The organism is Streptomyces sp. NPDC006368, assembly GCF_040612535.1.
Lineage (GTDB): Bacteria > Actinomycetota > Actinomycetes > Streptomycetales > Streptomycetaceae > Streptomyces.
Map to the genome: position 1 here is coordinate 57,064 of NZ_JBEXQK010000018.1, position 53,513 is coordinate 110,576.

Sequence of the window (53,513 nt, forward strand, 5' to 3'; positions counted from 1 at the left end):
CCGACACGCGTTTCCCCACGTCAGCAGGGGTGATCCGGACCTCCAGCCGTCCGCCACCAGCGAATTCCACGGGTCTGTACGCCCCTCACTGTTCGGATCGTTACCAAGAACGGAGATACTAGGTGCGGGCATCGACGACGCCGCGCTCCCGCGCAAGCCAGCCCTACCGAGGAGGAACGACAGCGTGACCTACGTCATCGCAGAGCCTTGTGTCGACGTGAAGGACAAGGCGTGCATCGAGGAGTGCCCCGTCGACTGCATCTACGAGGGCCAGCGGTCCTTGTACATCCACCCGGACGAATGCGTCGACTGTGGTGCCTGCGAGCCGGTTTGCCCGGTCGAGGCCATCTTCTACGAGGATGACACTCCGGAGGAGTGGAAGGACTACTACAAGGCGAACGTCGAGTTCTTCGACGACCTGGGTTCGCCCGGTGGTGCTTCGAAGCTCGGTCTGATCGAGCGGGACCACCCCTTCATCGCAGCGCTTCCCCCCATGGGTGAGGGGCACTGACCGCGCACACCCGGTCCCGTACGGCTTCGCCGCCGTGCGGGGCCGACGCGTTTGTCCTCCGGACCCTCCGGACCAGAAAGTGAGCACCGTGGCCCCCGTCTCCGCACGCCTGCCCGTCTTCCCCTGGGACAAGCTCGAGCCGTTCAAGAAAACGGCCGCGGCCCACCCGGACGGCATCGTGGACCTGTCCGTCGGCACACCGGTGGACCCCGTCCCCGAGCTGATCCAGCGGGCCCTGGTCGGCGCGGCCGACTCGCCGGGGTATCCGACGGTGTGGGGGACGGCCGCGCTGCGCGACGCGCTCGCCGGCTGGTGCGAGCGGCGCCTGGGCGCGCGCGGCATGGCGCACACCAACGTCCTGCCCGTGGTCGGCTCCAAGGAGCTGGTGGCGTGGCTGCCGACCCAGCTGGGGCTCGGCGCCGGTGACACGGTCGCCTACCCGCGGCTGGCCTACCCGACGTACGAGGTCGGCGCGCGGCTGTGCGGCGCGACGCCGGTCGTCTACGACGACCCGACCGAGCTGGACCCGGCCGGGCTGAAGCTGCTGTGGCTGAACTCGCCGTCCAACCCGACCGGCAAGGTCATCCCCAAGGACGAGCTGATCCGGATCGTCGCCTGGGCGCGCGAGCACGGCGTGCTCGTCTTCAGCGACGAGTGCTACCTGGAGCTCGGCTGGGAGGCCGACCCCGTCTCCGTGCTGCACCCGGACGTCTGCGGCGGTTCGTACGAGGGAATTGTCGCCGTCCACTCGCTGTCCAAGCGCTCCAACCTGGCCGGCTACCGCGCCGCGTTCATCGCGGGCGACGCGGCCGTCCTCGGCGAGCTGCTGCAGATCCGCAAGCACGGCGGCATGATGACGCCCGCCCCGGTGCAGGCGGCGACGGTCGTGGCCCTCGGCGACGACGTCCACGTACGGGAGCAGCGGGCGCGGTACGCGGCACGGCGGACCGCGCTGCGCGCGGCGCTGGAGTCGCACGGTTTCCGCATCGAGCACAGCGAGGCCAGCCTGTACCTGTGGGCGACCCGCGACGAGCCGTGCTGGGACACGGTGGCGTACCTGGCGGAGCTGGGGGTCCTGGTCGCGCCCGGTGACTTCTACGGCGAGGCGGGGGAGCGGTTCGTGCGGGTGGCGTTCACGGCCACCGACGAGCGGGTCGAGGCCGCGGTGAAGCGGCTCGGCTGACCGGCCGCCGGACCCGGACGCGGGCATACGGACCCGGACCCGGACGCGGGCATACGGAAGGGCCCGAGGGGCGGTGCTCCTCGGGCCCTTCCGCGTCCGGACCCCGTGGGACCCCGCCGGTGGGGCGCGGGGTGAGTGACCGGTGCCGGTGGCTACCGGCCGAGCGCCGGCAGCGTCTTGACGGGGAGCTGGTCGACGGCCGGCAGGCCGCCGTTGCCCAGGGCGCCGGTGGGCGCGGCGGAGGTGGCGCCACCGGCGATCTCACCGGCGTTGCCCGCCGCGTCGCCGAGGGCCTCCTGGGCGGCCGGGGTGGTGGTCTTGCCCGTCTTGCCGACGGTGTCGCCGACGGCGGGCACGGCCTTCTTCACCGTCGCGCTGCCTGCCTCACCGGCCAGGCCGGTGGCGTTCCGGGAAGCGCCGCCGACGGTGTCGGTCACCGACGCGGTGTCGAGCGACGACACGCCACCGAGGTCGGTGGCCTGGGGCAGGTCCATGGCGCTTGCGGAGCCGGCCGCACCGACCACGGGAGCCGCGCCCGCTGCGATCAGCAGCGCGGCACGGGCGATCCGACGGGGCAGGGGGAGGGACATGGTGCTCCTTCGACGGGAGATGTCGTTGTCTGTGGTTCCTGTCCGACGATCGGACGCTGTGACAACCGGTCGGAGGGCGGGGGAGGTTGCGGTGGCCAAAGGTAAAGAATGGGTAATGCATCGCATAATCAGCTTCCCGCAAAAACGGGCAAACGCGTCGCGTTCGAAACGGGAGGAGAACCGTCACTTCCCAGTGATCGCAAGGAAAACGCGCACGGAGGACGGAGTGGGACCGGCTCCCGGGTGAAAGGTGCCGGGCGGCCGACCGGAAGTAATCCGGGAGGGTGAACTGGCGCCCCGCTGTGCGAGCTACTGTGCGACGCGGATACGGACTTCGCCGACGCGCGCATTGCCGGAGTCGCGGAAATCATCCCCCGTACCGGAATGGTTCCCCGTACCGGAATCGTGCTCCGTACCCGGATCGTCGCCGTTACGGGAATCGCCTGCGGCGCGGGAATCGTCGCCGCCGCGCGCATGGCCGGGGTCTTCCCTTCGCCAGCCCTCCGCCGACCGCTCCGCGCTCCACACCCGGCCCGCGTACGACACCTCCGCCAGCCCCAGCGCGTCCGCCCGCGCCACCGCCCACTGCGCCAGCTCCCAGCCCCGCTGCGAGGCACCGTCCGCGGCCTCCGGGCCCGCGGACTCGGCGGTCACCGGCACCGGCAGCGCTATGTCCGTGCCGCCGCCCGCACCCCCGGGCCCGGCCGGCCCGCCGGGCAGGACGTCCTCGCCGAACGACCGCACCAGCTCCGCCCGCACCTTCACCGGGTCGCCCGTCCGCCGCGGACCGCTGCCCGACGTGCAGGTCAGCGACGCGGCGGAGCGCCCGGTGAGGGCGGCGGCGAGCAGCGCCGCGTCCGGCTCGTGCTTCGCGTACGCCTGCGGGAAGCCGCTGCGCTGCACGCGCTGCGCGGCGACGGTCAACGGGAGGCGCGAGTACCCCGGAACCTCGGCGAGGCGCTCGTAGAACCGGTGCGCCGAGAAGACCGGGTCGAGGATCTGCCGCGGGGTGCCCCACCCCTGCGAGGGGCGCTGCTGGAACAGGCCGAGGGAGTCGCGGTCGCCGTAGCGGATGTTGCGCAGCGCCGACTCCTGGAGGGCGGTCGCCAGCGCGATGGTCACCGCGCGCTCCGGCATCCCGCGGCTCGTGCCGACGGCGGAGATCGTCGCGGCGTTCGACGCCTGCTCGGGCGTGAGGCTGTACGTGGTGCCGCCGCTGCCCACGACGCAGCGCGGGCCGCCCTTTCCGCCCGTGACGTACTGCATCGCCACGTAGGCGATCAGCGCCAGCAGCACGGCGAATCCCGCGGCGATCCTGAAGCGGCGAGAGGGGGTGGACTCGGACACGGAGCCCACCGTACTGGAGCCCCGGGATAGGCTCGGCACCATGTCCGAGACCATGCCCGCCACCCTGCTGGACCTCACCCAGGACGGTCCGGCGCTGACCGCCGCGCTCGTCGACTTCCCCTCGGTCAGCGGCACCGAGAAGCCCCTCGCCGACGCCATCGAGCAGGCCCTGCGGACCCTTCCGCACCTGACGGTCGACCGGTACGGCAACAACGTCGTCGCCCGGACGCACCTCGGCCGGGCCCAGCGCGTCGTCCTGGCCGGGCACATCGACACCGTCCCCATCGCGGACAACGTCCCCTCGCGCCTCGACGACAACGGCGTCCTGTGGGGCTGCGGCACCTCGGACATGAAGTCGGGCGTGGCCGTCCAGCTGCGCATCGCCGCGACCGTCCCGGAGCCCAACCGCGACCTCACCTTCGTCTTCTACGACAACGAAGAGGTCGCCGCCCACCTCAACGGGCTCGGGCATGTGGCCGAGGCACACCCCGACTGGCTGGAGGGCGATTTCGCGGTCCTGCTGGAGCCCTCCGACGGCCAGGTCGAGGGCGGCTGCCAGGGCACCCTGCGGGTCCACCTCCGTACGAAGGGGGAGCGCGCGCACTCCGCGCGCGGCTGGATGGGGTCCAACGCCATCCACGCCGCCGCGCCGATCCTCGCCCGGCTCGCCACGTACGAGCCGCGCCGCGCGGTGATCGACGGGCTGGAGTACCGCGAGGGCCTCAACGCCGTCGGCATCGAGGGCGGTGTCGCGACCAACGTCATCCCCGACGAGTGCACCGTCGTGGTCAACTTCCGCTACGCGCCCGACCGCTCCATGGAGGAGGCCGAGGCGCACGTCCGGGAGGTCTTCGCGGACTGCGGCGTCGAGGAGTTCATCGTCGACGACCACACCGGCGGAGCGCTGCCGGGGCTCTCCCACCCCGCCGCGGCGGCCTTCATGGCGGCGGTGGGCGGCAGCGCGCACCCCAAGTTCGGCTGGACGGACGTGTCCCGGTTCAGCGCCCTGGGCGTGCCCGCGGTCAACTACGGGCCCGGCGACCCGCTCTACGCGCACAAGCGGGACGAGCACGTGGCCGTCGACCGGATCATCCACTGCGAGCGGCGCCTGTACGACTGGCTCACTGCCTGACCTCCGTAATTTCGCCATTTGTAACGTGCCTGGACCTACCCTGAGCGGGAAACGATGTTCAGCGGAGGGAGCAGGTCATGGGCAACCCCGAGGCCGACACCGAAGGACTGCGGGCGCTCGCGGAACAGCGGATGGGGCCGGTGCTGCGCCGCCGTGAGCAGGTACAGCCCGGCACCACGGATCAGCGGCTGCTGGACACCGCGGGTGACTCCGAGTGGGTGCACACCGATCCGTGGCGGGTCATGCGGATCCAGTCCGAGTTCGTGGAGGGGTTCGGCGCGCTGGCCGAACTCCCCAGCGCGATCAGCGTCTTCGGCTCGGCCCGCACCCCGGAGGGCACACCGGAGTACGAAGCGGGCGTCCGGATCGGCAAGGCGCTGGTCGAGGCGGGCTTCGCGGTGATCACGGGCGGTGGCCCGGGCGCGATGGAGGCCGCCAACAAGGGCGCGCGGGAGGCGAAGGGCGTCTCGGTGGGCCTCGGTATCGAGCTCCCCTTCGAGCAGGGCCTGAACCCGCACGTCGACATCGGCGTCAACTTCCGGTACTTCTTCGTCCGCAAGACGATGTTCGTGAAGTACGCGCAGGGCTTCGTGGTCCTCCCGGGCGGGCTGGGCACGCTCGACGAACTCTTCGAGGCGCTCACCCTCGTCCAGACGCGCAAGGTGACCCGCTTCCCGATCGTCCTGTTCGGCACGGAGTACTGGTCCGGCCTGGTCGACTGGCTGCGCGACACGGTCATCGCCCAGGGCAAGGCGTCGGAACGCGACCTGCTGCTCTTCCACGTCACGGACGACGTGGAAGAGGCGGTGGCACTGGTCACCAAGGAAACGGGCCACTAGGCGGGCCGGGCCGGCCGGGGGCCCGTTTCGCGGGGCCCGGGGAGCCCCGGCTCAGGCCAGGCCGCGCCGGGCCACCGCCGGCGGGCGGTGGCCCGCGATGGCGGCCACCATGTCGAGGACCTGCTTGGTCTCCGCGACCTCGTGCACGCGGTACACCCGCGCCCCCAGCCACGCCGACACCGCCGTCGTCGCGAGCGTCCCGAGCAAGCGCTCCTTGACCGGCTTGTCGAGCGTCTCGCCGACGAAGTCCTTGTTGGACAGGGACACCAGCACCGGCCAGCCGGTCGCCGCCATCTCGCCGAGCCGGCGCGTCGCCTCCAGGCTGTGCCGGGTGTTCTTGCCGAAGTCATGACCCGGGTCGATCATGATCCCGTCCCGGCGGACGCCGAGCGCGACGGCCCGCTCCGCCAGCCCCACCGTCACCCGCAGGATGTCCGCCATGACATCGTCGTACGCGATCCGGTGCGGCCGGGTGCGCGGCTCCGCGCCGCCCGCGTGCGTGCACACCAGGCCCGCTCCGTACCGCGCGGCGACCTCCGCCAGCTTCGGGTCCACCCCGCCCCACGCGTCGTTCAGCAGATCCGCACCCGCCTCGCAGACCGCCTCGCCGACGTCGTGGCGCCAGGTGTCGACGCTGATCACCACATCCGGGTACCGCCGCCGCACCTCGGCGACGAAACCGACCGTGCGGCGCGCCTCCTCCTCGGCCGTCACCTCTTCACCGGGACCGGCCTTGACGCCGCCGACGTCGATGATGGCGGCACCCTCGGACACGGCCCGCTCGACGCGGGCCAGCGCGGGCTCGTCGCGGAACGTGGCGCCCCGGTCGTAGAAGGAGTCCGGGGTCCGGTTCACAATCGCCATGATCACCGGCTCGTGCGCGTCGAATTCACGCCGTCCCAAGCGCAGCATCCCGTTCGTCCTCCTCGCGTTCGGTCGCCTGCGACCTTAGCCGTCGGTGGCGCATGGCACGATCGGGGCCAGACGGTTTCAGCTTCCCGGGAGAGGCACGCCTGTGTTCTGGTTCTTGATGATCGCGATGGTCGTGGTGATCGCCGCGGTCACCCTCGCGGTGGTCGGCGGCGGTGAGAGCGACGTGCTTCCCGAGGCGGCTCCCGAGCAGCTCGTGGACCCGCTGCCGCTGAACCGGCCCGTCGGCCGGGCGGACGTCGACGCGCTGCGCCTGCCGGTCGCCCCGCGCGGGTACCGGATGACCGACGTGGACGACGTCCTCGCCCGCCTCGGCGCCGAGCTCGCCGAACGCGACGCGCGCATCGCCGAGCTGGAGGCGGCGCTGGCCGGGGCACAGGCGACGGCGGTCGGCGGCGCGGACCTCTTCGGCAAGGGCCCGGCCCGCCCGCAGTCCCCCGAACCCCCGCAAGCCCCGCCGTCCCCGGAGAACGGCGAGCGGGAGCAGGAGGGCGACCGGTGACCGGCGGGACCGTACCCGGGCCGGACGGCAGGCCCCGCTGCCCCTGGGGTGCGTCGGCCGCCGACTACATCCCGTACCACGACGAGGAGTGGGGCCGCCCGGTCCACGGCGACGACGCCCTCTTCGAGCGGCTCTGCCTGGAGGCCTTCCAGTCGGGCCTGTCCTGGATCACGATCCTGCGCCGCCGCGAGGGCTTCCGCCGGGCCTTCGCCGACTTCCGTATCGCCGCCGTCGCGGAGTTCACCGACGCCGACCGGGAGCGGCTCCTCGGCGACGAGGGCATCATCCGCAACCGCGCCAAGATCGACGCCTGCCTGGCCAACGCGCGCGTGCTGGCCGGCTGGGAGGAGGGCGAGCTGGACAGGGTCATCTGGTCCCACGCCCCCGACCCCGCCGCGCGCGCGGCGGCGCCCCGCACGATCGCCGATCTCCCGGCGGTGACGGACGAGTCGACCGCGCTGTCGAAGGACCTGAAGAAGCGCGGCCTGCGCTTCATCGGCCCCACGACGGCGTACGCCCTGATGCAGGCCTGCGGCCTGGTGAACGACCACCTGGCCGACTGCTTCGCCCGCTCCACCCCCACCCCCTGGGACCCCACCCCCTGAGACCGGGCGCCGGGCCCCGCACGACCTAACGGCCGACGTACCGCGGCTTCTGCTTCGCCAGGAACGCCTCGACCGCGATCCCGTGGTCCTGCGACGCGCCCGCCTTCGTCTGGAGTTCGTCCTCCTTGTCGAGCGCCTCGTCCAGCGTGTGCGCCGTGCCGTACGCCAGCGACTCCTTCAGCGCCGCGTAGGCCACCGTGGGGCCCTCCGCCAGGGTCCGGGCCACCGACGCGGCCTCCCGCGCCAGGTCCGCCGCCGGGACCAGCCGGTTGGCGATGCCCAGCTCGTACGCCTCCCGCGCCGTGATCGAGCGGGGGAAGAACAGCAGGTCCGCCGCGCGGCCCGGCCCGACCACCCGGGGCAGCGTCCACGAGACGCCGGAGTCGGCGGTCAGCGCCACCCCGGCGAAGGAGGTGTTGAACGAGGCGGTGTCGGCCACCACCCGGTAGTCCGCCGCCAGGGCGAAGCCGAGGCCCGCGCCCGCCGCGACGCCGTTCACCCCGGCCACCACCGGCTTCGGCATCCCGGTGATCGCCCGGACGATCGGGTTGTAGTGCTCCCGTACCGTGCTCATCGTCTTGCCGGGGTCCTCGGCCAGCAGGGTGACGTGCTCCTTCAGGTCCTGGCCGACGCAGAAGGCCCGCCCGGTCGCCGTCAGCAGCACCGCCCGCACCGCGGTGTCGTCGCCCGCCGCGTGCAGCGCGTCGCGCAGGGCGACCTTGGTGTCGATGCTCAGCGCGTTCATGGCGTCCGGCCGGTTGAGCGTGATCGTCGCGAGCCCGTCGCTCACCTCGTACAGCACGGTGTCGGCCATGGCAGGTCCCCTCAGTCGATGACGGCGTATCCGCTCAGCATGGCGGAGATCGACGCGCCCGGACATGCCGCCCGGCATGTGACCTGCGTCAAAGAAAGTCCGGCCACGCCGCGACCTGCGGCGGCGAAGTATCGCAGGCGGACCGCCGAAATAGGCGGTTTTGCGGGAGCGCGTTGCGCAAGCGATGCCTTCCGATGTTGGTCATCGGGTCCCGCCATGCGGGATAATGACCTGGACGCAATGTGTTCGATGCCGGTGATGCGTGCCCATGCCAGAGGGCCGTCGGCGACGATGAGCTGGTTTCAGGAAGGGGAACGAGCATGGCGGCCATGAAGCCGCGGACGGGCGACGGCCCGCTCGAGGTGACCAAGGAGGGGCGGGGCATCGTCATGCGCGTTCCGCTCGAAGGCGGCGGTCGGCTTGTCGTCGAGCTGACTCCGGACGAGGCCGATGCCCTCGGCGACGCGCTGAAGAAGGTCGTCGGCTGACGCGACACTGCCCATGGATGTGACGACAGCCCCGGCTCGGTGTGCCTTACCGAGCCGGGGCTGTCGTATCCGCTGATCCGCTGTCGTCTCCCCGCCGTATCCGCGCGCGGCGGTCATCCGCGCCGCACCGCGCACAGCAGCCCGTCGCCGACCGGCAGCAGCGACGGCAGCAGCTCCTGGCTCTCCCGCACCGCCCGCAGCAGCTCCCGCAGCCGCAGCACCTCGGGCGGCTGGGCCGCCGAGTCGACCGTACGGCCGTCGGCGAAGACGCCCTCGAAACAGACGAGCCCGCCGGGGCGCAGCAGGCGCAACGATTCAGCAAGGTACTCCAGCGACTCGGTCCGGTCGCCGTCGCAGAAGACGAGGTCGTACCCGCCGTCCGCCAGCCGGGGCAGGACGTCCAGGGCGCGGCCGGGGATGAACCGCGCCCGGTTCCCGGCGAACCCGGCGGCCCGGAAGGCCTGCTTGGCGAACTGCTGCCGCTCCGGCTCGGTGTCCACCGTGGTCAGGACGCCGTCCGGCCGCATGCCGTGCAGCAGGTAGATCCCGGACACCCCGGTACCGGTGCCGATCTCGGCCACCGCCTTGGCGTCCGCGGTGGCCGCCAGCAAACGCAGCGCGGCGCCGGTGCCTGGCGACACCGAGGGCAGCCCTGCGTCCCGGGCCCGGTCACGGGCCCAGCGCAGCGCTTCGTCCTCGGCGACAAAGGCGTCGGCGAACGCCCAGCTCGTCTGCCGGTTGGCGGTAATGACCCTCTCCTGTCCCCGTAGTTGGCGCAACGGTGACTGTATCCGCTCGGGGCCGGGAACCCGCAGATGGGACCGTGCGTTGGGAGGAGCAGAGGGACCAGACCGGAAGAGTCCCGGAAGACGGTCCCAAATTCACGCAAAGATTCTTATCCGGAGCTAACGGGCGAGGTGGCTATGGTAGGGGCTCCACTGGACACCACCAGAGCCGACAGGGGAGGTGCGGCTGCGCCTGTGGATCGGGGACGAGCGCTGCGGCTGCGGCGCTTTCTCAGGTCGGCGGGTGAGCCGAAATCCGTGACCTACACCGCTGACAGTTCCCGCGCAGCCGACGACTCCGCACCCACCACGGCGACCTTCGCATCGGATGCGGAATCGCAGGCGTGGGCTCCCCCCTCCTGGGAGGAGATCGTCAGCACCCACAGTGGCCGCGTCTACCGCCTCGCCTACCGCCTGACCGGCAACCAGCACGACGCGGAGGACCTCACGCAGGAGGTCTTCGTCCGCGTCTTCCGCTCCCTGTCGACGTACACGCCGGGGACGTTCGAGGGCTGGCTGCACCGGATCACGACCAACCTCTTCCTGGACATGGTGCGCCGCAAGCAGCGCATCCGGTTCGACGCGCTCGGAGACGACGCGGCGGAGCGGCTGCCCAGCCGCGAGCCCTCCCCGCAGCAGGTCTTCCACGACACGCACTTCGACGCCGACGTGCAGCAGGCGCTGGACACCCTCGCGCCCGAGTTCCGTGCCGCGGTCGTGCTCTGTGACATCGAGGGACTGTCGTACGAGGAGATCGCCGCGACCCTCGGCGTGAAGCTCGGCACCGTCCGCAGCCGTATCCACCGCGGCCGTTCCCATCTGCGCAAGGCCCTCAAGCACCGGTCACCCGAGGCCCGGGCCGAGCAGCGCGCCTTCGCGGCCGTGGGCGGGGAGGGCGGGCCCGCGTGAGTGGCACAGGTCCGACCCCCGCGGAACAGCACCTGGGGGACCGGCTCGCCGCGCTGGTGGACGGGGAGCTCGGTCATGACGCCCGTGAGCGGGTCCTCGCGCACCTGGCGACCTGCGCCCGGTGCAAGGCCGAGGCCGACGCCCAGCGCCGGGTGAAGAGCGTCTTCGCCCAGGCCGCCCCACCGCCGCCCTCCGAGGGGCTGCTCGCACGCCTCCAGGGGTTGCCCGGGGGTGCTCCGGGAGCCCGGGGCGACGACGACCAGGACCCGGGCAGACCCTTCGGCCGGTCCGGCCCCTTCGACGACCGCGGCTTCGGCGGCGGCCACTTCGACGACCGCCGCTTCGACGACGGCGGCGTCTTCGCCGTGAAGCACGACGGATTCGCGCTGCCCGGCGGGCCCGGCTCCGGCTTCCGCATCCACGAGGTGGGCCGCCCGGGCACCGCGGAGCGTTCACCGTGGCGGGGACGCCGGTTCGCGTTCGCCGCGGCCAGCGCGGTGTCCTTCGCGGCGATCGCCCTCGGCGGTGCGCTGCCGACAGCCGCCAACGTCGACGCCCGCGGCGAGGGCGGCAACAACGTCACCCCGCTGCGCACGTCCGGTCAGACGCCGAACGCCGCGGCGGACCGCCGTCGCGGGCTCGGCACCGGCACCGGTACGGGCTCCGCGTCGCCGCTGCCCGTCGTCCGCGCGCAGGGGCGGCAACCGGCAGCGCATCCCTTTCTCTCGGCGACCTCGCTGAGCGGCGCCGCGCCCCTGTCCCCGCTGCTGGTACGGCCCACCGTGTCCGCCTTCCACTTCGCCACCGCGCCCGGGCCGGCGGCGGCCCCCGGCCCGGCCCCCGGCGCGTCCGTCGCGCCGTCGCCGAGCGTCCTGCCGTTCACCGGCCGGCGGTGACGGGTCCGCCACCCGTCGGGCCCGTCGCCCGACGGGTCTTCCGCTGCCCCTGCGCAAGCGTCACCGGACCTGGTTGAATCCATGCGCAGGGGCGCCCGAAGGGGCGTGGACGGGTCAGCAGCGCGGTAGCGGGGAGCACATGAACGACGGGAAGCCCACCGGTCAGAAGCCGAAATGGTGGAGCCGGCCGACGCCACCGGACGCGGCGCCGCATCCGGCCCCCACCCCGCCGGCCGCCGAGGCCCCCGCGCCCGTACCGGCCCAGGCCACGCCCATGGAGACGCGGGGCGCCGCCCCCGCCGTCGACGGCACCGCCCGTCCGCAGCCGTTGCACGAACCCGACGAGTACCGCACACCGCCCTACGGCGAGCCCGGCCCCTGGGCGCCCGCGCCGCCCGTGCAGCGCCCGGTGCCCACCCCGCCGCACGGCACCCCCGTGCCGCCGCCCGCGCAGCCCCCGGTGCCCGCGTACGGCTCACCGCACCCCCAGCCGCAACCGCACCCACAGCCGTCGCAGTGGCTCCAGTACGACCCCTGGAGCACCCCCGGCGCCCCGCCCCACCAATCCCGGCCCCACCAGCCGCCGCAGCCCCTGAGCCACCCCGGCGAACCGCCCGCGCCCCGGACATCGCGGCGCGGGCTCGGGCTCGCCGGCGCGCTGGTCCTCGCGCTGCTCTGCGGCGTACTCGGCGGCGGCGTCGGCGCGTACATCGAGCGCAACGGCGGCCTCACCACCGTCGAACTGCCGCAGGCCGCCCACGAGGACACCGGCCGTGCCCCCGACAGCGTCGCCGGGATCGCCGCCAGCGCGCTGCCCAGCGTCGTCACCCTCCACGTCAGCGGCGGCAGCGAACAGGGCACCGGCACCGGCTTCGTTCTCGACGAGCGGGGCCACATCCTCACCAACAACCACGTCGTCGACCCGGCCGGCACCTCCGGCGACATCACCGTCACCTTCAGCGGTGGCGAGACGGCCCGGGGCCGGCTCATCGGCAAGGACAGCGGCTACGACCTCGCGGTCGTCCGGGTCACCGGTGTCTCCAACCTCAAGCCGCTGCCCCTCGGCAACTCCGACAACGTCCGCGTCGGCGACCCCGTCGTGGCCATCGGCGCGCCCTTCGACCTCCAGAACACCGTGACCTCCGGCATCATCAGCGCCAAGGAGCGGCCGATCACCGCGGGCGGCGAGAGCGGCGACGGCAGCGACATCAGCTATGTCGACGCGCTCCAGACCGACGCCCCGATCAACCCCGGCAATTCCGGTGGCCCGCTCGTCGACTCCAAGGCCCGCGTCATCGGCATCAACAGCGCCATCCGCGCCGCCGACAACGGCACCGGACTCGACGGCGGCCAGGCCGGCTCCATAGGGCTCGGGTTCGCCATCCCGATCAACCAGGGCAAGCGCGTCGCCGAGGAGCTGATCAACACGGGCAAGGCCACCCACCCGGTCATCGGCGTCAGCCTCGACATGAAGTTCAGCGGCGACGGCGCCCGGGTCGGCGCCAGGGCCCAGGACGGCGGCCCGTCCGTCACCCCGGGCGGCCCCGCCGCCAAGGCCGGCGTCCGGCCGGGAGACGTCATCACGAAGGTCGACGGCCAGCGGGTGCACAGCGGTGAGGAGCTCATCGTCAAGATCCGCGCCCACCGCCCCGGCGACCGGCTCCAGCTCACCCTGGTGCGCGGGGGCAAGGAGCAGACCAGGACGCTCACCCTCGGCTCCGCCTCGGACGACTGACGCGGTGACCGGTGACCGGAGACCGGCGGACCTGTGAAAGGCGCACCGGTGAGCGGTGAGCGGTGAGCGGTGAGCGGTGAGAGACCGGAACGGCCACTCGGTGGTCATCGCAAGGTACCGCCCCGACAGCTCGGCCAGGTACCGTGGAGCGGGCCCCGGGCCCTGGGAACCGGAACCGGACCCCGTGAAGGAGCGGCAAGGTGTTCAATGACATAGGCGCACTCGAGCTCGTGGCGCTCGTGATCCTTGCCGTGCTCATCTTCGGGCCGGACAAGCTGCCCAAGGTCATTCAGGACGCGGCCCGCTTCATCCGGAAGATCCGCGCGTTCTCGGAGAGCGCGAAGCAGGACATCCGCAGCGAGCTCGGCCCGGAGTTCAAGGACTTCGACTTCGAGGACTTGAACCCCAAGACGTTCATCCGCAAGCAGCTCACGGAGAACGAGGACCTCAAGGAGATCCGCAGCAGTTTCGATCTCAAGAAGGAGATCAACGACGTGGCGACCGCGGTCAACGACCGCGGCGAGACCGCGTCCGTCCCGGCCGCCGCCGTCAGCGGCAGCGGCCCCGACCTGCTGAAGAAGCGCGACACGCCGGATCCGGGCGAGCGGCCGCCGTTCGACGCCGACGCCACCTGACCGGCGGTCTTCCCGGTCCGGCACCGTCGAGGTGGCTAAGCTCTGCCTCTGTCACGTATCGAGGAGGCGGCCGGGCAGATGGAGACGACGAGTCGGGTAGGGGCGCAGAGTGCTGCGCCCGGTGTCAGATCCGGGTCCGAGGGGGTGCCCCAGGCCCGGCGTACCGTCGACGGCTATCTGCGGGCGCCGTTCCCCTGGTACGGGCTGGACGAGGCGTTCACCGGGCCGCGCTGGCTGATGCAGGTCGGCACCTCCGCGGACGGCACCGTCCAGCACGGCTCGACCGGCCACGGTGACGAGCCGTCGATACGGCCCGACCCGACCGCCGCCGACAGGGCGCGTTTCGCGGTCGTCGTCACGGTCGCCGCGAGCCCGGTGCGCCGCAGCGGCGACGGTACGGGCGTGCTGGAGGCGACCACCGTCTCCTCCGCCGCCTGGTTGGCCGGCTCCGGGCTCCTCGCGTACACCTGGCCACCCCAGCTCGACCACGCGCTGCGGGACGACTGGCTCGACCAGCAGACGGAGACCGCGTTCGAGCTCGCCGACGACCTGACCGGGCCGGCCTGGACGACGCTCTCGCTCCCCGTCGACGGCGAGCCGATGCCGTTCCACTACCGCGAGTCCGAGTTCGGCTGGGTGCTGGCCGGGACGACGCGGGGCGGGGTGCACCTGGGCGCGTACGGGCGCGGGATGAGCGCGTACGGGCTGGGCTTCGCGGTCGTCCGCGACATCACGGCGTACGCGTAGGCGCCGGGTACGGCGAAGGGGGGCACCGCTCGTCGAGCGGTGCCCCCCTTCGCCGTACCGGATCAGAACTTGTTGCGCGGCGTGATGCCCAGGCTCATGCCGGACAGGCCGCGCTGACGGCCACCCAGCTTGCCCGCGATCGTGCGCAGCGCCGCGCCCGCCGGCGAGTCGGGGTCGGACAGCACGACCGGCTTGCCCTCGTCGCCGCCCTCGCGGAGCCGTACGTCGATCGGGATCTGGCCCAGCACCGGCACCGCGGTGCCCGTGGTCTTCGTCAGGCCGTCGGCGACCTTCTGGCCACCGCCCGTGCCGAAGACGTCGACCATCTCGTCGCAGTGCGGGCACGGCAGGCCCGACATGTTCTCGACGACGCCCACGATCTTCTGGTGGGTCTGCACGGCGATGGAGCCGGCGCGCTCGGCGACCTCGGCCGCCGCCTGCTGCGGGGTGGTGACGACGAGGATCTCGGCGTTCGGCACGAGCTGCGCGACGGAGATCGCGATATCACCGGTGCCCGGGGGCAGGTCGAGCAGGAGGACGTCCAGGTCGCCCCAGTACACGTCCGCCAGGAACTGCTGGAGCGCGCGGTGCAGCATCGGGCCGCGCCACACCACCGGCGCGTTGCCCGGCGTGAACATGCCGATGGAGATGACCTTCACACCGTGCGCCGACGGCGGCATGATCATGTTCTCGACCTGGGTGGGGCGGCCGTCCACGCCCAGCATGCGCGGCACGCTGTGACCGTAGATGTCGGCGTCCACCACACCGACCTTCAGCCCGTCGGCGGCCATCGCGGCGGCCAGGTTCACGGTCACGGACGACTTGCCGACGCCGCCCTTGCCGGAGGCCACCGCGTACACCCGGGTCAGCGAGCCGGGCTTGGCGAACGGCACCTCGCGCTCGGCGGTGGTGCCGCGCAGCGCGGCGGCCAGCTCCTTGCGCTGCTCGTCGCTCATCACGTCGAGAGTGACGTCGACGCCCGTGACACCCTCGACGCGGGAGACGGCGTCGGTCACACGCGAGATGATCGTCTCGCGCATCGGGCAGCCGGAGACCGTGAGGTAGACGGTGACGGCCACCGCCCCGTCCCCGCCGATCTCCACTGACTTGACCATGCCGAGTTCGGTGATCGGCCGGTTGATCTCGGGGTCGTTCACCGTCGCCAGTGCTTCGCGCACCGCGTCTTCCGTAACCATACGGAGATGGTACGGCGCCGGACCCGGGGGCCGGAAAGCCCTGTCAGCGGTCGGCTTCGTCACTTCCGTGCGGGAATACGCCCCGCCGCTCGTCCAGCTCCCGCACCAGGTCCTCCAGCTCGGAGCGGATCCAGTCCCGGGTGGCGACCTCGCCGAGGCCGATGCGCAGGGTCGCGATCTCCCTGGTGAGGTACTCGGTGTCGGCGATCGAGCGCTCGTTCTGCTTGCGGTCCTGCTCGTGGGTGACCCGGTCGCGGTCGTCCTGCCGGTTCTGGGCGAGCAGGATGAGCGGAGCGGCGTACGAGGCCTGGAGGGACAGCATCAGCGTCAGGAAGATGAAGGGGTAGGGGTCCCACCGCAGGTGGACGGGGGCGGAAACGTTCCACAGGACCCACACGATGATGGCGCCGGTCATCCAGACGAGGAAGCGGCCGGTGCCGAGGAAGCGGGCGATCCGCTCCGACAGCCGTCCGAAGGCCTCGGGGTCGTACGCCGGCAGCAGCCTCGGCCGCCGCACCCGCGGCTGGTCGAGCCGGATGCGGGGCGTGGCGGGCCGCTCCCCCGTACGGTCAAGCGCCATGCGTGGCCTCCCCCTCCGGCTCCGGTTCGAACTCGGTCTCGCGCCAGTCCTCGGGCAGCAGGTGGTCCAGGACGTCGTCGACGGTGACCGCGCCGAGCAGCGACCCGCTCTCGTCCACGACGGGGGCGGCGACCAGGTTGTACGCGGCGAGGTAGCTGGTCACCGAGGGCAGCGGGGTGTCCGGGGAGAGCGGCGCCAGGTCGGTGTCCGCGATCGCCGAGACCAGGGTGAACGGCGGGTCGCGCAGCAGCCGCTGGAAGTGCACCGTCCCCAGGTACTTGCCGGTCGGCGTCTCGTCCGGCGCCCGGCACACGTACACCTGTGCCGCCAGGGCCGGCGACAGGTCCTGCCGGCGTACGCGCGCGAGCGCGTCGGCGACCGTGGCGTCGGGGCGCAGCACGATCGGCTCGGTCGTCATCAGCCCGCCGGCCGTCCGCTCCTCGTACGACAGCAACCGGCGCACGTCGGCGGCGTCGTCCGGCCGCATCAGCGTGAGCAGCCGCTCCTTGTCCTCCTCCGGCAGCTCGGACAGCAGGTCGGCCGCGTCGTCCGGGTCCATGGCCTCCAGGACGTCAGCCGCCCGCTCCTCCTTGAGCTTGCCGAGGATCTCGACCTGGTCGTCCTCGGGCAGCTCCTCCAGGACGTCGGCGAGCCGGTCGTCGTCGAGGGCGGCGGCGACCTCGGCGCGCCGCTTGGGGGAGAGGTGGTGCAGGACGTTGGCGAGGTCGGCCGCGCGCATCCGCTCGAAGGTCGCGACCAGGTTCTCGGCGCCCTGCCCGTGCTCCTCCAGCGAGAAGCCGGTCACCGCCGACCACTCGACGGTCAGCGTCTCGCCCTTGCGGCGCAGCGCCCCGCCGCCGCCCCGCCGCACGAACACCTTGTCGATCTCCCAGTCGCGGCGGGCCGGGAGCTGCTGGATGGCGACGTCGAGGACGGTCACCTCGGAGCCGTCCTCGACGAGGCGGACGCGCCGGTCGAGCAGCTCGCCGAGGACCAGACGCTCGGTGGGGCGCTGCTCGAAGCGCCGTACGTTCAGCACGCCGGTGGTGATGACCTGGCCCGACTCGACCCCGGTGATCCGCGTCATCGGCAGGAAGATCCGGCGCCGGCCGATGACCTCGACGACCAGGCCGAGGAGGCGGGGCGGCCGGCCGCCGACGCGCAACATCGCGACCAGGTCGCGGACGCGGCCCACCTGGTCGCCGTTGGGGTCGAAGACGGGGACACCGGCGAGGTGCGAGACGAAGACCCGGGAGGCGCCTGCCGCCATGCCGCACACCTCCTCGTCCGCGCTGAAATGAGATCTTTACGCCGATTCAGGCTAGCCCGTCCCTCTGCGCGCCGCCCAGGCGGGGCGTCCGTACGGTCCCTGAAGGGCGCCGCGGACAGCACCGGTACGCTGCGGTCTCACAACCCCTCACAGGCAGACGAGAGGCAGTGCGCAGGTGACCGCTCTCCCCCCGGCTTCGCGTGCCCGCCGGGCAGTCCGGGCATCCCTCCCCGTCGCACTCTGCGCCGGGCTGACCGCGGCGCTCACCGCCTGCGCCGAGGAACCGGACCCGGACCGGGGAACCAACGGGGTGGGCAAGCTGTCCGCCTCCGAGATCGAGGCGAAGGCGCAGGCGGCGGCGGACGCCTCCAAGGCGGTACGGCTGTCGGGGACGCTGGTCAGCAAGGGCGGCACGTACAAGCTGAACATGCGGCTGAAGGACACCGGCGCGACCGGCTCCGTCGTCACCAGGACGACGACGTTCGAGCTGCTGCGGGTCGGCGACGCGCTGTTCCTGAAGGCGGACGCGGACTTCTGGACGCACGCGGAGAGCACCTCCGGCAACGAGCCGACCGAGTCCGGCGAACAGGCGGCGGACAAGCTGGACGACAAGTACGTCAAGGTGCCGCAGGACGACCCCTCGTACAAGCAGCTGCGCGGTTTCACCGAGATGAACGTCCTGCTGGACGGGTTGCTGGAACTGCACGGCGAGGTGGTCAAGGGCGACCGCGACAAGATCGGCGGCATCCGCACCATCAAGGTCGCGGGCGGCCGCCAGGGCGAGGGCGGCACGTTGGACGTCTCACTGGAGGGCACCCCGTACCCGCTCCAGTTCGCCCGGGGCGGCGGCGGGGGCGTGGTCGCCCTGTCCGACTGGAACGAGGACTTCCCTCTGCGGGAGCCCACGCAGGGCGAGACCGTGGACTACGGCCGCCAGCTCCCCCGCACCAGCGACTGACGCCCGCGTGCGGGCCCCGGGTGCGCCCCACACGGCCCCGTGCGCGCGCCCGGACCCCGTCAGCCGCGCTTCTTGCGCTTGAGGAGCAGGCGGGGGAGTGCCGCCGGGGCGGCGTGGCGGGTGGTGGCCGGGGTCGGCAGCGGTACCGCCGCCAGGGAGCCGTCCGGGTGGCCGGTCGTCACGTCGCGCGGGGTCAGCCGCAGGACGCGGCACTCGCGCGCCCACCGCTCGGTCATCGTCTCGGCGTCCGGGGCGTTCAGCCGCTTGCCCTTCAGCTCGTCGGCGGCCGATCGCCAGGCCTCCGTGCCGGGCGCCAGCTCGGTCACCGTCGCCGTCCAGGCGACGACCCGGCCGCCCTTGTCCTTGCTGCGCACGGTCACCTCGGCCGTGGCGCCGTCGGCGAGCCCGGGCAGGGGCTGCTCCCCGGGCCCGTCGCCCACGATGTGCGCCGCGCCCTCGTGCCACACGTGCCACAGCGCCCGGGCGGGCCCCTCGCCCCGAACCCAGATGAGGCCGGACTTCTTGGTGGCCTCCTCGACGAGGGCGCGGCCGAGCAGCAGGTCGTCTGTCATGGACCGCAGCTTAGCCACTCGGGCCTACAGCCAGCCGTTGCGCTTCAGGGTGCGGTGGATGGCGAAACAGATCACCGAGATGCCGGCCAGCACGAGCGGGTAGCCGTACTTCCAGCGCAGCTCCGGCATGTGGTCGAAGTTCATGCCGTACACCCCGCACACCGCCGTCGGCACGGCGATGATCGCCGCCCATGAGGTGATCTTGCGCATGTCCTCGTTCTGCGCGACCGTCGCCTGGGCGAGGTTGGCCTGGAGGATCGAGTTCAGCAGCTCGTCGTAGGAGATGACCTGCTCCTGCACCCGCGCAAGGTGGTCGGCGACGTCCCGGAAGTACTTCTGGATGTCCGGGTCCACCAGGCGCATCGGCCGCTCGCTCAGCAGCTGCATGGGCCGCAGGAGCGGCGAGACCGCCCGCTTGAACTCCAGCACCTCCCGCTTGAGCTGGTAGATCCGCCCGGTGTCGGCGCCGCGCGTCGAGCCCTTCGCCGGCGGCGAGAAGACGTCGATCTCGATCTGGTCGATGTCGATCTGCACGGCGTCCGCGACCGCGATGTAACCGTCCACGACATGGTCGGCGATGGCGTGCAGCACCGCCGAGGGCCCCTTCTCCAGGAGCTCCGGCTCGCCCTCCATCCGGTGGCGCAGGTTGCGCAGGGAGCCCTGGCCGCCGTGCCGGACGGTGATGACGAAGTCCCGCCCGGTGAAGCACATCACCTCTCCCGTCTCGACGACCTCGCTCGTCGCGGTGAGCTCGGTGTGCTCGACGTAGTGGATCGTCTTGAAGACGGTGAACAGCGTGTCGTCGTACCGCTCCAGCTTGGGCCGCTGGTGGGCGTGGACCGCGTCCTCCACGGCCAGCGGGTGCAGCCCGAACTCGGCGGCGATGCCCGCGAATTCGGCCTCCGTCGGCTCGTGCAGCCCGATCCAGGCGAACCCGCCGCCCTCGCGCACCTGCCGCATCGCCTCGCGCGGCGTGAGGCACGACTCGTCCTTCAGGCGGCGGCCGTCGCGGTAGACGGCGCAGTCGACGACGGCGCTGGACACCGACGGGTCACGGGTCGCGTCGTAGGAGTTGTACACGGCGTACGGCGCGCCGGTGCGCTTGCGCAGGGAGGGGCGTACCGCTGCTCGCAGGTCACGGATCATCGACATGGCTTGCTCCTTCACGGAGAGGCCGTCGGCGAGGGCGTGGCACAACTGGCACAGCCCGGAATGAGGACGTGGCGTGGCGTACGTCCGCAAAGCGGGCGGCACCGCGGATCGCGCGCTCGCGGTGACGGCGTTCGCTACAGACAGGCAAAAAGGTGGTGCTCTTCCGTCGTGCGCGTCGCCATGGGGTGCGGGGAGCGGTGGGTGTGTCTCAGCTCACAGAACCGGGCCACGGACGGAAGAAAGGTTGGTACTGCACGGTCGACTTCGATCCACCGCAGCCCCACCTCCTCCGGCCGGTCCCCCGTGGGGGATGACGTGTCGTCGGGACTGGAAAGCATGCTTGGCATGCTGTCCCGACCAGCGGCCAAGACTATCAGCCGACTGCGGGTCAATCCCTTATTTTGCCCCTTCCATACGCGCTTTATGCTCGCCGCATGGGAGAAGTTCTTGCACTGGTCGAGGCCCGGCTGCGTACCGCCCTCGGTGAACCGGACGCGCGCGCCGCGGTGACCTTTCTCGGGACGGACCGCATCGAGGTGCTCCGCTTCACCGGGGGCGACCTGGTCAGGTACGCCACGCTCGGCATGTCGGCCCAGCCGATGGCCGACCCCACGGCGGCCCTGGCCGACCCCGTCAAGGGCCCGCGTGCGGAGCTGCTCCTGACGGTACGGGTGGGGCTCGCCGACACGGACAAGGTGCTGCGCCCGCTCGCGGTCCTCGCCGCCTCCCCGCAGGTCGAGGGCGTGGTCGTGGCGCCGGGCGCGTCGCTGGACACCGGCGAACCGCTGTGGCCCGGCGCGTCGTTCACCTCCGTGCTGGTCGCCGAGTCGGGCGGGCTCGTCGAGGATCTGGAGCTGGACGCGCCGATGGACCCGGTCCGTTTCCTTCCGCTGCTGCCGATGACGCCGAACGAGGCGGCGTGGAAGCGGGTGCACGGCGCGCAGGCGCTTCAGGAGCGGTGGCTGAACGCCGGTACGGACCTGCGCGATCCGCTGCGCAGGTCCGTAACCCTCGATTAGCCGGGGTCGGTTGGGGTGGACGGGGTTCAGTTGGCGTACGCGGTCCGCGGCGGCGGGCGGTGCTCCCCGGCGTGGGCCCGCGCCTCGTACGTGAGGGACTTCCGGCGCGCCCGGACGATGCCCGCGCCGATCACCGCCGCGACCCCCGCGACCACGAACGGCATGTGTACGTCGCTCCACTCCTCGATCCTGGGTGCGAACCAGGGCGCCGCGGCGGCGGCGAACCAGCGGACGAAGTTGTAGCCGGCGCTCGCGACCGGGCGCGGCGCGTCCGACACGCCGAGGGCCAGCTCGGTGAAGACGGTGTTGTTCATGCCGATGAAGGCGCCGGACAGGATGGTGCAGACGATCGCGGTGGTGTGGTCGCCGTACCCGAGGACGACGACATCGGCGGCGAGCGCGACGAGGGAGGTGCCGAGCACCTTCAGCGAGCCGAAGCGCTCCTGCAGCCGTGGCGCGACCAGCACGGAGAAGACGGCGAGCAGCACGCCCCAGGCGAAGAAGACCGCGCCGGACTTGTACGGCGTCATGTGCAGCACGAAGGGCGTGAAGGCCAGCACCGTGAAGAAGGCGTAGTTGTAGAAGAACGCCGACGCGGCGGCGGAGGCCAGTCCGCCGTGCCCGAGTGCGCGCAGCGGGTCGAGCAGCGACGTCTTGCGGGCGGGCCTCGGCTGTTCCTTCAGGAACGCGGCGATGCACAGGAAGCCGATCGCCATCAGCGCGGCGGTGCCGAAGAACGGGTAGCGCCAGCTGGCGTCGCCCAGGACGGCGCCGAGCAGCGGCCCGCAGGCCATGCCGAGGCCGAGCGCCGACTCGTACAGCAGGATCGCCGCCGCGCTGCCGCCGGCCGCCGCGCCGACGATCACGGCGAGGGAGGTGGAGACGAACAGCGCGTTGCCCAGTCCCCAGCCGGCCCGGAACCCGACGAGCTCGCCCACCGAGCCGGACGTGCCGGACAGGGCGGCGAAGACGATCACGAGCGCGAGCCCGGCGAGGAGCGTCCCGCGGCCGCCGATGCGGCTGGAGACGAAACCCGTGATCAGCATCGCGACCGCGGTGACCAGGAAGTACGAGGTGAAGAGCAGCGATACCTGGCTCGGCGTGGCGTGCAGGCCCTGGGCGATGGACGGCAGGATCGGGTCCACCAGTCCGATGCCCATGAAGGCGACGACGGACGCGCCGGCGGTGGCCCAGACGGCCCTCGGCTGGCGCAGGATGCCGCGCGCTCCCTCGTCGAAGGGATCCTCTGACCGCATGCGGGTTTCCTCTCCTCCTGAGTGGTTGCTGTATACACACAATAAATTAGCCAGTCTAATGGATGCAAGCTACATGTAATCTTTTGGCGAAAAGGTGGCACACCGGACGGGTGATCGTCCTTGACGCGGCGTCGACAGGGTAGGACCGTTGAACGCTATGAGGGGCGAACCCAGTTGCCCGAAGTGCGGAGGTCGGGTCAGGGCGCCCGGTCTCTTCTCCGACTCCTGGCAGTGCGCCGTGCACGGCCCCGTGCACCCGCTGCAGCCCGTCCTGCCACCGAGCGTCGAGGCGCTCGGCGTGGTCACGCACCGCGCCCGGGTCCCGGTCTGGATGCCGTGGCCGCTGCCGCTCGGCTGGCTCTTCACCGGTGTCGCGTACGCGGGTGACGACCGCAGCGGGGGCCGCGCCACCGCCGTCGCCTGCTCGGGCCCGGCCCCGCTCGGCGGAGTGGGCGAGATGCTGCTCGTCGCCGAGGAGCTGGGAGTGGGGCTCGGCGCCCGGTACGCCGGGATCGACGGCCCCGACCCGGGCCCGCACATCTGCGGCGACAAACCACCACACGCCAAGGTCCTCGCGGCCGGCCGGCCCACCCCGCTCTGGCACGTCACCGACGCGCCGGAGGACCGCGCGGTCTTCGCGGGCGAGGCGTGCGGACTGTGGCTCTGGGCGATCGTCTGGCCCGAACAGTCCGGCATGCTGCTGTACGACGAACTGGTCCTGACGGACGTGCGCGAGGCGGGCGCGGAGGTCGAGCTCCTGCCGTGCGGAGCCCTGACGCCCCGGCTGCTGTCCTGACCGCCCGGTGGGGCGCCGGTGCGGCTGACCATCGGGTTCGCCCGCCCGGGTATCCTGGAGCGTCCCCTGCCCGTCACCGAGCCCCGGAGTCACGCGTCGTGCGCATCGACCTGCACACCCACTCCACGGCTTCGGACGGCACGGACACCCCGGCCGAGCTGGTGCGCGCCGCCGCCGCGGCCGGGCTGGACGTCGTCGCGCTGACCGACCACGACACCACCCGCGGCCACGCCGGGGCGATCGCCGCCGTTCCCGAGGGTCTCACCCTCGTCACGGGCGCCGAGCTGTCCTGCCGTATCGACGGCATCGGGCTGCACATGCTGGCGTACCTCTTCGACCCGCACGAGCCGGAGTTCGCCCGTGAGCGGGAGCTCGTGCGCGACGACCGCGTGCCGCGCGCGCGGGCGATGGTCGGCAAGCTCCAGGAGCTGGGTGTCCCCGTCGCCTGGGAGCGTGTCGCGGCCATCGCCGGGGACGGCTCCGTCGGCCGGCCGCACATAGCCGAGGCGCTCGTCGAGCTCTCCGTCGTGAGCAGCGTCTCCGACGCCTTCACGCCCGAGTGGCTGGCCGACGGCGGCCGGGCGTACGTCGAGAAGCACGAGCTCGACCCGTTCACCGCGATCCGGCTCGTCAAGGCGGCCGGCGGCGTCACCGTCCTCGCGCACCCGCTCGCCGTCAAGCGCGGCCGTACGGTGTCCGAGGCGGACATCGCCGACCTCGCCGCGGCCGGCCTCGACGGTATCGAGGTCGACCACATGGACCACGACGAGCCGACGCGCACGCGGCTGCGCGCGCTCGCGGGGGACCTCGGACTGCTGACCACCGGTTCCAGCGACTACCACGGCAGCCGCAAGACCTGCCGGCTCGGCGAGTACACCACCGACCCGGAGATCTACGGCGAGATCACGCGGCGCGCGACCGGCGCGTTCCCGGTGCCGGGCACGGGTGGACGCCCGTAACCCCCGCCCGACCTCCCCCCTTTCTCGTACGACCCTCTCCCCGCAAGGCCCTCACTGTGTTCGACGCTGCCGTCTTCGGCTCCCTCTTCCTCACCCTTTTTGTCATCATGGATCCCCCCGGGATCACGCCGATCTTCCTCGCGCTGACTTCCGGCCGGCCGGCCAAGACGCAGCGGCGGATGGCCTGGCAGGCCGTCGCGGTCGCCTTCGGTGTGATCACCGTCTTCGGCATCCTGGGGCAGCAGATCCTCGACTACCTGCATGTCTCCGTCCCCGCGCTGATGATCGCGGGCGGGCTGCTCCTGCTGCTCATCGCGCTCGACCTGCTGACCGGCAAGACCGACGAGCCGAAGCAGACGAAGGACGTCAACGTCGCCCTCGTACCGCTCGGCATGCCGCTGCTCGCGGGGCCGGGTGCGATCGTGTCGGTGATCCTCGCCGTGCAGCACGCGGACGGCGTCGGGGAACAGGTGTCGGTGTGGGGCGCGATCGCCGCCATGCACGTGGTGCTGTGGCTGACCATGCGCTACTCGCTGGTCATCATCCGCGTGATCAAGGACGGCGGGGTGGTGCTGGTGACCCGGCTCGCCGGAATGATGCTGTCGGCGATCGCGGTGCAGCAGATCATCAACGGCATCACGCAGACGATCCGGGGCGCGTGACGCGCGCTCGACGCCCGGCGGACGACCGCGCCCCCGTACGGACTCCTGACGAAGTCCACGCGGGGGCGCGGTCGCCGAACCTCGCGCTGGTTACGACGCCGTGGCCCCGGCCGGGCGGATGTAGATGCGCTGGCCGATAGCGGCGGCCTGCTGCACCATCCGGTTGACGGAAGCGGCGTCCACGACGGTGCTGTCCACGGCGGTGCCGTCGACGTCGTCGAGTCGCAGAATCTCAAAGCGCACGGGCTTTTCCCTTCGTCGTGTTCCATACGAGTGCAACGGCTTGCAGACGTTAAACATTCCCTACGCTAAGGAAAATTTTCGAGTGGCTAACTACTGGCGGGCCTGGGCCCACCGGCGGACAATGAAGCCGGTATGAACGAACCGGAGACGCTGAGAGAGCTCGGCACCCGCCTGGAGCGCACCAATGAGCTCCTGCAGCGCATGCTGGCCGAGGTGGCGAAGACCCCGTCCACACACGCCATCTTCGTCGACGCCGGTTACGTCTATGCTGCGGCCGGGTTGCTTGTAGCGGGCACCGAGGACCGCCGCGCCTTCGACCTCGACGCGGAAGGCCTGATCGAGGCCTTCATCGACAAGGCCCGCACGATCTTCGCGGACAGCCGGCTGCTGCGCGTGTACTGGTACGACGGCGCCCGGCGCCGTATCCACACCACCGAACAGCAGGCCATCGCCGAACTGCCCGACGTCAAGGTCCGGCTCGGCAACCTCAACGCCAACAACCAGCAGAAGGGCGTCGACTCCCTCATCCGCACGGATCTGGAGTCACTGGCCCGGCACCGCGCCATCAGCGACGCGGCGCTCGTCGGCGGCGACGAGGACCTCGTCTCCGCCGTGGAGGCCGCCCAGGGGTACGGCGCACGGGTCCACCTCTGGGGCATCGAGGCGGCGGACGGGCGCAACCAGGCGGAGCCGCTGCTCTGGGAGGTCGACAGCCAGCGCACCTTCGACCTGGACTTCTGCCGGCCCTACGTCACGCGCCGCCCGGTCACGATGTACGAGAACGAGGGCGAGCCGCCGCCGTCGCGCGACGAGGTGCGCCTCCTCGGCACCCGCATCGCGGCGACCTGGCTGGGGGAGCGCGGGGCGGACGCGATGGCCGAGCTGCTGCCCGGCCACCCGTACCTGCCCGGCCCCGTGGACCAGGACCTGCTCATCGAGGCGGAGCGGCTGCTGGGCCGGTCCCTGCGCGGGTACGCCCTGCTGCGGCGGGCGCTGCGGGACGGCTTCTGGCAGCAGCTTCAGTCGCGGCTCTGAACGCCGTCCCAGAAGGCGCCGACCGCCCGGGCGGTCTCCACCGGCCGGTCCGTGTTCGGCGAGTGCTCGGCACCGTCGACGCGCGTGCGGTGCGCGCCAAGCCGCTCGGCCATCGCGTCCAGCAGCGGGACCGGCCAGGTGTCGTCACGCACGCCCGAGACCACGTGCACCGGCAGAGCCGGGCGCAGCGCCCGCAGCTCGTCGACCCGGTCCGGCTCGACGGTCAGCTGCCGGCCGGTCGCCAGCAGCTGCGCGGGACGGTGGAGCAGCCAGCGCCGCCGCAGGTCCTCGCGGTCGCTGCGCGCGTCGTCCGCGTCCTCCGGCGGGTCGAGCGCCCGCATGGCGTCCCACACCCGGCCCATGTCCATGACGCGGAGCGCGTCGCCGAGCAGCTTGATCTTCTGCTGCTGGGCCGGGGAGACCTCGGCCGGGCCGGAGGACACGAGGGTGAGCGTGGCGAACGGCGTCGCATCGAGCAGCACGGCGGCGCGCGCGATCTGGCCGCCCAGGGAGTGCCCGAGGAGGTGTACGGGCCCGCTCTCCGCGACGGCCCGCGCCTGCGCGAGGACGTCCCGGGCCAACTCGCCCTGTTCGTAAGCCTGTTCGTCGTCCGGGCCCTCGGTCTCGTACTGCCCGCGCCCGTCCACGGCGACGGCCCGGTACCCGGCGTCGGCGAGCGGCTGGAGCATCGCGATGAAGTCCTCCTTGCTGCCGGTGTACCCCGGCACCAGGAGGGCGGTCCCGGCCGCCCGCAGGGCGGGGCCGGGCGGCGTCCGGGGGCACCGCCCGGGCACCTCCCGGCGGTAGCTGGGGGAGAGGCTTCGAGGGCACGAACAGGGGGGCGGCCAGGGGGCGCGGTGGCCCCCGGCCGCCCGCTCAGCCGCGGTCGTCCGGCCGTTCGGCGGCGGCCGGGTCCAGGATGCGGGTCAGGAAGTGCCTGGTGCGCTCATGGCGCGGATCGCCCACCACCTGCGCGGCCGGGCCCTCTTCGACGATCACCCCGCCGTCCATGAACACCACCCGGTCGGCGACCTCCCGGGCGAAACTCATCTCGTGCGTGACCACCATCATCGTCATGCCCTCCGCCGCGAGCACCCGCATCACCGCCAGCACGTCGCCGACCAGTTCGGGGTCGAGCGCGGATGTCGGCTCGTCGAAGAGCATCACCTCGGGCCCCATCGCCAGCGCCCGGGCGATCGCCACCCGCTGCTGCTGGCCTCCGGACAGCTGCGCCGGATAGGCGTCCGCCTTGTCGGCCAGGCCCACCCGCTTCAGGTTCTCCCGGGCGACCTTCGCCGCCTCCTCCTTGCCGCGCCGCAGCACCCGCCGCTGCGGCAGGGTGAGGTTCTCCGTGACGGTCACGTGCGGGAAGAGGTTGAACTGCTGGAAGACCATGCCGATCCGGCGGCGTACGGCGTCGATGTCGACGTCCAGGTCGGTGACCTCCGTACCACCGACGAAGACCTGCCCCTTGGACGGCTCCTCCAGCAGGTTCACGCAGCGCAGCAGCGTCGACTTGCCCGAGCCGGACGGCCCGATGACGCACACCACCTCGCCCGTGGCGACGTCCAGGTCGATGCCGCGCAGCACCTCGTTGTCCCCGAAGGACTTGTGCAGCCCGCGGATCTCGATCTCGTTCCGAGGCATCGGAATGTCACCTGGCCCTCTCGGCCCGGGCCTCCAGGCGGCGCACCAGGAAGCTCAGCGGAATCGTCACGAGCAGGTAACACAGCCCCGCGACGAGGATCGGTGTGGAGTTCGCCGTCTGGCTGGCCAGGTCCCGGCCGAACTTGGTCAGCTCCCGCTCGTCCAGCGTCACACCGAGGAAGAGCACCAGCGAGGAGTCCTTGAACAGCAGCACCAGCTCATTGGTGAGCGGCGGGATCACGATCCGGAACGCCTGCGGGATGATCACCGACACCATGGCGCGGGCGTGGGAGAAGCCCAGCGAGCGCGCCGCCTCCATCTGCCCCTTGGGCACCGCCTGGATCCCGGCCCGAATCGTTTCGGCCATGTACGCGGCGGCCACCAGGCCGAGACCGAGCGCCACCTTCCCGTACGTACCGCCGGGGATCTCGATGCCCGGGAACGCCAGCGGCACCGCCACCCCGACGAAGATCAGGATCAGCAGGGCGGGCAGGCCGCGGAAGAACTCGATGTAGACGCCGGCCGCCCACCGGTACGGCGCGACCGACGACAGCCGCATCAGTGCGACGACCAGGCCCAGGGCGAGCCCGAACGCGAACCCCGACAGGGTGTAGACCACCGTGTTGCGCAGCGCGGTGGTGATGATGCCGGGGAAGAGCTGTTCGGCCAGCTTCTGCTGCGCGAACTGGTTCTGCAGGCGGTCCCAGTCGGCCATGACGGCGATCAGCACCACCACCGCGACGAAGACGGCGTACTGGATGGCCTGGGAGACGCGGCGGCGCTGACGCCTGGTCAGTCGAGAGGTCACGACTGGCCCTGGGGCAGCGGGCCGATCCACTGCTCGTAGAGCTTCTTGTACGTGCCGTCGGCCTTGGCGTCCGTGATCGCCTTGTCGATCGCGGCGCGCAGCTTGTCGTTCCCCTTCTTCACCGAGAAGCCGTACTGCTCCTCGGTCCTGATGTTCTGTCCGAGGACGAACGCGTCGGCGTTGGCCTTGTCCTTCAGCCAGCCCTGGACGACGGGGTAGTCGATGACGACCGCGTCGACCTGGCCCGTGCGCAGTCCGTTGAGCACGGCGTCGGAGCTCTCGAACGCCACCGGGTCGAAGCCCTGCTTCCTGGCGTAGTCCTCACCGCTGGTCTCCGCCTGCGCGCCCAGCTTCAGCTTCTTCGCCTTCACGTCGGCCAGGGTCTTGGCGCCGCTCTTGCTGGAGGCGAGGAGCGCCTGGGTGGCGTCGAAGTACGGGACGGAGAAGTCGACGTTCTTCTTGCGGTCCTCGGTGATCGTCATCCCGGCGGCGGCGAGGTCGCACCTGTCGGAGTTGAGGAACGCACCGGTCTTGAAGTTCTCGAACGGCGTGTCGAGGATTTCCTGTTCGACCTCGAGGTTCTTCGCCACCAGGTCGATCAGCGCCACGTCGAAGCCGACGACCTTGCCGTCCCGCTCGAACTGGAAGGGCGGGTACGGCAGATGGGTGCAGGTCGTCAGCTTGCCCTTCTCCACCACGGGCACCCCGCCGGCGGCCTCACCGGGCCCCTCGTCGCCGGACGCGCATCCGGCGGCGAGCAGCAACCCGGCCACCGCGGCGCAGGCGGTGAGGGGGGTAAGGGAGCGGGGCGCGCGCTTGCCGCCGGCAGTCCTGAACACGGTTGACCTCCATGGGCACGGGGCGGGCGGTGCCGGGTGACGCGACCGCCGAACATGATCGTATGCCAGGAGAGCCGTGACGTCATGGAGCTTGCGTGCGATTCCGGAGCACCCGGAGTGCGGGTCCGAGGGGTGTTCCGGTGGTGTCCGATCGCCCGGCGGACGCGTGCCCGTCACCCGCTCACGGCCCCGCGTGCGATCGCCGGTACGACCGCCGCGTACGAGCCCCGGGTACGACCCTCCGTGTGCAGCCGCCTCGCCCGGGGCCGCTGTCAGCACAGCAGCCGGAGCGACGTCGCCGAGACCCCCATCCGCACGGACTGACCCCACGTCAACTCCAGGGCGTCCGCCTCCATTCCGTCACCGAAGACCACCAGCCGGTCCGACTCCACGGTGACCCCGAGCCGCTCGCCCCGCGCCAGCAGGCCCTCGACGAAGGACGTGCCGGTGACGGGGGAGGGCCATGCCTCGCGGACGAACCAGGCCAGGCGCCCCTCGGCGGGGCCCGGCAGCGGCAGGGCGCTGCCGCGCTGCTGCCACAGCGACCGCAGCCAGCCCGTGGCACCGGTCCCCGTGCCGACCAGCACCCCGGACGACGCCTGCGCCTCGCCCCCGCCCTCACCCGGTGACAGGCGGTAGCGGGCGGTCCGGTGACCGGGACACCCCAGATAGATCTCGTTGAGGGCGAGCAGCCGCTGGCCGTCGTCCGTTGCCGCCTCCACCATCGTCAGCTCGTCGAACGCCGCCCCGCGCCCCACGGCCGCGGCCAGCAGCCGGGCCGCGTCGGCCGAGCGGTGCCGTACCAGGACCCCCGGGTTGCGCCCGGGATCGGTGTCGATCCCGATCACCGGCTGCCCGTCCAGGTACTTCGCGGCGTTCGCGACGAGACCGTCCTGCCCGGCCACGACGACCACGTCCTCGGGGCCGAACAGAAAGCGGTCAAGGTCCGCCCGCTCCACCCGCGCCTGCCGCCACGGCGCGGGCACGGCCGCGGCCACCTCGGCCAGCGCCCTGCGCGCCCGCAGATCGCGCTCCCGTACGTCGTCGATGGCGCGGCCCCGAGAGGAGAGGAAGAACGCCGCCTGGCCGTGCGTGCCGTGCCGGGCGAGCAGCTCCTCGTACTCGCTCACCCGGTGGACGAGCACGGCGCGTGGCGCGAGGCTCATGACCGCCGGGCCAGGCGGTCCAGCAACCCGCTGAGCGCGTCGGGTGAGAGGGTGAGGCTCTCGATGCGCGGCAGGTTCTCGGCGAGCCGTCCGGCCGCCAGCGCGTGCAGCGTGGCCGCGTCCGCCTCCCCGTGCACGCGCAGCCACGCGGCCTGCGCCTGCGCCCGTGCCTCGCCGACCTCGCGCGCCGCCTCGGCCTCGGCCCGTGCGAGCCGTACGGTACGGGCCGCCTCGGCCTGTGCCCGTACCGCGTCCGCCGCCGCGTTCTCCTCCGCCTCGCGGCGGGCGTTGGCGCCGCGCTGCTCGACGAGCCGCTCCTCCTGCCGGGCCAGCTCGATCTTGCTGGCCAGCTCGTTCTCGGCGATGGCCAGCTCCCGCTCGACGGCGACCGCCCGCCGCTCGTAGGTCGCCCGGTCCGCGTCCTGCTGGATCCGCTCACGGGCCGGGGTGCGCAGGGCGCGCTCCACCTCCGGCTCGGGCCGGATCGCCACCACGCGGACGGCCACCACCTCGATGCCCGTCGCGGGCAGGCGCGGCTCGGCGCCGAGGCCGGACGCGATGCGCTCCCGCACCGCCGCCACACCGTCGACGAGCGACCCGGACAGCGGCGTACGGGCCAGGACGTCCAGGGCGTGCTGCTGCGCGGTCTCGGTGAGCAGCGTGGAGATCTGCTCCAGCGGCGCGCCGCGCCAGGCACCCGTGTCGGGGTCGATCGAGAAGTCCAGCCGGGCGGCGGCGACCGGGGGGTCACTGATCCGGTACGTGACCGTCGACTGCACGGCCACGTCCTGGAAGTCGGCCGTGCGGGCGTGGAACGACATGGTCAGCTCGCGGTCGTCCACCGGCACTTCGCAGAGCGCGGCGGTCAGCGACCGGTACCAGAAGCTGAGCCCCGGGCCGTCGTGCACGAGCCGGCCGCGGCGGTGGTGACGGATGTGGGCGGTGGGCGCGGAGCGCAGATGGCGCCAGCCGGCGCGCCGGGTGATGTCGGCCATGGGAGGACCCCCTTTTCGTCAGAACGACGATAGCGGTCCCTCCGTCTTCTCGTCAATCTGACGCGATGTGGGGCGGTGACTTCCGCGCCGTACCGCCCCCGACGGTGGCGAACGGCTGTAGATTCACCGCCGTGCGGCGCCCCCGGAGCGGGGTGCGCCCGGGTGAGCGGCAGTGGTGTGGGCGTGGAGGTACGGCTGTGCTGATGGTGGGCAAGATCCTGCGGTTCGACGAGGTCCGGGGCTACGGCTTCATCGTCCCCAGGGAAGGGGGCGAGGACGTCTTCATGCACGCGAACGACCTGCTGGACGACAAGTACCTCTACCAGGCGGGACGCGAGGTCGAGTTCTACCTGGAGATGGGCGACAAGGGCCCCAAGGCGTCGGAGATCCGCCTCCTCCACCAGCCCGCGCGCCGCGCCCCGGCTATCGCCGCCCCCGCGCTGCGGGACGACGAGGACGAACCGGACGACGACACGCTCGACGTGCTGACCACCGCCGAGTTCCAGGCCGAACTCACCGAATCCCTCATCGACGCCGACGGCACCCTCACCACCGCCCAGCTGAAGCGCGTACGCACGCGCGTCGTCGAACTGGCCCGCTCGCACGGCTGGCTGGACGGCTGACGGCCGGCCCCGACACCCCTCACGCCCCCACCACCGGTCCGGGCACCATCGTTCGGGCCGTGGAGCGACTGTCCGCCGAGCGCGGGAGAACGACCACGGTGAGGGCGCCGCGCGCGTCACCGCGGCCTCCCGCGGCGGCGTCCGGCAGGCCACCGGACACCCCCCGGGCCTCGGCCACTCCACCCCGAGGCACATCGCGAGCCCACCGGCCGGACACCCGCGAGGCACGCGCGAGCAGCCGGCGAGCCCTACGCGCGCGCGTCCGGCCCGGGCCGCGGAGGTGTCGTCCGCAGCGCGGAGACCAGACGCAGCAGACGGGCCTCATTGCCCGTCAGGCCCGCGCGGCGCAGCGCCTCGTCCGCCTCGGCCATCGACGACGACAGGTACACCCCGGCCAGCGGCGCCAGCACCGGGTCGGTGAACACCGCCTGGGCCGTTTCCACCAGACGTATGTAGGCCTGGGCCGCCGCACGCTCACGCTGGTTGAGGGTGGTGGTCATCTCTCGCTCCCTGTCGACCGGTTGGACCCTCCACCCTCGCGTACGGCACTGACAATCAGCGCTCGCGCAGGTACTGCTCCAGCCGGTCGAGGAAGACCCGCTGGCCCGCCACCAGCCGGTGTGCCGCCTCCTCGGGCGTGAACCACGCCACGCGGTCCACCTCGGGGAACTCCCGCTCCACGCCCGACCCGCGCGGCCACTCCATCGTGAACGTGCCCGGCACGACCGCCGCCGGATCGAGATCGCCCTCCACCGCCCACACCGTGACGATCTTCCCGTTCGCCTGCCGCGTCTCGCCCAGCGGCACCTTGTCGCCGTCCGGCGCGGGCAGGCCGAGCTCCTCCACGAACTCCCGCCGCGCCGCCGCCTCCGCCGTCTCGCCCGGCTCGTACTCCCCCTTGGGCACCGACCAGGCCCCGGCATCCCGCTTCGCCCACATCGGGCCGCCCATATGGGCGATGAGCACCTCCGGCCCACCGCCCGAGGTACGGAACACCAGCAGACCCGCGCTTCGCTTCACCGTCATGCCGGGAAGTCTGCCCGTCGGCCGCCGCGTTAGCGTCGAAGGAGCGCACGAACGGAGGACCGATGCCCCACGCAGCCGACCAGCCCGACTTCCCCGCGCGGGAGGCCGCCCGCGCGCCCACCGTGCCCCGGCTCGACGCCCGTCTCACCCACTGCCGGGCCTGCCCCCGCCTCGTCGCCTGGCGCGAGCAGGTGGGCCGGGAGGGCCGCCGTGCCTACGCGGGCTGGGACTACTGGGCCCGTCCCGTCCCCGGCTTCGGCCCCGAGGACGCCGCCCTGCTCGTCGTCGGCCTCGCGCCCGCCGCGCACGGCGGCAACCGCACGGGCCGCATGTTCACCGGTGACCGCTCCGGCGACGTCCTGTACGCCGCCCTCCACGGGATCGGTCTCGCGAGCCAGGCCGGGGCGACCCACCGGGACGACGGGCTGCGCCTGCACGGCGTACGGGTCACCGCGCCCGTCCACTGCGCCCCGCCCGCCAACAAGCCGACACCCGGCGAACGGGACACCTGCCGTCCCTGGCTGGCCGGCGAACTGCGGCTGCTGCGGCCCACCGTGCGCGCGCTGGTCGTCCTCGGCGCGTTCGGCTGGCAGGCCGTCCTCCCCGCCCTGGCCGCCGCCGGCTGGACGGTGCCCCGCCCCCGCCCGGCCTTCGCGCACGGCGCCCGGATCACCCTGCCCGCCACCGACGGCGGCCCGGACCTGGAGCTCTTCGGCTGCTACCACGTCAGCCAGCGCAACACCTTCACCGGCCGACTCACCCCCGCGATGCTGACGGACGTACTCAGCCGCGCCGCCGGGGCCGCGGGGCTGCGGTGATCCGCACCGGCCCGCCGGCCGGGTCGACCCGGCCGGTCCACGCACCCGGCAGGGGCACCGACCGGGACGGCGTGACCGTACGCCACAGCCGCTCGCGGTGCAGCAGAGCACCGTCCTGATGAACCGTGACCACCGGTTTCTCCAGGCGCCGCTCCGCCCGCAGCAGGAATCCACCGCCGCCCGCGCCGATGCGGTTCGGCGTCACCCACCGCAGCGGCGCGTCCACCACCACTGGAACCGGCCCCCGGGGCCAGGACCCGCCACCCCGCAGGTACGCCAGGACCGGCCCCGCGACCGCCCGGCCCTCCGCCTCGGCCGTCCCGGCCGGCTCGCCGCCGTGCAGCAGATCACCCACAGCGAACACGCCCGCCTCCGACGTGCGGAACGCGCCGTCCACCGCCGGTCCGCGCGTGCCCGGGTCGAGGACGAGACCGCCGTGGCGCGCGAGCTCGTGGTCCGGGATCCAGTCGCCGGTGAAGACCACCGTGTCGCACGCCACCGTCGCCGTCCTGCCGTCGCGGTGCCCCACCCGCACCCCCGACAGGCGCCCCCGGCCGAGCAGTTCGGTCACCGTCGTCCCCCCGAGCACCGGAACCGGCCCGAACAGCCCCGCCCCGGACACTGCCAGCCCGCGCCACGAGGGCCATGGCTCCGGTGTGACCAGCGCGGCGACCTCCACCCGCGCCCGCCGCAGCGCCCGTACCGCACGCCACGCGACCGGTTCCGCTCCCACGACCAGCGCCCGGGTACCGATCGCCTGCCCGTAGCGGTACACCGCCCGCTCCAGCTCAGCCGTCGTCAGAACACCGGCCGGCCGCGTCCCCGGCACCAGACGCGCGGCGCGCGGTCGCTCACGGGCCCCGGTCGCCAGCACCACGGCCCGCGCGGTGATGCGTTCGAGGCCGGCCGGGCTCGTCGTGTCGAGCGTGAGCGGCCCGGCCCACCCGGTGACGCTCACGCCCGTGCGCAGCGCCGCCCCGGCCCGTGCCGCCGCCCGCGCCGAGCGCCGCCAGGATTGGGCCCCGCCGCGCTGCCGAGGGTGGCCCCCGTCCGGCTCGCGCTCCACCACCTCGACCGTGCCCGCACCGGCGGCGGCCAGCCGCGCGGCGGCGGCGAGCCCGGCCGGACCCGCCCCCACGACCAGCACGTCGACCGCGCGCGTACGGCGGCTCACCGCCCCGCCTCCTCGAACAGCGCGCGGACGGCCGCCCCGCAGAAGGCCCCCTGGCAGCGCCCGCCGCGCGCCCGGGTCCGGCGCCGCAGCCCGTCCGGGGAGGCGGGCGGAATGGTGCCGGCCAGCGCGTCGCGGATCTCCCCGCGCGTCACCCGCTCGCAGTGGCACACGATCGTCCCGTACTCCGGGTCGGACGCGATCAGCCCGGCGTCCGCGTACGGCCGGGGGAACGCCTCGCCCACGTTCGCCATGCGCACCGGCGGCAGCTCACGCGCCGGACCCGGCTCCAGACCGGCGTCCACCAGCAGCTCCACCACATGCGCCGCGATGGCCATCGACGCGGTGAGCCCGGTCGACCGGATCCCGCCCACCGTGACGTACCGCTGCGACGCGTGGCAGGCGATCCGGTAGTCGTCCTCCTCGGTCGCGGCGCGCAGCCCGGCGTAGACCGCGGTGACCTCCTCGTCCAGGAGGGCGGGCAGGACGCGCCGGCCGTGCTCCCGAAGAAGGGCCTGCCCCTCGGCCGTCGACCCGGTCGCGGACGTGTCGTCCAGGTCCTCGGCCGTCGGCCCGAGCAGCACCTTGCCGTGCACGGTGGGGGAGACCAGCACGCCCTTGCCGAGGGCGGTCGGCACCGGCAGCAGGATGTGCCGGACCAGACCGCGCGCGAGCGCGTCGAACACGATCAGCTGACCGCGCCGCGGGGTCACCGTGAAGTCGCGGTGCCCCAGGCGCCGGTCGAGCTCGTCCGCGTACAGCCCGGCGGCGTTCACCAGGTACCGGCCGCGCAGCACGCCCCGGCTCGTCGTCAGCTCATGCCCGGGGCGGACCGACTCCACACGGCAGCCGAGGTGCAGGTCGACCCCGGCGCGTACGGCCTGGGTGGCGTACGCCAGCGTCGTCGTCCACGGGCAGATGACGCTCTCGCCCGGCACGTCCAGCGCGCCCAGCGCGCCCGGGCCGAGGTGCGGCTCACGGGCGTACAGCTCGGCCGCGCCGATGATCCGGTCCTCGTCGTAGCCGTTCCTCTCCGCCTTCGCGGCGAGCGCGGGCAGGGCGGCGAGCTGCTCCGCGTCCCACGCCACCAGCAGCGCGCCCAGGGGCTCCACGGGGATGCCGGCCTCGGCGGCGTACGCGGTGAGCCGCCGCTGCCCGTCCCGTACCAGCCGCGCCTCCAGCGACCCGGGGGCCGCGTCGAAACCGGTGTGCAGGATCGCGGTGTTGGCCTTCGACGTGCCCTCGCCGACATCGTCGGCGGCGTCGACCAGCGCGGTGCGCAGGGGGAGGCGCGCCAGCTCGCGGGCGATCGCCGACCCGACCACACCCGCGCCGACCACGATCACGTCGTACGGCTCCGACGGCAGCGCCCCGCGCCGGGTGACCGTCATGCCGTACGGTCCACGAGCGCGGCCACCGCGGCGCGGAAGGCGCCCATCCGGTCGTCGGCCTCGGCGGCGGTGATGCGCGGCTCGTGGACGGCGGACGGCTTCCACTCCGGCACGGCCCGCTCGACGGTGAGCGAGGGGTCCAGGCCGATACGGGCGAGAGCGCCCACGCCCAGGGCGGTGGCGTCGGGCAACGCCGAGACCTCGACGGGCCGTTGCAGCAGGTCGGCCTGGGTCTGCATGAGCAGGGCCGAACGGGTCAGCCCGCCGTCGACCCGGAGTGAGGCGAGCGGCGCGCCCAGGTCGGTGCCGGCCGCCGCCGCCACCTCCACGACCTGCGCGGCGATGCCCTCGCACAGCGCCCGCACCAGGTGCCCGGGCGTGGTGTCCAGCCCGAGCCCGGTCACCGACCCGCGCGCCTCCGCGCGCCACCACGGCGCCGCGAGCCCCGCGAGCGCCGGGACGAACGTGACGCCGCCCGCGTCCGGGACCGAGGCGCCCACCGGGTCGAGGTCCGCCGCGCCGCCGATGACCCCGAGGCCGCTGAGCCATTCGACTGCGGAGGCGGCCGCGTACACCTGCCCGTCCAGGCAGTAGCCGGTCCGCCCGCCGAGCCGCCAGGCCACGCAGCCGGCCAGTCCGGAGGACCCGCGCCGGGGCCGGTCACCGGTGTGCGCGAGCAGGAACGCCCCGGTGCCGTACGTGCACTTGGCGGCGCCCGGCCCTGTCGCGCCCTGGGCCAGCAGCGCGGCCTGCTGGTCCACGAGCAGCCCGGTCAGCGGCACCTCGGCGCCGAACGCGGACGTCGTGCCGACGTACCCCGCCGCGTCGACGATCCGCGGCAGCCGCTCGCCGGACAGCGCGTACAGCTCCAGCGCGTCCGGCGACCAGTCGACCGTGTCGAGGTCCAGCAGCTGGGTGCGCCCGGCGGTGGCCGCGTCGGTGACGAACGCACCCGTCAGGCGGTGCACCAGCCAGGCGTCGCTGGTCGTCACGACGCCCTCGCGGGTGAGCCGGCGACGTATCCAGGCCATCTTGGGGGCGGCGAAGTACGGGTCGAGCGGCAGGCCGGTCAGCGCGCGCAGCTCTTCGGCGTGCGGGGCGAGCTCCGCGCAGATGTCCTCGGCCCGTTTGTCGTGCCAGACGATCGCGTCGGTGAGGGGCGCTCCCGTGCGCGGGTCCCAGGCCAGCACCGTCTCACCCTGGTTGGCCAGGCCGACGGCCGCGACGGGTTCACCGGCGTCGGCGAGCGCCGCGCGGCCGGCCGCCACGACCGAGTCGAGCAGGGCGTGCGGGTCCACCTCGGCCCGCCCGCCCGGCAGATGGCGGGGCCGCACCGGAGCCGTACCGGATCCGATCACGCCGCGCTCCGGGCAGACGACCAGCGCCTTGGTGCCCGATGTGCCCTGGTCGACGGCCAGCACAGGGCCCGTCATCGTCACTCCCGTCCCAGTCGGTGCAGCTCGTCGCACACCGTTGATCGCCAGCCTGAGGCAGTGCGGGCAGCGGCGTCAAGGAAGCGTTCCGGCCCGGCACCACGAAACTGATGACAAGTCAAGTGCTTTGTTTGGCCGAATGGTTACAAGCTTTGTCGAAACAGGACCGCGATCGTCCAGAGCGCTCTATAGTGATCGCCGATCAACGCCCCGTAGTCGGCCGCCGGTTCGGCCGTCGCGTGGCCTGCGCCCACCCCCCGCACAGAGGACCCATGACCACGACACCACCACCGGCCTGCCCGGCCCGTCCCCCGACGGGGACGGGGTGATGCCCGGCCACGACTTCCGGCCGGTGTACCACCCCGCGGGGCACGACACCGCACTGCGCGGCGTGGTGCAGGACCTGCGGACCGGACGCTGGGTCTCGATGGCCCAGCTGCTGGCCGACACCACCGGCTGGGCGCTGTGGACCCAGCGCACCCAGGTGCTCGCGGCCGTCGCCGCCGGCTCCGACGTCGTCCAGGCCTGGCGGGCGGAGGAGCCCCACAGCGTCGCGGCGACCGTGATGCACACCCGGGTCGCGGTCGAACGCGCCGTCAGGGCCCACCGCGAGGGGCACGCCCGCACCCGGGAGCTGTGGCAGTCCGCCTGGGAGGCCTGCCGGGACACGGCGCGCATCGCCCCCGCGGACCCGGTGCCCTGGGTGTGCCTGCTGGCCCTCGCCGTGCTCGACGAGGGCCAGCGCATGGAGGAGCACCGCATGCGCCCGCCCGGGCCGATGCTGCCGCCCGGCCCGTGGGGGCTGCTGGCGGAGGCGGACAAGCGCGACCCGCACAACCGCGAGGCCTACCACCGGATGCTGCAGTTCCTCTACGCGCGCACTCCCGGGGGCGCGCTGTCCGGCACCCGGTCCGGCACGCCGTCCGGTTCCCTCTCCGAGGCCGTCAACTTCGTCCAGTGGGCGGCGGGTTCGGCACCGCCCGGCTCCCCGCTGCACGTCCTGCCGCTGTACGTCAGGGTCGAGCGCTACCGCCGCGAGCGCGGCCAGGAGAAGGCGCTGGACCTGCACTGGGTTGCCGAGGACGCGACCCGGGACGCCCTGCGGGCCCTGCTCGCCTGGTTCGACCACACCGGCCCCGAGGCCGCGTCGCTGCTCGACCTCAACCACCTGGCGCACGCCCTGTGGGGAGCGCTGCGGTTCGACGACGCGGCCCCGGTCTTCGAGGCGCTCGGCCCGTACTACACCCCGCAGCCGTGGGCCCACCGCACCCCCGACCCGGGCAACCGGGCGCTGGCCGAGGAGGTGTTCGCGCGCGCCCGTACCCGGTGTCTGGGCGCGGCCCGCGCCCGCTGAACCCCGCCCGTACCCGGTGCCGGTCACCCCGGTCGTCCCGCACGCGCCACGGAACACCCCCGAACGTCCCCCTGCCATCACCACTCGGAGGTACCGCCATGTCCCGCACCCTATGGGCAGGCCCGGAGCAGAAGGCTCCGCCCATGGACGACGAGCAGCGGCTGAGGGAGCTCGGCTACCAGCCGGTCCTGGCCCGCCGCATGGGGAGCTTCGGCAACTTCGCCATCAGCTTCTCCGTCATCTCCATTCTGTCCGGCTGCATGACCCTGTACGGCTTCGGCCTCGGCACCGGCGGTCCGGCCGTGATGATGTGGGGCTGGGCGGGCGTCGGGCTGTTCGTCCTGTGCGTCGGGATGGCGCTCGCCGAGGTCACCAGCGCGTACCCCACCTCCGGGGCGCTGTACTACATGGCCGACCGGCTCGGTGGTCGCCGCTGGGGCTGGTACACCGGCTGGCTCAACCTCCTCGGACTGCTGGGCGCGATCGCCGGAATCGACTACGGCGCCGCGCTCTTCACCGGGGCCTTCCTCCATCTCCAGTTCGGCTTCGACCCCACCCCGGGCTCCACCTTCGTCATCTTCCTCTGCGTCCTGCTGCTGCACGCGGTGCTGAACCTCTTCGGCGTCCGCCTGGTCAGCGTCCTCAACTCGATCAGCGTGTGGTGGCACCTGGGCGGTGTCGCCGTGATCGTCGGCGCCCTGGCGCTGGTGCCGGACCGCCACCAGTCGGCGCGGTTCGTGTTCACGGAGTTCGTCAACGACACGGGCTGGGCCAACCCGCTCTACGTGGCCGCCCTCGGCCTGCTCCTCGCCCAGTACACCTTCTCCGGTTACGACGCCTCCGCCCACCTCTCCGAGGAGACGTCCAACGCGTCCGTCTCGGCCGCCAAGGGCATCGTCCGGGCGATCTGGGTCTCCTGGCTCGCCGGTTTCGCGCTGCTCGCCGGGCTGACCTTCGCGATCCAGGACTACGCCGGTACGCAGAACAGCGCCACCGGGGTGCCGCCCGCGCAGATCCTGCTCGACGCGCTGGGCACCGGCGCCGCCGGCACCCTCCTGCTGGTGGTCATCGTGGCCCAGCTGTTCTGCGGCAACGCCGAGGTGGCCGCCGCGAGCCGTATGGTGTTCGCCTTCAGCCGGGACAACGCGCTGCCCGGCTCGGCGCTCTGGCGCAAGGTGAGCAGCCGCACCCAGACCCCGGCCAACGCCGTGTGGCTGTCGGTCGCGGTCGCCGGACTGCTCGCCGTTCCCTCGCTGTACTCCGCGACCGCCTACGGCGCGGTCACCGCCATCAACGTCATCGGCATCACGCCCGCGTACGCCATCCCGATCTTCCTGCGGCTGCGCGCGGGCCGTCGCTTCCAGCCGGGCCCCTGGTCCCTGGGCCGCTGGAGCAGGCCGATCGGCTGGATCGCGGTGGTCTGGGTGGCGGTGGTCACCGTGCTCTTCTGCCTGCCCCAGAAGTCGCCGGTGACCATCGACTCGATGAACTACGCCGTGATCGCGCTCGTGGTGGTGCTGGTCCTGGCCACGGTGTGGTGGTACGTCGCCCGCCGCTCCTACGGCACCCCGGCGCCCTACGGGAACGCGCGCGAGCAGGCGGAGATCTCCGAGGGCATCGTCTGACGCCCGCCGGTCCTCAGCTGGTGAACTCGTACGTCCACGAGGCGGAATCCGGCGCGAAACGGATGTCCGTCAGCTCCAGCACATGACCGTGCTGGTCGCGCACCTCCCGGTGGACGCTGAGGCACGCGCCGCTCGCCGGGCCGCGGCCGACGCCGATCGACTCGCGCCGCGTCAGCCGCAGCCCGGCCCGGTGCATCCAGTGGTACAGCAGCCGCAGGTCGGGCCGGTGCGGCCAGGTGTCCGCCCGCCGGTAGCGGGCCAGTTCGGGCACCTCGGCCACCGCGTACCGGGAGAAGCGGGACAGGGCCTGCCGGTGGACGGGCGTGCCGTCGGCGCCCAGGAGCCGGTGGCGGTGGACGAGCGCCTGCTCGCCGGGCAGCAGGCCCAGCCGCTCGGCGAGCTCCGGCGGGGCGGCCTCCCAGGCGAGCCCGGTCTCGGCGGTCGCGTCGGGGGAGCCGGGGCCGCACGGGAAGTCCAGCAGGCCGGGCGCGAGGACCGGCTTGGCGGCCTGCGGCCCGGGCAGGGCGGCGAAAGTGCCCCGCCGTTCGGTGACGACGAGCCGCTCGTCCCGCAGCAGTTGGAGAGCGCTGCGCACGGTCTGCCGGTTCACCTGGAAGCGGTGCACCAGGGACCGCTCGGACGGCAGCCGGCTGCCGGGTGCGATGCGGTGGTGGGCGAGGTCGTCGCGCAGGGCGGCGGCGACCTGGAGGTAGAGCGGGAGAGCGGGCGCCTGGGGCTCAGCCATGTTCAACCCTCAATTTCCTTAGCTCAGCGTAGTTGGATGTGCCGTGTCGGTGACCAATCCCTATCATTGGTCTAAACCTTTAGGAAGAGCCCGTCCGGCACTTTGCCGCACTCTGGCCGAAACCGGATTCGTCGGTGAATTCGCCGGGTACTCGGCCCGCACCCCGCAGGACCCCGGTGAAGGGACACGCACGATGAGGGCCGTGACTTGGCAGGGAAAGCGCGACGTGCGCCTGGAGACGGTGCCCGACCCGAGGATCGAACAGCCGACGGACGCGGTCATCAGGGTCACCTCGACCGGGCTGTGCGGCTCCGATCTGCACCTCTACGAGGTGCTGACGCCGTACATGACCCCCGGCGATGTCCTCGGGCACGAGCCCATGGGCATCGTGGAGGAGGTGGGCGCGGGCGTCATCGCCCTCAAGCCCGGCGACCGGGTGGTCGTGCCCTTCCAGATCGCCTGCGGTCACTGCTGGATGTGCGCCGCGGGCCTGACGACCCAGTGCGAGACCACCCAGGTCACCGAGGAGGGCATGGGCGCCGCGCTGTTCGGCTACTCCAGGCTCTACGGCTCGGTCCCCGGCGGCCAGGCCGAGTACCTGCGCGTGCCGCAGGCCCACTACGGCCCCATCAAGGTCCCCGAAGGCCCGCCGGACGACCGCTTCCTCTACCTCTCCGACGTCCTGCCGACGGCCTGGCAGGCCGTCCGGTACGCCGACATCCCGCCGGGCGGCTCCGTCGCCGTCCTGGGGCTCGGCCCCATCGGCGACATGTGCTGCCGCATCGCCCTCCACCAGGGCGCCGCCCAGGTGATCGGCGTCGACCTGGTGGCGGAGCGCCTCCAGCGCGCCCACGCCCGTGGCGTCGAGGTCTTCGACCTGACCGACCACGACAGCCGGGACGAACTCGTCGACGCCATCAGGACCCGCACCAAGGGCCGCGGCCCCGACGCCGTCATCGACGCCGTCGGCACCGAGGCCCACGGCAGCCCGATCGCCCGCGCCCAGCAGCAGGCGGCCGGCCTGCTCCCCCGGGCGTGGGCGGCCAAGCTGCACCAGAAGGCGGGCGCCGACCGGCTGGCCGCGCTGTACCTGGCCATCGACCTCGTACGGCGGGGCGGCACCATCTCGCTCAGCGGCGTCTACGGCGGCGCGGCCGACCCGCTGCCGATGATGACCCTGTTCGACAAGCAGATCCAGCTGCGCATGGGCCAGGCCAACGTCCGGCGCTGGGTCGGCGACATCCTGCCCCTCCTCACCGACGAGGACCCCCTCGGCGTGGACGACTTCGCCACGCACCGCCTCCCGCTGGCCGACGCCCCGCACGCGTACAAGATGTTCCAGCACAAGGAGGACGGCGTGGTGAAGGTGATCATGCATCCCTGACGGAACGTCAGCCGTCGGGCGTCTCCCGCCACATCGGCGGACCGGCCGGGGTGTCCGGCACCGGACCGAGGAGCACGGCGCGGGCGACCCGCGGCGCGAACAGCACGGACACCGGGTTGACCAGCGCGAGGACGGAACGGAACGCCTCGCCGACCACCGGATCGCCGGTGTACCGCGCCTGGACGCGCCCGAGGTACCAGGTGGCGGGCCGGTCGGCCGGGCTCGACCGCACCGCGTTGCCGACCGCGCCCGGCATGCCCTTGTCCGACCCGGCGGAGATGTCCCACGCCTGCCGGGAGGCGTCCAGCAGCGCCCGCTGGACGCGGCGCGTCGTCGGTGTCCGGCGCGGATCGGCGAGCGCGTCCCGCAGCGCCACCGCGGCGATCGCGGCGACGGCCATGCCCTGGCCGTAGATCGGGTTGAAGGCGCACAGCGCGTCACCGGTGGCGAGGAAACCGGCGGGGCGGCGCCCCGGGCGGTCGTAGCGCCGGCGGACGTTGGCCGTTCCGCGGAAGCCGTGGACACCGGACACGGGCTCGGCCTTCGCCAGCCACTCGCGCACCACCGGGTGCGGCAGCCGGCTCGCGAACTCCTCGAACCCGGCCTCGTCCGCGGGCGGCGCGTCACCGCGCAGCCCGGACAGCGTCACCAGGTGGAGCCCCTCCTCGACCGGCATGATCACGCCGCCGTAGGTCTGCGCGGGGTTGGGCACGACGAAGTAGCCGAGGCAGTCCGTGCCCTCGCCCGCCATGGGGTTGCGGTACAGCCGGGTCGCGTACCCGAGGCCGGTCTCGATGGTCTCCTCGTGCGGCGGCTCGGCGCCGATCGCCGCCAGCCACTCCGGCGCCCGCGACCCGCGGCCCGAGGCGTCCACGACCAGGTCCGCCTCCAGCTCGCGCGGCTCCTTGCCCCTGCCGGCGCCCCGCGAGCGCAGCAGCACCCCGCGCACGCGCGCCGCGTCACCGGTCAGCCCGACCGCTTCGGTGCCCTCCAGCGTCCCGATCCTGGGGTCGGCCAGCACCCGGCGGCGGATCAGCTGCTCCAGCCGGGGGCGGGTGCCGGTGAAGAGGGGCGAGGTGGCGGCGGTGCGCCGGAACCACGTGCCGCCCTGCCACTGCACCACGTCCTCGGGCATGCCGACCACCGGCGCCCCCTGCGCGCGCAGCTCGTCGACCGCACCGGGCAGCAGTTTCTCCAGCGCCCGCTGCCCGCCCTCCAGCAGGACGTGCGTGTGCCGGCCCTGCGGCACCCCCGGGCGGGGCTCCGGCTCGTGGGGAAAGCGGTCCCGCTCCACCACGGTCACCCGCTGCGCGTGGTCGGCGAGCACCCGCGCCGCGAGCAGCCCGGCGACGCTGCCGCCGATCACCACCGCGTGCCGTGCCCTGCCGTTGTCCCCGTGCACGGTACCCAACTCGTCGGCCATACCCGCCCCTTCACGTCGCGGTCCTAGGACCGCCCAGTATCCACGGCGGATTGGGGCAGATCACGCGCGCCGAGCCGCAAGTGCTCGATGTGGTACACGGCTTCGTCGAGGAGCTGGGCCACATGGTTGTCGTACAGGCTGTACTCGATCCGCCGGCCCTGACGCGTACCGGTGACCAGGCCCAGCGCGCGCAGCAGGCGCAGCTGGTGGGAGACCGCGGACTGCTCCATGGCGACCGACTCGGCGAGCTCCGTCACGCCGCAGGGCCCCTGGCGCAGCCGGGTGAGGATCATCAGCCGGGAGGGCGTGGCGAGGGCCTGGAGCGTGGCGGCGATGGTGGCCGCGGACTCCGCGTCGAGGCGCGCTGCGGGGGTCGTCTCACCGTGCACTCCGTGTCCCATGCAGGTCATCGTAGCCGCGTGCGCACACGTACAGATGAAGAGCTCTTCATGTATTCGGGTATGGTGGGGCCGTACTCGCCGTCCGCCCCTCTGGAGAGGTGCCCCCATGGCTTCCCCGGTGCTCGACGCCGACCGGTCCGCGTCCCGGTCGACGGCCCCGTCCGCCGCCCCGCCCCCGCCCCGCCGGACCAGGCTCTTCGACCTGCCCGAGGTCCGCTGGGCCGGGCTGTCCGCCGCCGCCTTCCTCGCCGCGTTCCCGCTCGACCTAGCGGGCGCGCCCGCCTGGGCCTGGGGCCCGCTCTACGCCCTCTGCTACGCCGCGGGCGGCTGGGAGCCCGGCTGGGCCGGCGTCCAGGCCCTGCGCGAGAAGTCCCTCGACGTCGACCTCCTGATGGTCGTCGCGGCGATCGGCGCCGCCGCGATCGGGCAGTTCCTCGACGGCGGGCTGCTCATCGTCATCTTCGCCGTGTCCGGCGCCCTGGAGGCCCTCGCCACCCGCCGCACCGCCGACTCCGTGCGCGGCCTGCTGGACCTGGCGCCCGCGAAGGCGGTACGGCTCACCGGCTCCACCGAGCAGCCGGTGGACGTGGCCGACCTGCGGGTCGGCGACACCGTGCTCGTACGCCCGGGGGAGCGGCTGCCCGCCGACGGCACCGTCCTCGACGGGGCGAGCGACGTCGACCAGGCCACCATCACCGGCGAACCGCTGCCCGTGCCCAAGGCGCCCGGCGACGAGGTCTTCGCGGGCACCCTCAACGGCACCGGGGTGCTGCGCGTACGCGTCGACAGGGACGCCTCCGCCTCCGTCATCGCCCGGATCGTCGCCCTGGTCGAGGAGGCCAGTGCGACGAAGGCCCCCACCCAGCTCTTCATCGAGAAGATCGAGCAGCGCTACTCGGTGGGCGTGGTCGTGGCGACCCTCGCGCTGTTCACCGTGCCGCTCGCCTTCGGCGCGGAGCTCACCGGGACACTGCTGCGGGCCATGACGTTCATGATCGTCGCCTCGCCGTGCGCCGTGGTCCTCGCCACCATGCCCCCGCTGCTCTCCGCGATCGCCAACGCGGGCCGGCACGGCGTCCTCGTCAAGTCCGCGGTGGTCATGGAGCGGCTCGGCCAGGTCGACCGGGTCGCCCTGGACAAGACCGGCACCCTGACCGAGGGAACGCCGCGCGTGGCCGAGATCCGGCTGCTCGCCGATGCCCCGGGGGAGCCGGAGGTGCTGTCGCAGGCCGCCGCCGCCGAGCTGCCCAGCGAACACCCCCTGGCGCGCGCGGTGGTGGCCGCGGCCCGTGAGCGTGGCCTGCCGGTGCCCACGGCCGCGGAGTTCACCTCGGCGCCCGGGCACGGCGTACGGGCCGTCGTCGACGGCCGCGTGGTCACCGTCGGCCGCCCGGCCGCCGCCCCCGCCGACGAGGCCCGGGGCGCCGCCGCGGCCGTCGGCGAACTCCAGGCCGCCGGGCGTACCGCCGTCGTCGTCACCGTCGACGGCACGGCCGTCGCCGTCCTGGGCATCGCCAACCGGCTGCGCGAGGGCGCCCCGGCCGCCGTCGCGGCGCTCGGCCGGCTCAGCGGGGCCGAGCCGACGCTGCTGACCGGCGACAACGAGCCCGCGGCGCGGCGCGTCGCCGCCGAGGTCGGCATCACCGACGTACGGGCGGGACTGCTGCCCGAGGACAAGGTGGCCGCCGTACGGGAGTGGGAGCGCGCCGGGGAGCGCACCCTCGTCGTCGGTGACGGCGTGAACGACGCCCCCGCCCTCGCCGCCGCGCACAGCGGCATCGCGATGGGCCGCGCCGGTTCCGACCTGGCCCTGGAGACCGCCGACGCCGTCGTCGTACGCGACGAACTGGCCACCGTCCCGGCGGTGGTGGCGCTCTCCCGGCGCGCCCGCCGGCTCGTCGTGCAGAACCTGGTGATCGCCGGGGTCTGCATCGGCGCCCTCGTCGTCTGGGACCTGGCCGGGCACCTGCCGCTGCCGCTCGGTGTGGCCGGCCACGAGGGCTCCACGGTCCTGGTCGGCCTCAACGGGCTGCGGCTGCTGCGCGAGTCGGCCTGGCGCAAGGCGCTCGCCTAGGTTCGGCGTCCGGTCGATCCCTGACCGTCCGCGGGTTCGTGCGCGCAGGCGTCGTCCGTCCCGTGCACGTCCCAGGCCGGGAAGGGGTCGGCCCACGGGCCGGTCTCGCCCGCCGTGACCAGGCAGCCGTCCAGTGCCCGGTGCAGCGCGTCCGGGCGCAGCGCGGTGCCGATGAAGACCAGCTCCTGGCCCTGGCCGCCGTCCTCCCGGCTGCCGGACGGCTCGAACCGGGCGACCGTGCCGGCCTGGGACCACAGCCCGGTCACCCGGTCGCGGCCGGCCAGCCAGAAGAACCCTTTGGAGCGCAGGACCCGGCCGAACTCCCCGCTGTCGAGGCGCTCGGTGACGAACCGCCACAGCCGCTCCGGGTGGAAGGCCCGGTCGGGGGCGCGGAAGACGGTCGAGGAGATGCCGTACTCCTCGGTCTCCGGTACGTGGTCGCCGTTGAGCTCCCTCACCCAGCCGGGCGCCTGCTGCGCGCGCTCCAGGTCGAACAGGCCCGTGCCGAGGACGTCGCCGAGGCGCACCCGGCCGCGTACGGCGGTGACGACCCGGGCGGCGGGGTTGAGGCGGCTGACGGCGGCCGTCAGCCGCGCCGCGTCGTCCTCGCCCACCAGGTCCAGCTTGTTGACGACGATGACGTCGGCGAACTCGATCTGGTCCATCAGCAGGTCGCTGACCGTCCGCTCGTCGTCCTCGTACTGGTCCAGGCCGCGCTCCGCGAGCCCGTCGCCGCCCGCCAGCTCGGGCAGGAAGTTGGCCGCGTCGACGACCGTCACCATGGTGTCGAGCCGGGCCAGGTCGCCGAGCGTCGCGCCGTCGTCGCGCGGGAAGGCGAAGGTCGCGGCGACCGGCATCGGCTCTGAGACGCCGCTGGACTCGATCAGCAGATGGTCGAACCGGCCCTCGCGGGCCAGCCGGTCCACCTCCTCCAGGAGGTCGTCCCGCAGGGTGCAGCAGATGCACCCGTTGGTCATCTCGACCAGCCGCTCCTCGGTCCGGGAGAGGGCCGCCTCGCCGCCGCGGACCAGGGCGGCGTCGATGTTGACCTCGCTCATGTCGTTGACGATCACGGCGACCCGCATCCCCTCCCGGTTGCTCAGGACGTGGTTGAGCAGGGTGGTCTTCCCGGCACCGAGGAAGCCGGAGAGGACCGTGACCGGAAGGCGGGAGTCGGTGGCCGCCGGGGCTGCCACGGTCACGCCGGTCGCCGTGGTCGTCGTCATCGCGCTCAGCCCTCCGGGCGGATCAGGCCGCGCTCGTACGCCTTCACCAGGCGCTGCGGGACCCGGTGGACGGAGCCGTCGACCGTGACGGGCACCAGCTGGGGCGTGGACGCCTTCCACTGGGCGCGGCGGTGGCGGGTGTTGGAGCGGGACATCTTCCGCTTGGGTACGGCCATGACTGCGGGACCTCCATCGTCGGTACGGTGGCGGCCACGCTACATGAAAATGATTACCGTTAACAAAGCGGGGGTGGTCACCGTTCGCGGTCGAACTCCGCCAGCGCCTCCGTCAGCCACGCCGTCCAGAACCGCTCCAGCTCGATCCCCCCGCGCAGCACCAGGTGCCGCAGCCGGTCCGCCCGCGCGTCCCGCTCCGGCGGGAACTGCCGCCTCTCCATCCCCAGGTACTCCTCCAACTGCGCCTGATGCAGCGCCAGGTGGCGGCGCAGCTCCACCTCCATGCCCTCCGTGCCGACCACCGCCGCCGCGCGCAGCCGCAGCAGCAGCGCGTCCCGGATGGGCTTGGGGTCCTCACTCCGGCGCACCCAGTCCGTCAGCTCCGCGCGGCCCGCGGGCAAGACCTCGTACTCCTTCTTCTGCCCACGGGCCGGCGCCTGGGAGGGCAGGGCCCGGATGTGCCCCGCCTGTTCCAGTTTTCCCAGCTCGCGGTAGATCTGCTGATGCGTGGCCGACCAGAAGTAGCCGATCGACCGGTCGAAGCGCCGGGTCAGTTCCAGACCCGAGGACGGCTTCTCGAGCAGAGCGGTGAGGATCGCGTGCGGGAGTGACATGACCGCATCCTAGGGACGGGCGCTCACAGCGTCGCCGCCAGCCGTGTCCCCTGGTCGATCGCGCGCTTGGCGTCCAGCTCCGCCGCCACGTCGGCGCCCCCGATGAGGTGCACCGACGCCCCGGCCGAGACGAGCGCGTCGTACAGCTCGCGCCGCGGCTCCTGGCCCGTGCACAGCACCACCGTGTCGACCGGTACGGTGCGGGCCTCGCCGTCCACGGTGATGTGCAGGCCCTCGTCGTCGATCCGGTCGTACGACGCGCCCGCGACCATGGTCACGCCCCGGTGCTTGAGCTCGGTGCGGTGGATCCACCCCGTCGTCCTGCCGAGGCCGGCCCCGACCTTGGACGTCTTGCGCTGGAGCAGGTGCACGGTGCGCGGCGGCCGCGGGCGCTCGGGCGCGCGCAGCCCGCCGCGCCCGGCGTAGGACGTGTCGACGCCCCACTGCCGGAAGTACGTCTCGGGGTCCTGGCTCGCGCCCTCGCCGCCGTCCGTGAGGAACTCCGCCACGTCGAAGCCGATCCCGCCCGCGCCGATGATCGCGACGCGCTCACCGACCGGTGCGCCGTCCCGGAGCACGTCCAGGTAGCTGACCACGCTCGCGTGGTCGACGCCCTCGATGGCGGGGGTGCGCGGGGTGACACCGGTCGCGATGACGACCTCGTCGTAGCCGCTCAGCAGCTCGGCGGTGGCGCGCGTACCCAGCTTCACATCGACGCCGCGCAGGTCGAGTTGCGTACGGAAGTAGCGCAGCGTCTCGTTGAACTCCTCCTTGCCCGGCACGCGCTTGGCGACGTTCAGCTGTCCGCCGATCTCGTCGGCCGCGTCGAACAGCGTGACGTCATGGCCGCGTTCGGCGGCGGAGACGGAGCAGGCGAGCCCGGCCGGGCCGGCGCCGACCACCGCGACGCGCTTGCGCAGCCGGGTGGGGGAGAGGACCAGCTCGGTCTCGTGGCAGGCGCGCGGATTGACCAGGCAGGAGGTGATCTTCCCGCTGAAGGTGTGGTCCAGGCACGCCTGGTTGCAGCCGATGCAGGTGTTGATGGTCTCCGGCCGGCCGGCCGCGGCCTTCGCGACGAAGTCCGGGTCGGCGAGGAAGGGCCGGGCCATCGACACCATGTCGGCGCGGCCCTCCGCCAGCAGCCGCTCGGCGACTTCGGGGGTGTTGATGCGGTTGCTGGTGATCAGGGGTACGGAAACCGCGCCCATGAGCTTCTCGGTGACCCAGGTGTACGCGCCGCGCGGCACCGAGGTGGCGATGGTGGGGATACGGGCCTCGTGCCAGCCGATGCCCGTGTTGATCATCGTCGCACCGGCCGCCTCGATCTCCTCGGCGAGCGCGACGACCTCCTCCAGGGTCGATCCGCCCGGCACCAGGTCCAGCATGGAGAGCCGGTAGATCAGGATGAAGTCGTCGCCGAGCCGCTCGCGGGTGCGGCGGACGATCTCCAGCGGGAAGCGCACCCGGTTCTCGTACGAGCCGCCCCACCGGTCGGCTCGGTGGTTGGTCGCGGCCGCGATGAACTCGTTGATCAGGTAACCCTCGGAGCCCATGATCTCGACGCCGTCGTACCCGGCCGACCGGGCCAGCTCGGCGGCGCGCACGTAGTCCTCGATCGTCTGCTCGACCTCGGCGTCGGTCAGCTCGTTCGGTACGAAGGGGCTGATCGGCGCCTGGATCGCGCTCGGCGCGACCAGGTCGCGGTGGTAGGCGTACCGGCCGAAGTGCAGGATCTGCATCGCGATGCGCCCGCCGGCCGCGTGCACCGCGTCCGTCACGGCGCGGTGCTTCGCGGCCTCCTCCTCGGTGGTGAGCTTGGCCCCGCCCTCGTACGGCCGCCCGGCCTCGTTCGGCGCGATGCCCCCGGTCACGATCAGCCCGACGCCGCCGCGGGCGCGTTCGGCGTAGAAGGCCGCCATGCGCGCGAAGCCGTTCTCGGCCTCCTCCAGCCCGACGTGCATCGACCCCATGAGGACCCGGTTGGGCAGGGTCGTGAACCCCAGGTCCAGCGGGCTGAGCAGATGCGGGTACGGGGTCGGGGGCCGGGTCGCAGTCATGGGGCGCCTCCTCGCGCGATGTCGTCGCCCCAGTTGTAGACGACGCCGGACGCCTTGTGCAACAAGTTGCATAAAGATCGGGGGGTGACCTGCGCTACGTACGGCCACAGCCCTTCGCGCAGACGACAGCCTCGAACCACCTGGACTCCATGGACTCCATGGCCTCCAAGGCCTCCGTACAGGAGCCAGGCTCGCCGCCGCCGCCACCACCGCCGCGGGCGGTCGGCGAAGCCCCTACGTGCCCCGCACCGCCGTCGCCCACCGCTCCAGTTCCTCCGCCGTACGCGGCCCCGGGGCGTCCGCGCCCAGCAGGCCGTGGGCGCGAAGCACGTTCGTCACCGCCATCCCCCAAGGGCGGCGCAGCCGGGCCGCGTCCAGCAGGGTGCCGTCCGCCAGCAGGTCGGCGACCGGGCCGGTGCGCAGCCCGTCCGGGGTCAGCACCGCCGCGTCGTCCGCCCACCGCAGCGCGAGGTCCACGTCGTGCGTGGCCATCACGACCGTCGTCCCGGACGCGCGCAGCCGGTCCAGCACGTCGAGGAGCCGTTCCTGACCGTGCGGGTCCAGGCCCGCCGTCGGCTCGTCCAGGATCAGCACCCGGGGCCGCATCGCGACCGCGCCCGCGATGGCCGCCCGCTTGCGCTGCCCGTACGACAGCAGGTGCGTCGGCCGGTCCTCGAGCGCCGTGATGTCCAGCGCCTCCAGGGCTTCGCGCACCCGCTCCCGTACCTCCGCCTCCGCCAGCCCCAGGTTCATCGGCCCGAACGACACGTCCTGCCCCACCGACGCGGCGAACAACTGGTCGTCGGGGTCCTGCACGACCAGCTGCACCGTCGTCCGCAGCCGGGTCAGCCCCCTCCTGTCGTACGACACGTCCTCGCCGCGCAGCCGCAGCCGGCCGCTCGCGCATCGCAGGCCGCCGCTCAGCAGCCGCAGCATCGTCGTCTTGCCGCTGCCGTTGCGGCCCAGCAGGGCGATCGCACGCCCCTCCGGTACGGCGAAGTCGATGCCCGACAGCACGGCGGGGCCGTCCTCGTACGCGTATCCCGCACCGATGAGTTCCACGACGGCGTCACGATTCACGGCAGGAACCTTTCGAGTACGAGGGTGAGGGCGACGAGCCCCGTGAGCAGCGCCCCGGTCAGACCCAGGAACCGCCGGTCCACCGCGGCCCCGGGCACCAGCACGCGCAGCGTGCCGTCGTAACCGCGCCCGGCCAGCCCCGTCTGGAGCCGCGCCGCCCGGTCGAAGGCGCGCACGAACGCCGTCGCGCCCAGGCCCGCCAGCGACCGCCAGGTGGCCGCCCGGCTCGTCAGCCCCAGCCGCGCCGCCTGCGCCTGTCGGATCCGCCGCACCGCGTCCAGCAGCAGGAAGGCGATCCGGTACATCACGAGCGCCACGTCGACGACCGGCGCGGGCACCCCTGCCCGTACGAGGCGCGGCAGCACGTCGGAGACCGGCGTCGTGAAGGCGAACAGCAGCACCCCGAGCGAGGCCGCCGACGTCCGCAGCAGCAACTGCCCCGCCTGCGCCGGCCCGTCCGGCGCGAGCGTCACGAAGCCGCCCGCCCCGCCCACCTGGAACAGCAGCGGAACCGCGCCCGTCACACAGAACCCGAGCGGGACGCGCCACGCCCGCCACAGCTGCCGCGGCGCGACGTCCGCCGGGCCGAGCAGGACGGCCAGGGAGGCGCCGGCCACCAGCACCGCGCCGGGCCACGGCGGCAGGCACACCGCCAGGAGCGTCAGGCCGAAGCCCAGCACCGCCTTCTCACACGGGTGACGGCGGCGCCAGCGACTGCTGTGCGCCGCCACATCGATGGGCAGCATCCGCGGCTACTCGCCGCGGCCGGGGTCCCGCGCGCCGGCGAGCGCCCGCTCCTCGCCCTGCCGGCGTCCCCGGCGCAGACCGAAGTAGTACGCCAGCACGCCGGCACCCAGCGCGGCCTGCAGGGAGAACAGCGCCGACTCGATCTCACCCGAGGGCGGCTCGTACAGCGGGCTGAACCACGGCTTGTAGTCGGGGTGCGTCTCGGTGATCGCCGTCTCGGCCTGGGCGTCGGCCCCGGTGAACGGCTCCTCCTTGTGGTCGCCCATCCCCAGCGCCAGCGGCAGGACGGCCAGCGCCACGACGACCAGAAGCAGCAGCGCGTTGATCCTGGCGTTACGGCTCAT

The 53,513-nt window shown here is 73.1% G+C and carries 59 protein-coding genes (2 of these 59 only partly in view); 24 read left to right on the forward strand and 35 right to left on the reverse strand.

The window, feature by feature from the left end; all coding sequences use genetic code 11:
- Window positions 1-70 carry the 5' end (the start) of a GNAT family N-acetyltransferase gene (locus tag ABZZ38_RS16130; protein ID WP_356739957.1) on the reverse strand. Its footprint begins 947 nt before the window's first position, so the window shows 70 of its 1,017 coding nt (coding positions 1-70); the start codon lies at window positions 68-70; its stop codon lies off the left edge, out of view.
- A gap of 114 nt (window positions 71-184) precedes the next feature.
- On the opposite strand from ABZZ38_RS16130, the gene fdxA reads away from it, so the two are divergent.
- Together fdxA and ABZZ38_RS16140 are read left to right on the forward strand one after the other, a co-directional pair.
- A complete protein-coding gene (gene fdxA, locus ABZZ38_RS16135) occupies window positions 185-511 on the forward strand; it encodes a ferredoxin (RefSeq protein ID WP_356739959.1) in 327 nt (108 codons plus the stop codon).
- A gap of 88 nt (window positions 512-599) precedes the next feature.
- Window positions 600-1,694 (forward strand): bifunctional succinyldiaminopimelate transaminase/glutamate-prephenate aminotransferase, encoded by a 1,095-nt coding sequence (locus ABZZ38_RS16140; protein ID WP_356739961.1) that lies wholly within the window; start codon window positions 600-602, stop codon window positions 1,692-1,694.
- A gap of 152 nt (window positions 1,695-1,846) precedes the next feature.
- On the opposite strand, the gene ABZZ38_RS16145 is transcribed toward ABZZ38_RS16140, so the two are convergent.
- On the reverse strand, window positions 1,847-2,284 hold the full coding sequence (locus tag ABZZ38_RS16145) for an ATP-binding protein (RefSeq protein WP_356739963.1): 438 nt from the start codon (window positions 2,282-2,284) through the stop codon (window positions 1,847-1,849).
- Between the two features lie 309 nt (window positions 2,285-2,593).
- On the reverse strand, window positions 2,594-3,640 hold the full coding sequence (locus ABZZ38_RS16150) for a hypothetical protein (protein WP_356740085.1): 1,047 nt from the start codon (window positions 3,638-3,640) through the stop codon (window positions 2,594-2,596).
- Window positions 3,641-3,683: 43 nt separating this feature from the next.
- Between ABZZ38_RS16150 and dapE the strand changes: the two genes are divergently transcribed.
- A complete protein-coding gene (gene dapE, locus ABZZ38_RS16155; RefSeq protein ID WP_356740087.1) occupies window positions 3,684-4,763 on the forward strand; it encodes a succinyl-diaminopimelate desuccinylase in 1,080 nt (359 codons plus the stop codon).
- Window positions 4,764-4,840: 77 nt separating this feature from the next.
- A complete protein-coding gene (locus ABZZ38_RS16160) occupies window positions 4,841-5,602 on the forward strand; it encodes a TIGR00730 family Rossman fold protein (protein ID WP_356739965.1) in 762 nt (253 codons plus the stop codon).
- A 51-nt stretch (window positions 5,603-5,653) separates the two neighbouring features.
- Here the strand turns inward: ABZZ38_RS16160 and folP are convergent, their stop codons facing one another.
- Complete coding sequence (gene folP, locus ABZZ38_RS16165; RefSeq protein ID WP_356739967.1) at window positions 5,654-6,514, reverse strand: dihydropteroate synthase; 861 nt, start codon at window positions 6,512-6,514, stop codon at window positions 5,654-5,656.
- A 103-nt stretch (window positions 6,515-6,617) separates the two neighbouring features.
- On the opposite strand from folP, the gene ABZZ38_RS16170 reads away from it, so the two are divergent.
- Window positions 6,618-7,034: a cell division protein DivIVA gene (locus tag ABZZ38_RS16170; protein ID WP_356739969.1), complete on the forward strand. Its 417-nt coding sequence runs from the start codon at window positions 6,618-6,620 to the stop codon at window positions 7,032-7,034.
- Entirely contained in the window at window positions 7,031-7,639 is a 609-nt protein-coding gene (locus ABZZ38_RS16175; protein WP_356739971.1) for a DNA-3-methyladenine glycosylase I, read from the forward strand. Before ABZZ38_RS16170 ends, ABZZ38_RS16175 begins: the two co-directional genes overlap by 4 nt.
- Before the next feature lie 25 nt (window positions 7,640-7,664).
- Here the strand turns inward: ABZZ38_RS16175 and ABZZ38_RS16180 are convergent, their stop codons facing one another.
- Complete coding sequence (locus ABZZ38_RS16180; RefSeq protein ID WP_356739973.1) at window positions 7,665-8,453, reverse strand: enoyl-CoA hydratase-related protein; 789 nt, start codon at window positions 8,451-8,453, stop codon at window positions 7,665-7,667.
- A 320-nt stretch (window positions 8,454-8,773) separates the two neighbouring features.
- Between ABZZ38_RS16180 and ABZZ38_RS16185 the strand changes: the two genes are divergently transcribed.
- The gene (locus tag ABZZ38_RS16185; protein ID WP_003966491.1) at window positions 8,774-8,941 is read left to right on the forward strand and encodes a DUF3117 domain-containing protein; all 168 of its coding nucleotides are present in this window, start codon (window positions 8,774-8,776) and stop codon (window positions 8,939-8,941) included.
- A gap of 113 nt (window positions 8,942-9,054) precedes the next feature.
- On the opposite strand, the gene ABZZ38_RS16190 is transcribed toward ABZZ38_RS16185, so the two are convergent.
- The gene (locus tag ABZZ38_RS16190; protein ID WP_356739975.1) at window positions 9,055-9,720 is read right to left on the reverse strand and encodes an O-methyltransferase; all 666 of its coding nucleotides are present in this window, start codon (window positions 9,718-9,720) and stop codon (window positions 9,055-9,057) included.
- A 144-nt stretch (window positions 9,721-9,864) separates the two neighbouring features.
- Here ABZZ38_RS16190 and sigE point away from each other — a divergent pair, with 144 nt between their 5' ends.
- The 5 genes from sigE to ABZZ38_RS16215 all read left to right on the forward strand — a co-directional run bounded on the left by sigE (window position 9,865) and on the right by ABZZ38_RS16215 (window position 14,648).
- Entirely contained in the window at window positions 9,865-10,635 is a 771-nt protein-coding gene (gene sigE, locus ABZZ38_RS16195) for an RNA polymerase sigma factor SigE (protein ID WP_356739977.1), read from the forward strand.
- Window positions 10,632-11,531 (forward strand): zf-HC2 domain-containing protein, encoded by a 900-nt coding sequence (locus tag ABZZ38_RS16200; protein ID WP_356739979.1) that lies wholly within the window; start codon window positions 10,632-10,634, stop codon window positions 11,529-11,531. Before sigE ends, ABZZ38_RS16200 begins: the two co-directional genes overlap by 4 nt.
- A gap of 139 nt (window positions 11,532-11,670) precedes the next feature.
- Window positions 11,671-13,266, forward strand: a complete 1,596-nt coding sequence (locus tag ABZZ38_RS16205) for a trypsin-like peptidase domain-containing protein (protein WP_356739981.1) — start codon at window positions 11,671-11,673, stop codon at window positions 13,264-13,266.
- A gap of 200 nt (window positions 13,267-13,466) precedes the next feature.
- A complete protein-coding gene (locus ABZZ38_RS16210) occupies window positions 13,467-13,901 on the forward strand; it encodes a sec-independent translocase (protein WP_356739983.1) in 435 nt (144 codons plus the stop codon).
- A gap of 78 nt (window positions 13,902-13,979) precedes the next feature.
- A complete protein-coding gene (locus tag ABZZ38_RS16215) occupies window positions 13,980-14,648 on the forward strand; it encodes a hypothetical protein (RefSeq protein WP_356739985.1) in 669 nt (222 codons plus the stop codon).
- Between the two features lie 62 nt (window positions 14,649-14,710).
- Here the strand turns inward: ABZZ38_RS16215 and ABZZ38_RS16220 are convergent, their stop codons facing one another.
- From ABZZ38_RS16220 to ABZZ38_RS16230, 3 genes are read right to left on the reverse strand one after another with little or no spacing between them, the layout of a single operon-like run.
- The gene (locus ABZZ38_RS16220) at window positions 14,711-15,844 is read right to left on the reverse strand and encodes an Mrp/NBP35 family ATP-binding protein (protein WP_356739987.1); all 1,134 of its coding nucleotides are present in this window, start codon (window positions 15,842-15,844) and stop codon (window positions 14,711-14,713) included.
- Window positions 15,845-15,887: 43 nt separating this feature from the next.
- A complete protein-coding gene (locus ABZZ38_RS16225; RefSeq protein ID WP_356739989.1) occupies window positions 15,888-16,424 on the reverse strand; it encodes a DUF1003 domain-containing protein in 537 nt (178 codons plus the stop codon).
- The gene (locus ABZZ38_RS16230; protein WP_356739991.1) at window positions 16,414-17,694 is read right to left on the reverse strand and encodes a CBS domain-containing protein; all 1,281 of its coding nucleotides are present in this window, start codon (window positions 17,692-17,694) and stop codon (window positions 16,414-16,416) included. The genes ABZZ38_RS16225 and ABZZ38_RS16230 overlap by 11 nt, the downstream gene beginning before the upstream one ends.
- Window positions 17,695-17,869: 175 nt before the next feature.
- On the opposite strand from ABZZ38_RS16230, the gene ABZZ38_RS16235 reads away from it, so the two are divergent.
- The gene (locus ABZZ38_RS16235) at window positions 17,870-18,652 is read left to right on the forward strand and encodes a hypothetical protein (protein WP_356739993.1); all 783 of its coding nucleotides are present in this window, start codon (window positions 17,870-17,872) and stop codon (window positions 18,650-18,652) included.
- Between the two features lie 59 nt (window positions 18,653-18,711).
- On the opposite strand, the gene ABZZ38_RS16240 is transcribed toward ABZZ38_RS16235, so the two are convergent.
- Together ABZZ38_RS16240 and ABZZ38_RS16245 are read right to left on the reverse strand one after the other, a co-directional pair.
- Complete coding sequence (locus ABZZ38_RS16240; protein WP_356739995.1) at window positions 18,712-19,224, reverse strand: hypothetical protein; 513 nt, start codon at window positions 19,222-19,224, stop codon at window positions 18,712-18,714.
- Between the two features lie 24 nt (window positions 19,225-19,248).
- Complete coding sequence (locus ABZZ38_RS16245) at window positions 19,249-20,376, reverse strand: magnesium and cobalt transport protein CorA (protein WP_356739997.1); 1,128 nt, start codon at window positions 20,374-20,376, stop codon at window positions 19,249-19,251.
- A gap of 434 nt (window positions 20,377-20,810) precedes the next feature.
- On the opposite strand from ABZZ38_RS16245, the gene ABZZ38_RS16250 reads away from it, so the two are divergent.
- Window positions 20,811-21,395: a suppressor of fused domain protein gene (locus ABZZ38_RS16250; RefSeq protein WP_356739999.1), complete on the forward strand. Its 585-nt coding sequence runs from the start codon at window positions 20,811-20,813 to the stop codon at window positions 21,393-21,395.
- Between the two features lie 26 nt (window positions 21,396-21,421).
- Here ABZZ38_RS16250 and ABZZ38_RS16255 read toward each other — a convergent pair whose 3' ends face one another.
- Window positions 21,422-22,651 carry an MFS transporter gene (locus ABZZ38_RS16255; protein WP_356740001.1) on the reverse strand — a complete coding sequence of 410 codons (1,230 nt, stop codon included), beginning with the start codon at window positions 22,649-22,651 and terminating at the stop codon, window positions 21,422-21,424.
- A gap of 157 nt (window positions 22,652-22,808) precedes the next feature.
- Here ABZZ38_RS16255 and ABZZ38_RS16260 point away from each other — a divergent pair, with 157 nt between their 5' ends.
- The 3 genes from ABZZ38_RS16260 to ABZZ38_RS16270 all read left to right on the forward strand — a co-directional run bounded on the left by ABZZ38_RS16260 (window position 22,809) and on the right by ABZZ38_RS16270 (window position 25,068).
- Window positions 22,809-23,447, forward strand: a complete 639-nt coding sequence (locus tag ABZZ38_RS16260) for a DUF6758 family protein (RefSeq protein ID WP_356740003.1) — start codon at window positions 22,809-22,811, stop codon at window positions 23,445-23,447.
- Between the two features lie 98 nt (window positions 23,448-23,545).
- A complete protein-coding gene (locus tag ABZZ38_RS16265) occupies window positions 23,546-24,406 on the forward strand; it encodes a PHP domain-containing protein (RefSeq protein ID WP_356740005.1) in 861 nt (286 codons plus the stop codon).
- Window positions 24,407-24,462: 56 nt separating this feature from the next.
- The gene (locus ABZZ38_RS16270) at window positions 24,463-25,068 is read left to right on the forward strand and encodes a MarC family protein (RefSeq protein WP_356740007.1); all 606 of its coding nucleotides are present in this window, start codon (window positions 24,463-24,465) and stop codon (window positions 25,066-25,068) included.
- 90 nt (window positions 25,069-25,158) lie between these two features.
- Here ABZZ38_RS16270 and ABZZ38_RS16275 read toward each other — a convergent pair whose 3' ends face one another.
- Window positions 25,159-25,311 (reverse strand): hypothetical protein, encoded by a 153-nt coding sequence (locus ABZZ38_RS16275; protein ID WP_356740009.1) that lies wholly within the window; start codon window positions 25,309-25,311, stop codon window positions 25,159-25,161.
- A gap of 132 nt (window positions 25,312-25,443) precedes the next feature.
- Here ABZZ38_RS16275 and ABZZ38_RS16280 point away from each other — a divergent pair, with 132 nt between their 5' ends.
- Complete coding sequence (locus ABZZ38_RS16280; RefSeq protein WP_356740011.1) at window positions 25,444-26,346, forward strand: NYN domain-containing protein; 903 nt, start codon at window positions 25,444-25,446, stop codon at window positions 26,344-26,346.
- Here the strand turns inward: ABZZ38_RS16280 and ABZZ38_RS16285 are convergent.
- The 6 genes from ABZZ38_RS16285 to ABZZ38_RS16310 form a co-directional block, all read right to left on the reverse strand.
- Entirely contained in the window at window positions 26,331-27,140 is an 810-nt protein-coding gene (locus ABZZ38_RS16285) for an alpha/beta hydrolase (RefSeq protein WP_356740013.1), read from the reverse strand. The genes ABZZ38_RS16280 and ABZZ38_RS16285 overlap by 16 nt on opposite strands.
- 82 nt (window positions 27,141-27,222) lie before the next feature.
- Window positions 27,223-27,993 carry an amino acid ABC transporter ATP-binding protein gene (locus ABZZ38_RS16290; RefSeq protein ID WP_356740015.1) on the reverse strand — a complete coding sequence of 257 codons (771 nt, stop codon included), beginning with the start codon at window positions 27,991-27,993 and terminating at the stop codon, window positions 27,223-27,225.
- Between the two features lie 7 nt (window positions 27,994-28,000).
- A complete protein-coding gene (locus tag ABZZ38_RS16295; protein ID WP_356740017.1) occupies window positions 28,001-28,801 on the reverse strand; it encodes an amino acid ABC transporter permease in 801 nt (266 codons plus the stop codon).
- Window positions 28,798-29,574: an ABC transporter substrate-binding protein gene (locus ABZZ38_RS16300; RefSeq protein ID WP_356740089.1), complete on the reverse strand. Its 777-nt coding sequence runs from the start codon at window positions 29,572-29,574 to the stop codon at window positions 28,798-28,800. Before ABZZ38_RS16300 ends, ABZZ38_RS16295 begins: the two co-directional genes overlap by 4 nt.
- Before the next feature lie 338 nt (window positions 29,575-29,912).
- Window positions 29,913-30,806, reverse strand: coding sequence for a hypothetical protein (locus tag ABZZ38_RS16305; protein WP_356740019.1), 894 nt, complete (start codon window positions 30,804-30,806; stop codon window positions 29,913-29,915).
- A complete protein-coding gene (locus ABZZ38_RS16310) occupies window positions 30,803-31,801 on the reverse strand; it encodes an SPFH domain-containing protein (RefSeq protein WP_356740021.1) in 999 nt (332 codons plus the stop codon). Before ABZZ38_RS16310 ends, ABZZ38_RS16305 begins: the two co-directional genes overlap by 4 nt.
- A 197-nt stretch (window positions 31,802-31,998) precedes the next feature.
- On the opposite strand from ABZZ38_RS16310, the gene ABZZ38_RS16315 reads away from it, so the two are divergent.
- Window positions 31,999-32,424, forward strand: a complete 426-nt coding sequence (locus tag ABZZ38_RS16315; RefSeq protein WP_356740023.1) for a cold shock domain-containing protein — start codon at window positions 31,999-32,001, stop codon at window positions 32,422-32,424.
- Window positions 32,425-32,672: 248 nt separating this feature from the next.
- Here ABZZ38_RS16315 and ABZZ38_RS16320 read toward each other — a convergent pair whose 3' ends face one another.
- Entirely contained in the window at window positions 32,673-32,924 is a 252-nt protein-coding gene (locus ABZZ38_RS16320; RefSeq protein WP_356740025.1) for a hypothetical protein, read from the reverse strand.
- Between the two features lie 55 nt (window positions 32,925-32,979).
- Window positions 32,980-33,450, reverse strand: coding sequence for an NUDIX domain-containing protein (locus ABZZ38_RS16325; protein WP_356740027.1), 471 nt, complete (start codon window positions 33,448-33,450; stop codon window positions 32,980-32,982).
- A 62-nt stretch (window positions 33,451-33,512) separates the two neighbouring features.
- Here ABZZ38_RS16325 and ABZZ38_RS16330 point away from each other — a divergent pair, with 62 nt between their 5' ends.
- Complete coding sequence (locus tag ABZZ38_RS16330) at window positions 33,513-34,268, forward strand: uracil-DNA glycosylase (protein WP_356740029.1); 756 nt, start codon at window positions 33,513-33,515, stop codon at window positions 34,266-34,268.
- On the opposite strand, the gene ABZZ38_RS16335 is transcribed toward ABZZ38_RS16330, so the two are convergent.
- From ABZZ38_RS16335 to ABZZ38_RS16345, 3 genes are read right to left on the reverse strand one after another with little or no spacing between them, the layout of a single operon-like run.
- A complete protein-coding gene (locus ABZZ38_RS16335; protein WP_356740031.1) occupies window positions 34,234-35,442 on the reverse strand; it encodes an FAD-dependent oxidoreductase in 1,209 nt (402 codons plus the stop codon). The genes ABZZ38_RS16330 and ABZZ38_RS16335 overlap by 35 nt on opposite strands.
- Window positions 35,439-36,830 carry an FAD-dependent oxidoreductase gene (locus tag ABZZ38_RS16340; RefSeq protein ID WP_356740033.1) on the reverse strand — a complete coding sequence of 464 codons (1,392 nt, stop codon included), beginning with the start codon at window positions 36,828-36,830 and terminating at the stop codon, window positions 35,439-35,441. The genes ABZZ38_RS16335 and ABZZ38_RS16340 overlap by 4 nt, the downstream gene beginning before the upstream one ends.
- Window positions 36,827-38,263: an FGGY family carbohydrate kinase gene (locus ABZZ38_RS16345; protein ID WP_356740035.1), complete on the reverse strand. Its 1,437-nt coding sequence runs from the start codon at window positions 38,261-38,263 to the stop codon at window positions 36,827-36,829. The genes ABZZ38_RS16340 and ABZZ38_RS16345 overlap by 4 nt, the downstream gene beginning before the upstream one ends.
- Window positions 38,264-38,591: 328 nt before the next feature.
- Here ABZZ38_RS16345 and ABZZ38_RS16350 point away from each other — a divergent pair, with 328 nt between their 5' ends.
- The gene (locus tag ABZZ38_RS16350) at window positions 38,592-39,617 is read left to right on the forward strand and encodes a hypothetical protein (protein ID WP_356740037.1); all 1,026 of its coding nucleotides are present in this window, start codon (window positions 38,592-38,594) and stop codon (window positions 39,615-39,617) included.
- A gap of 98 nt (window positions 39,618-39,715) precedes the next feature.
- Complete coding sequence (locus ABZZ38_RS16355) at window positions 39,716-41,242, forward strand: amino acid permease (protein ID WP_356740039.1); 1,527 nt, start codon at window positions 39,716-39,718, stop codon at window positions 41,240-41,242.
- Between the two features lie 13 nt (window positions 41,243-41,255).
- Here ABZZ38_RS16355 and ABZZ38_RS16360 read toward each other — a convergent pair whose 3' ends face one another.
- Window positions 41,256-41,987 (reverse strand): GntR family transcriptional regulator, encoded by a 732-nt coding sequence (locus ABZZ38_RS16360; RefSeq protein WP_356740041.1) that lies wholly within the window; start codon window positions 41,985-41,987, stop codon window positions 41,256-41,258.
- A gap of 193 nt (window positions 41,988-42,180) precedes the next feature.
- On the opposite strand from ABZZ38_RS16360, the gene ABZZ38_RS16365 reads away from it, so the two are divergent.
- A complete protein-coding gene (locus ABZZ38_RS16365; RefSeq protein ID WP_356740043.1) occupies window positions 42,181-43,371 on the forward strand; it encodes a zinc-dependent alcohol dehydrogenase in 1,191 nt (396 codons plus the stop codon).
- Between the two features lie 7 nt (window positions 43,372-43,378).
- Here ABZZ38_RS16365 and ABZZ38_RS16370 read toward each other — a convergent pair whose 3' ends face one another.
- On the reverse strand, window positions 43,379-44,794 hold the full coding sequence (locus ABZZ38_RS16370) for an FAD-dependent monooxygenase (protein ID WP_356740045.1): 1,416 nt from the start codon (window positions 44,792-44,794) through the stop codon (window positions 43,379-43,381).
- A gap of 23 nt (window positions 44,795-44,817) precedes the next feature.
- Window positions 44,818-45,195, reverse strand: coding sequence for a metalloregulator ArsR/SmtB family transcription factor (locus ABZZ38_RS16375; protein WP_356740047.1), 378 nt, complete (start codon window positions 45,193-45,195; stop codon window positions 44,818-44,820).
- Window positions 45,196-45,301: 106 nt separating this feature from the next.
- On the opposite strand from ABZZ38_RS16375, the gene ABZZ38_RS16380 reads away from it, so the two are divergent.
- A complete protein-coding gene (locus ABZZ38_RS16380; RefSeq protein ID WP_356740049.1) occupies window positions 45,302-47,269 on the forward strand; it encodes a heavy metal translocating P-type ATPase in 1,968 nt (655 codons plus the stop codon).
- Here ABZZ38_RS16380 and ABZZ38_RS16385 read toward each other — a convergent pair.
- On the reverse strand, window positions 47,266-48,495 hold the full coding sequence (locus tag ABZZ38_RS16385; RefSeq protein ID WP_356740051.1) for a GTP-binding protein: 1,230 nt from the start codon (window positions 48,493-48,495) through the stop codon (window positions 47,266-47,268). The two genes, ABZZ38_RS16380 and ABZZ38_RS16385, sit on opposite strands and share 4 nt — an antisense overlap.
- A gap of 5 nt (window positions 48,496-48,500) precedes the next feature.
- Window positions 48,501-48,671: a 50S ribosomal protein L32 gene (rpmF, locus tag ABZZ38_RS16390; protein ID WP_356740053.1), complete on the reverse strand. Its 171-nt coding sequence runs from the start codon at window positions 48,669-48,671 to the stop codon at window positions 48,501-48,503.
- A 77-nt stretch (window positions 48,672-48,748) separates the two neighbouring features.
- Window positions 48,749-49,285, reverse strand: a complete 537-nt coding sequence (locus tag ABZZ38_RS16395) for a PadR family transcriptional regulator (protein WP_356740055.1) — start codon at window positions 49,283-49,285, stop codon at window positions 48,749-48,751.
- A gap of 23 nt (window positions 49,286-49,308) precedes the next feature.
- Complete coding sequence (locus ABZZ38_RS16400; RefSeq protein ID WP_356740057.1) at window positions 49,309-51,342, reverse strand: NADPH-dependent 2,4-dienoyl-CoA reductase; 2,034 nt, start codon at window positions 51,340-51,342, stop codon at window positions 49,309-49,311.
- 234 nt (window positions 51,343-51,576) lie between these two features.
- On the reverse strand, window positions 51,577-52,422 hold the full coding sequence (locus tag ABZZ38_RS16405) for an ATP-binding cassette domain-containing protein (RefSeq protein WP_356740059.1): 846 nt from the start codon (window positions 52,420-52,422) through the stop codon (window positions 51,577-51,579).
- A complete protein-coding gene (cbiQ, locus tag ABZZ38_RS16410; protein ID WP_356740061.1) occupies window positions 52,419-53,168 on the reverse strand; it encodes a cobalt ECF transporter T component CbiQ in 750 nt (249 codons plus the stop codon). Before cbiQ ends, ABZZ38_RS16405 begins: the two co-directional genes overlap by 4 nt.
- A gap of 6 nt (window positions 53,169-53,174) precedes the next feature.
- Complete coding sequence (locus ABZZ38_RS16415; RefSeq protein ID WP_356740063.1) at window positions 53,175-53,513, reverse strand: energy-coupling factor ABC transporter substrate-binding protein; 339 nt, start codon at window positions 53,511-53,513, stop codon at window positions 53,175-53,177.
- Window position 53,513: a 1-nt sliver of an energy-coupling factor ABC transporter permease gene (locus tag ABZZ38_RS16420; RefSeq protein ID WP_356740065.1), read on the reverse strand. Its footprint extends 698 nt past the window's final position; just 1 of its 699 coding nucleotides falls inside the window; the start codon falls outside the window, past its right edge; only part of the stop codon is in view: it crosses the right edge, with 1 base visible at window position 53,513. Before ABZZ38_RS16420 ends, ABZZ38_RS16415 begins: the two co-directional genes overlap by 1 nt.

Excerpts from the sequence above, each read along its gene's own strand:
- ABZZ38_RS16145 (WP_356739963.1), bottom strand. The coding sequence starts at position 2,284 with ATGTCCCTCCCCCTGCCCCGTCGGATCGCCCGTGCCGCGCTGCTGATC.
- dapE (WP_356740087.1), top strand. The coding sequence starts at position 3,684 with ATGCCCGCCACCCTGCTGGACCTCACCCAGGACGGTCCGGCGCTGACC.
- ABZZ38_RS16160 (WP_356739965.1), top strand. The coding sequence starts at position 4,841 with ATGGGCAACCCCGAGGCCGACACCGAAGGACTGCGGGCGCTCGCGGAA.
- folP (WP_356739967.1), bottom strand. The coding sequence starts at position 6,514 with ATGCTGCGCTTGGGACGGCGTGAATTCGACGCGCACGAGCCGGTGATC.
- ABZZ38_RS16180 (WP_356739973.1), bottom strand. The coding sequence starts at position 8,453 with ATGGCCGACACCGTGCTGTACGAGGTGAGCGACGGGCTCGCGACGATC.
- ABZZ38_RS16185 (WP_003966491.1), top strand. The coding sequence starts at position 8,774 with ATGGCGGCCATGAAGCCGCGGACGGGCGACGGCCCGCTCGAGGTGACC.
- sigE (WP_356739977.1), top strand. The coding sequence starts at position 9,865 with ATGGTAGGGGCTCCACTGGACACCACCAGAGCCGACAGGGGAGGTGCG.
- ABZZ38_RS16205 (WP_356739981.1), top strand. The coding sequence starts at position 11,671 with ATGAACGACGGGAAGCCCACCGGTCAGAAGCCGAAATGGTGGAGCCGG.
- ABZZ38_RS16215 (WP_356739985.1), top strand. The coding sequence starts at position 13,980 with ATGGAGACGACGAGTCGGGTAGGGGCGCAGAGTGCTGCGCCCGGTGTC.
- ABZZ38_RS16220 (WP_356739987.1), bottom strand. The coding sequence starts at position 15,844 with ATGGTTACGGAAGACGCGGTGCGCGAAGCACTGGCGACGGTGAACGAC.
- ABZZ38_RS16225 (WP_356739989.1), bottom strand. The coding sequence starts at position 16,424 with ATGGCGCTTGACCGTACGGGGGAGCGGCCCGCCACGCCCCGCATCCGG.
- ABZZ38_RS16230 (WP_356739991.1), bottom strand. The coding sequence starts at position 17,694 with ATGGCGGCAGGCGCCTCCCGGGTCTTCGTCTCGCACCTCGCCGGTGTC.
- ABZZ38_RS16240 (WP_356739995.1), bottom strand. The coding sequence starts at position 19,224 with ATGACAGACGACCTGCTGCTCGGCCGCGCCCTCGTCGAGGAGGCCACC.
- ABZZ38_RS16245 (WP_356739997.1), bottom strand. The coding sequence starts at position 20,376 with ATGTCGATGATCCGTGACCTGCGAGCAGCGGTACGCCCCTCCCTGCGC.
- ABZZ38_RS16250 (WP_356739999.1), top strand. The coding sequence starts at position 20,811 with ATGGGAGAAGTTCTTGCACTGGTCGAGGCCCGGCTGCGTACCGCCCTC.
- ABZZ38_RS16255 (WP_356740001.1), bottom strand. The coding sequence starts at position 22,651 with ATGCGGTCAGAGGATCCCTTCGACGAGGGAGCGCGCGGCATCCTGCGC.
- ABZZ38_RS16260 (WP_356740003.1), top strand. The coding sequence starts at position 22,809 with ATGAGGGGCGAACCCAGTTGCCCGAAGTGCGGAGGTCGGGTCAGGGCG.
- ABZZ38_RS16280 (WP_356740011.1), top strand. The coding sequence starts at position 25,444 with ATGAACGAACCGGAGACGCTGAGAGAGCTCGGCACCCGCCTGGAGCGC.
- ABZZ38_RS16290 (WP_356740015.1), bottom strand. The coding sequence starts at position 27,993 with ATGCCTCGGAACGAGATCGAGATCCGCGGGCTGCACAAGTCCTTCGGG.
- ABZZ38_RS16305 (WP_356740019.1), bottom strand. The coding sequence starts at position 30,806 with ATGAGCCTCGCGCCACGCGCCGTGCTCGTCCACCGGGTGAGCGAGTAC.
- ABZZ38_RS16310 (WP_356740021.1), bottom strand. The coding sequence starts at position 31,801 with ATGGCCGACATCACCCGGCGCGCCGGCTGGCGCCATCTGCGCTCCGCG.
- ABZZ38_RS16320 (WP_356740025.1), bottom strand. The coding sequence starts at position 32,924 with ATGACCACCACCCTCAACCAGCGTGAGCGTGCGGCGGCCCAGGCCTAC.
- ABZZ38_RS16325 (WP_356740027.1), bottom strand. The coding sequence starts at position 33,450 with ATGACGGTGAAGCGAAGCGCGGGTCTGCTGGTGTTCCGTACCTCGGGC.
- ABZZ38_RS16330 (WP_356740029.1), top strand. The coding sequence starts at position 33,513 with ATGCCCCACGCAGCCGACCAGCCCGACTTCCCCGCGCGGGAGGCCGCC.
- ABZZ38_RS16340 (WP_356740033.1), bottom strand. The coding sequence starts at position 36,830 with ATGACGGTCACCCGGCGCGGGGCGCTGCCGTCGGAGCCGTACGACGTG.
- ABZZ38_RS16345 (WP_356740035.1), bottom strand. The coding sequence starts at position 38,263 with ATGACGGGCCCTGTGCTGGCCGTCGACCAGGGCACATCGGGCACCAAG.
- ABZZ38_RS16350 (WP_356740037.1), top strand. The coding sequence starts at position 38,592 with ATGCCCGGCCACGACTTCCGGCCGGTGTACCACCCCGCGGGGCACGAC.
- ABZZ38_RS16355 (WP_356740039.1), top strand. The coding sequence starts at position 39,716 with ATGTCCCGCACCCTATGGGCAGGCCCGGAGCAGAAGGCTCCGCCCATG.
- ABZZ38_RS16360 (WP_356740041.1), bottom strand. The coding sequence starts at position 41,987 with ATGGCTGAGCCCCAGGCGCCCGCTCTCCCGCTCTACCTCCAGGTCGCC.
- ABZZ38_RS16365 (WP_356740043.1), top strand. The coding sequence starts at position 42,181 with ATGAGGGCCGTGACTTGGCAGGGAAAGCGCGACGTGCGCCTGGAGACG.
- ABZZ38_RS16370 (WP_356740045.1), bottom strand. The coding sequence starts at position 44,794 with ATGGCCGACGAGTTGGGTACCGTGCACGGGGACAACGGCAGGGCACGG.
- ABZZ38_RS16375 (WP_356740047.1), bottom strand. The coding sequence starts at position 45,195 with ATGGGACACGGAGTGCACGGTGAGACGACCCCCGCAGCGCGCCTCGAC.
- ABZZ38_RS16380 (WP_356740049.1), top strand. The coding sequence starts at position 45,302 with ATGGCTTCCCCGGTGCTCGACGCCGACCGGTCCGCGTCCCGGTCGACG.
- ABZZ38_RS16385 (WP_356740051.1), bottom strand. The coding sequence starts at position 48,495 with ATGACGACGACCACGGCGACCGGCGTGACCGTGGCAGCCCCGGCGGCC.
- rpmF (WP_356740053.1), bottom strand. The coding sequence starts at position 48,671 with ATGGCCGTACCCAAGCGGAAGATGTCCCGCTCCAACACCCGCCACCGC.
- ABZZ38_RS16395 (WP_356740055.1), bottom strand. The coding sequence starts at position 49,285 with ATGTCACTCCCGCACGCGATCCTCACCGCTCTGCTCGAGAAGCCGTCC.
- ABZZ38_RS16400 (WP_356740057.1), bottom strand. The coding sequence starts at position 51,342 with ATGACTGCGACCCGGCCCCCGACCCCGTACCCGCATCTGCTCAGCCCG.
- cbiQ (WP_356740061.1), bottom strand. The coding sequence starts at position 53,168 with ATGCTGCCCATCGATGTGGCGGCGCACAGCAGTCGCTGGCGCCGCCGT.
- ABZZ38_RS16415 (WP_356740063.1), bottom strand. The coding sequence starts at position 53,513 with ATGAGCCGTAACGCCAGGATCAACGCGCTGCTGCTTCTGGTCGTCGTG.